Origin of the sequence: Endozoicomonas gorgoniicola (assembly GCF_025562715.2) — a bacterium.
Classification (GTDB): Bacteria; Pseudomonadota; Gammaproteobacteria; order Pseudomonadales; family Endozoicomonadaceae; genus Endozoicomonas_A; species Endozoicomonas_A gorgoniicola.
On record NZ_JAPFCC010000001.1, the window covers coordinates 6,148,530 to 6,206,200 of the forward strand.

General features: G+C 46.6%; 55 protein-coding genes and 1 pseudogene (1 of these 56 only partly in view). 41 read left to right on the forward strand and 15 right to left on the reverse strand.

All coding sequences use genetic code 11. The features are described 5' to 3' along the window. Positions 1 to 254 precede the first annotated feature (254 nt). From sctE to frdD, 12 genes are all read left to right on the forward strand, one after another. Positions 255 to 1,457, forward strand: coding sequence for a type III secretion system translocon subunit SctE (gene sctE / locus NX722_RS27640; protein WP_262566026.1), 1,203 nt, complete (start codon positions 255 to 257; stop codon positions 1,455 to 1,457). A gap of 27 nt (positions 1,458 to 1,484) precedes the next feature. Next, on the forward strand, positions 1,485 to 3,020 hold the full coding sequence (locus NX722_RS27645) for a hypothetical protein (RefSeq protein WP_262566027.1): 1,536 nt from the start codon (positions 1,485 to 1,487) through the stop codon (positions 3,018 to 3,020). 58 nt (positions 3,021 to 3,078) lie between these two features. Next, entirely contained in the window at positions 3,079 to 4,278 is a 1,200-nt protein-coding gene (locus NX722_RS27650) for a TyeA family type III secretion system gatekeeper subunit (RefSeq protein WP_262566028.1), read from the forward strand. 103 nt (positions 4,279 to 4,381) lie between these two features. Next, entirely contained in the window at positions 4,382 to 4,756 is a 375-nt protein-coding gene (locus NX722_RS27655; protein WP_262566029.1) for a type III secretion system chaperone family protein, read from the forward strand. A 76-nt stretch (positions 4,757 to 4,832) separates the two neighbouring features. Continuing rightward, complete coding sequence (locus tag NX722_RS27660) at positions 4,833 to 5,273, forward strand: EscI/YscI/HrpB family type III secretion system inner rod protein (RefSeq protein WP_262566030.1); 441 nt, start codon at positions 4,833 to 4,835, stop codon at positions 5,271 to 5,273. Positions 5,274 to 5,375: 102 nt separating this feature from the next. Beyond that, positions 5,376 to 6,131, forward strand: a complete 756-nt coding sequence (sctJ, locus tag NX722_RS27665) for a type III secretion system inner membrane ring lipoprotein SctJ (RefSeq protein WP_262566031.1) — start codon at positions 5,376 to 5,378, stop codon at positions 6,129 to 6,131. Then, positions 6,128 to 6,823, forward strand: a complete 696-nt coding sequence (locus tag NX722_RS27670) for a Yop proteins translocation protein K (protein ID WP_262566032.1) — start codon at positions 6,128 to 6,130, stop codon at positions 6,821 to 6,823. Before sctJ ends, NX722_RS27670 begins: the two co-directional genes overlap by 4 nt. After that, a complete protein-coding gene (locus tag NX722_RS27675; RefSeq protein ID WP_262566033.1) occupies positions 6,802 to 7,464 on the forward strand; it encodes an HrpE/YscL family type III secretion apparatus protein in 663 nt (220 codons plus the stop codon). The genes NX722_RS27670 and NX722_RS27675 overlap by 22 nt, the downstream gene beginning before the upstream one ends. 550 nt (positions 7,465 to 8,014) lie before the next feature. Continuing rightward, entirely contained in the window at positions 8,015 to 9,811 is a 1,797-nt protein-coding gene (frdA, locus tag NX722_RS27680) for a fumarate reductase (quinol) flavoprotein subunit (RefSeq protein ID WP_262566034.1), read from the forward strand. Positions 9,812 to 9,824: 13 nt separating this feature from the next. Next, positions 9,825 to 10,574 (forward strand): succinate dehydrogenase/fumarate reductase iron-sulfur subunit, encoded by a 750-nt coding sequence (locus NX722_RS27685; protein WP_262566035.1) that lies wholly within the window; start codon positions 9,825 to 9,827, stop codon positions 10,572 to 10,574. Then, positions 10,574 to 10,960: a hypothetical protein gene (locus tag NX722_RS27690; RefSeq protein WP_262566036.1), complete on the forward strand. Its 387-nt coding sequence runs from the start codon at positions 10,574 to 10,576 to the stop codon at positions 10,958 to 10,960. The genes NX722_RS27685 and NX722_RS27690 overlap by 1 nt, the downstream gene beginning before the upstream one ends. 13 nt (positions 10,961 to 10,973) lie before the next feature. Beyond that, a complete protein-coding gene (gene frdD, locus NX722_RS27695; RefSeq protein WP_262566037.1) occupies positions 10,974 to 11,324 on the forward strand; it encodes a fumarate reductase subunit FrdD in 351 nt (116 codons plus the stop codon). A gap of 81 nt (positions 11,325 to 11,405) precedes the next feature. On the opposite strand, the gene NX722_RS27700 is transcribed toward frdD, so the two are convergent. Then, positions 11,406 to 12,119: a hypothetical protein gene (locus NX722_RS27700; protein WP_262566038.1), complete on the reverse strand. Its 714-nt coding sequence runs from the start codon at positions 12,117 to 12,119 to the stop codon at positions 11,406 to 11,408. Between the two features lie 92 nt (positions 12,120 to 12,211). Here NX722_RS27700 and NX722_RS27705 point away from each other — a divergent pair, with 92 nt between their 5' ends. The 6 genes from NX722_RS27705 to NX722_RS27730 all read left to right on the forward strand — a co-directional run bounded on the left by NX722_RS27705 (position 12,212) and on the right by NX722_RS27730 (position 19,155). After that, positions 12,212 to 13,219, forward strand: a complete 1,008-nt coding sequence (locus tag NX722_RS27705) for an adenosine deaminase (RefSeq protein ID WP_262566039.1) — start codon at positions 12,212 to 12,214, stop codon at positions 13,217 to 13,219. Further along, entirely contained in the window at positions 13,212 to 13,901 is a 690-nt protein-coding gene (locus tag NX722_RS27710; RefSeq protein WP_262566040.1) for an SDR family oxidoreductase, read from the forward strand. Before NX722_RS27705 ends, NX722_RS27710 begins: the two co-directional genes overlap by 8 nt. A gap of 259 nt (positions 13,902 to 14,160) precedes the next feature. After that, positions 14,161 to 14,874 (forward strand): hypothetical protein, encoded by a 714-nt coding sequence (locus tag NX722_RS27715; protein WP_262566041.1) that lies wholly within the window; start codon positions 14,161 to 14,163, stop codon positions 14,872 to 14,874. A 187-nt stretch (positions 14,875 to 15,061) separates the two neighbouring features. Continuing rightward, entirely contained in the window at positions 15,062 to 16,450 is a 1,389-nt protein-coding gene (locus NX722_RS27720) for a serine hydrolase (RefSeq protein WP_262566042.1), read from the forward strand. Positions 16,451 to 16,587: 137 nt separating this feature from the next. Continuing rightward, on the forward strand, positions 16,588 to 17,877 hold the full coding sequence (locus NX722_RS27725; RefSeq protein WP_262566043.1) for a serine hydrolase domain-containing protein: 1,290 nt from the start codon (positions 16,588 to 16,590) through the stop codon (positions 17,875 to 17,877). Positions 17,878 to 17,952: 75 nt separating this feature from the next. Further along, a complete protein-coding gene (locus NX722_RS27730; RefSeq protein WP_262566044.1) occupies positions 17,953 to 19,155 on the forward strand; it encodes a cation:proton antiporter in 1,203 nt (400 codons plus the stop codon). A gap of 66 nt (positions 19,156 to 19,221) precedes the next feature. Here the strand turns inward: NX722_RS27730 and NX722_RS27735 are convergent, their stop codons facing one another. Next, the gene (locus NX722_RS27735) at positions 19,222 to 20,541 is read right to left on the reverse strand and encodes a C45 family autoproteolytic acyltransferase/hydolase (protein WP_262566045.1); all 1,320 of its coding nucleotides are present in this window, start codon (positions 20,539 to 20,541) and stop codon (positions 19,222 to 19,224) included. 180 nt (positions 20,542 to 20,721) lie between these two features. Here NX722_RS27735 and NX722_RS27740 point away from each other — a divergent pair, with 180 nt between their 5' ends. The 5 genes from NX722_RS27740 (at position 20,722) to NX722_RS27760 (ending at position 23,856) form a co-directional block, all read left to right on the forward strand. Further along, positions 20,722 to 21,594, forward strand: coding sequence for a LysR family transcriptional regulator (locus tag NX722_RS27740; RefSeq protein WP_262566046.1), 873 nt, complete (start codon positions 20,722 to 20,724; stop codon positions 21,592 to 21,594). Positions 21,595 to 21,606: 12 nt separating this feature from the next. Continuing rightward, on the forward strand, positions 21,607 to 21,807 hold the full coding sequence (locus tag NX722_RS27745) for a type II toxin-antitoxin system mRNA interferase toxin, RelE/StbE family (RefSeq protein WP_262566047.1): 201 nt from the start codon (positions 21,607 to 21,609) through the stop codon (positions 21,805 to 21,807). Beyond that, positions 21,788 to 22,057 (forward strand): helix-turn-helix domain-containing protein, encoded by a 270-nt coding sequence (locus tag NX722_RS27750; protein WP_262566048.1) that lies wholly within the window; start codon positions 21,788 to 21,790, stop codon positions 22,055 to 22,057. The genes NX722_RS27745 and NX722_RS27750 overlap by 20 nt, the downstream gene beginning before the upstream one ends. 93 nt (positions 22,058 to 22,150) lie before the next feature. Further along, a complete protein-coding gene (locus NX722_RS27755; protein WP_262566049.1) occupies positions 22,151 to 23,101 on the forward strand; it encodes an MBL fold metallo-hydrolase in 951 nt (316 codons plus the stop codon). Between the two features lie 134 nt (positions 23,102 to 23,235). Then, positions 23,236 to 23,856, forward strand: coding sequence for a MarC family protein (locus tag NX722_RS27760; RefSeq protein ID WP_262566050.1), 621 nt, complete (start codon positions 23,236 to 23,238; stop codon positions 23,854 to 23,856). On the opposite strand, the gene NX722_RS27765 is transcribed toward NX722_RS27760, so the two are convergent. The 3 genes from NX722_RS27765 to NX722_RS27775 all read right to left on the reverse strand — a co-directional run bounded on the left by NX722_RS27765 (position 23,847) and on the right by NX722_RS27775 (position 26,959). Then, complete coding sequence (locus NX722_RS27765; protein WP_262566051.1) at positions 23,847 to 24,173, reverse strand: Hpt domain-containing protein; 327 nt, start codon at positions 24,171 to 24,173, stop codon at positions 23,847 to 23,849. The genes NX722_RS27760 and NX722_RS27765 overlap by 10 nt on opposite strands. A 32-nt stretch (positions 24,174 to 24,205) precedes the next feature. After that, positions 24,206 to 26,482: a DUF1631 domain-containing protein gene (locus NX722_RS27770; RefSeq protein WP_262566052.1), complete on the reverse strand. Its 2,277-nt coding sequence runs from the start codon at positions 26,480 to 26,482 to the stop codon at positions 24,206 to 24,208. Between the two features lie 192 nt (positions 26,483 to 26,674). Beyond that, the gene (locus NX722_RS27775; protein ID WP_262566053.1) at positions 26,675 to 26,959 is read right to left on the reverse strand and encodes a hypothetical protein; all 285 of its coding nucleotides are present in this window, start codon (positions 26,957 to 26,959) and stop codon (positions 26,675 to 26,677) included. A gap of 218 nt (positions 26,960 to 27,177) precedes the next feature. On the opposite strand from NX722_RS27775, the gene NX722_RS27780 reads away from it, so the two are divergent. From NX722_RS27780 to NX722_RS27810, 7 genes are all read left to right on the forward strand, one after another. Next, the gene (locus NX722_RS27780) at positions 27,178 to 27,483 is read left to right on the forward strand and encodes a hypothetical protein (RefSeq protein ID WP_262566054.1); all 306 of its coding nucleotides are present in this window, start codon (positions 27,178 to 27,180) and stop codon (positions 27,481 to 27,483) included. Positions 27,484 to 27,655: 172 nt separating this feature from the next. After that, entirely contained in the window at positions 27,656 to 28,573 is a 918-nt protein-coding gene (locus NX722_RS27785; RefSeq protein WP_262566055.1) for a TIGR01212 family radical SAM protein, read from the forward strand. Between the two features lie 119 nt (positions 28,574 to 28,692). Then, complete coding sequence (locus NX722_RS27790) at positions 28,693 to 29,568, forward strand: TnsA endonuclease N-terminal domain-containing protein (protein WP_262566056.1); 876 nt, start codon at positions 28,693 to 28,695, stop codon at positions 29,566 to 29,568. A gap of 11 nt (positions 29,569 to 29,579) precedes the next feature. Beyond that, on the forward strand, positions 29,580 to 31,856 hold the full coding sequence (locus NX722_RS27795) for a hypothetical protein (protein WP_262566057.1): 2,277 nt from the start codon (positions 29,580 to 29,582) through the stop codon (positions 31,854 to 31,856). Next, a complete protein-coding gene (locus NX722_RS27800; protein WP_262566058.1) occupies positions 31,849 to 33,564 on the forward strand; it encodes an ATP-binding protein in 1,716 nt (571 codons plus the stop codon). Before NX722_RS27795 ends, NX722_RS27800 begins: the two co-directional genes overlap by 8 nt. A gap of 45 nt (positions 33,565 to 33,609) precedes the next feature. Further along, on the forward strand, positions 33,610 to 35,481 hold the full coding sequence (locus NX722_RS27805; protein WP_262566059.1) for a TnsD family Tn7-like transposition protein: 1,872 nt from the start codon (positions 33,610 to 33,612) through the stop codon (positions 35,479 to 35,481). Continuing rightward, complete coding sequence (locus NX722_RS27810) at positions 35,441 to 36,274, forward strand: hypothetical protein (protein WP_262566060.1); 834 nt, start codon at positions 35,441 to 35,443, stop codon at positions 36,272 to 36,274. Before NX722_RS27805 ends, NX722_RS27810 begins: the two co-directional genes overlap by 41 nt. A 30-nt stretch (positions 36,275 to 36,304) precedes the next feature. Here the strand turns inward: NX722_RS27810 and NX722_RS27815 are convergent, their stop codons facing one another. From NX722_RS27815 to NX722_RS27825, 3 genes are read right to left on the reverse strand one after another with little or no spacing between them, the layout of a single operon-like run. Then, positions 36,305 to 36,706, reverse strand: coding sequence for a hypothetical protein (locus NX722_RS27815; RefSeq protein WP_262566061.1), 402 nt, complete (start codon positions 36,704 to 36,706; stop codon positions 36,305 to 36,307). Positions 36,707 to 36,754: 48 nt separating this feature from the next. Beyond that, positions 36,755 to 37,936: a restriction endonuclease subunit S gene (locus tag NX722_RS27820; protein ID WP_262566062.1), complete on the reverse strand. Its 1,182-nt coding sequence runs from the start codon at positions 37,934 to 37,936 to the stop codon at positions 36,755 to 36,757. After that, a complete protein-coding gene (locus tag NX722_RS27825) occupies positions 37,933 to 39,540 on the reverse strand; it encodes a type I restriction-modification system subunit M (protein WP_262566063.1) in 1,608 nt (535 codons plus the stop codon). Before NX722_RS27825 ends, NX722_RS27820 begins: the two co-directional genes overlap by 4 nt. A 384-nt stretch (positions 39,541 to 39,924) precedes the next feature. On the opposite strand from NX722_RS27825, the gene NX722_RS27830 reads away from it, so the two are divergent. Then, on the forward strand, positions 39,925 to 41,112 hold the full coding sequence (locus tag NX722_RS27830) for a phospholipase D-like domain-containing protein (RefSeq protein ID WP_262566064.1): 1,188 nt from the start codon (positions 39,925 to 39,927) through the stop codon (positions 41,110 to 41,112). Positions 41,113 to 41,176: 64 nt separating this feature from the next. Here NX722_RS27830 and NX722_RS27835 read toward each other — a convergent pair whose 3' ends face one another. Beyond that, positions 41,177 to 44,614 (reverse strand): DEAD/DEAH box helicase family protein, encoded by a 3,438-nt coding sequence (locus NX722_RS27835; RefSeq protein WP_262566065.1) that lies wholly within the window; start codon positions 44,612 to 44,614, stop codon positions 41,177 to 41,179. Between the two features lie 186 nt (positions 44,615 to 44,800). On the opposite strand from NX722_RS27835, the gene NX722_RS27840 reads away from it, so the two are divergent. The 5 genes from NX722_RS27840 (at position 44,801) to NX722_RS27860 (ending at position 49,675) form a co-directional block, all read left to right on the forward strand. Then, entirely contained in the window at positions 44,801 to 46,159 is a 1,359-nt protein-coding gene (locus NX722_RS27840; protein ID WP_262566066.1) for a hypothetical protein, read from the forward strand. After that, positions 46,128 to 46,967 (forward strand): type I-F CRISPR-associated protein Csy2, encoded by an 840-nt coding sequence (locus NX722_RS27845; protein WP_262566067.1) that lies wholly within the window; start codon positions 46,128 to 46,130, stop codon positions 46,965 to 46,967. Before NX722_RS27840 ends, NX722_RS27845 begins: the two co-directional genes overlap by 32 nt. A 42-nt stretch (positions 46,968 to 47,009) precedes the next feature. After that, complete coding sequence (locus NX722_RS27850; RefSeq protein WP_262566068.1) at positions 47,010 to 48,059, forward strand: type I-F CRISPR-associated protein Cas7f/Csy3; 1,050 nt, start codon at positions 47,010 to 47,012, stop codon at positions 48,057 to 48,059. Positions 48,060 to 48,065: 6 nt separating this feature from the next. Beyond that, complete coding sequence (locus tag NX722_RS27855) at positions 48,066 to 48,770, forward strand: type I-F CRISPR-associated endoribonuclease Cas6/Csy4 (protein ID WP_262566069.1); 705 nt, start codon at positions 48,066 to 48,068, stop codon at positions 48,768 to 48,770. A gap of 686 nt (positions 48,771 to 49,456) precedes the next feature. Further along, on the forward strand, positions 49,457 to 49,675 hold the full coding sequence (locus NX722_RS27860; protein WP_262566070.1) for a hypothetical protein: 219 nt from the start codon (positions 49,457 to 49,459) through the stop codon (positions 49,673 to 49,675). 55 nt (positions 49,676 to 49,730) lie between these two features. Here NX722_RS27860 and NX722_RS27865 read toward each other — a convergent pair whose 3' ends face one another. Together NX722_RS27865 and NX722_RS27870 are read right to left on the reverse strand one after the other, a co-directional pair. After that, positions 49,731 to 49,964 carry a hypothetical protein gene (locus tag NX722_RS27865; protein WP_262566071.1) on the reverse strand — a complete coding sequence of 78 codons (234 nt, stop codon included), beginning with the start codon at positions 49,962 to 49,964 and terminating at the stop codon, positions 49,731 to 49,733. 15 nt (positions 49,965 to 49,979) lie between these two features. Further along, a pseudogene (locus NX722_RS27870) lies at positions 49,980 to 50,267 on the reverse strand (IS701 family transposase); the annotation flags it as partial. Positions 50,268 to 50,471: 204 nt separating this feature from the next. Between NX722_RS27870 and NX722_RS27875 the strand changes: the two are divergent. From NX722_RS27875 to NX722_RS27885, 3 genes are all read left to right on the forward strand, one after another. After that, positions 50,472 to 50,843: a lecithin retinol acyltransferase family protein gene (locus NX722_RS27875; protein WP_262566072.1), complete on the forward strand. Its 372-nt coding sequence runs from the start codon at positions 50,472 to 50,474 to the stop codon at positions 50,841 to 50,843. 140 nt (positions 50,844 to 50,983) lie between these two features. Then, positions 50,984 to 51,349, forward strand: coding sequence for a helix-turn-helix domain-containing protein (locus NX722_RS29045; RefSeq protein ID WP_407648078.1), 366 nt, complete (start codon positions 50,984 to 50,986; stop codon positions 51,347 to 51,349). Beyond that, positions 51,268 to 52,116, forward strand: a complete 849-nt coding sequence (locus NX722_RS27885) for an ISL3 family transposase (RefSeq protein WP_262564371.1) — start codon at positions 51,268 to 51,270, stop codon at positions 52,114 to 52,116. Before NX722_RS29045 ends, NX722_RS27885 begins: the two co-directional genes overlap by 82 nt. Before the next feature lie 95 nt (positions 52,117 to 52,211). On the opposite strand, the gene NX722_RS27890 is transcribed toward NX722_RS27885, so the two are convergent. Further along, on the reverse strand, positions 52,212 to 52,382 hold the full coding sequence (locus NX722_RS27890) for a hypothetical protein (RefSeq protein ID WP_262566073.1): 171 nt from the start codon (positions 52,380 to 52,382) through the stop codon (positions 52,212 to 52,214). Between the two features lie 337 nt (positions 52,383 to 52,719). After that, positions 52,720 to 53,466, reverse strand: coding sequence for an AAA family ATPase (locus NX722_RS27895; protein WP_262566074.1), 747 nt, complete (start codon positions 53,464 to 53,466; stop codon positions 52,720 to 52,722). Between the two features lie 445 nt (positions 53,467 to 53,911). Between NX722_RS27895 and NX722_RS29050 the strand changes: the two genes are divergently transcribed. Further along, positions 53,912 to 54,064 carry a DUF4372 domain-containing protein gene (locus NX722_RS29050; protein WP_407648086.1) on the forward strand — a complete coding sequence of 51 codons (153 nt, stop codon included), beginning with the start codon at positions 53,912 to 53,914 and terminating at the stop codon, positions 54,062 to 54,064. Positions 54,065 to 54,230: 166 nt separating this feature from the next. Continuing rightward, positions 54,231 to 54,371: a transposase domain-containing protein gene (locus tag NX722_RS29055; protein WP_407648087.1), complete on the forward strand. Its 141-nt coding sequence runs from the start codon at positions 54,231 to 54,233 to the stop codon at positions 54,369 to 54,371. Here the strand turns inward: NX722_RS29055 and NX722_RS27900 are convergent. Together NX722_RS27900 and NX722_RS27905 are read right to left on the reverse strand one after the other, a co-directional pair. After that, positions 54,328 to 55,965 carry an IS1634 family transposase gene (locus NX722_RS27900; RefSeq protein WP_262564376.1) on the reverse strand — a complete coding sequence of 546 codons (1,638 nt, stop codon included), beginning with the start codon at positions 55,963 to 55,965 and terminating at the stop codon, positions 54,328 to 54,330. The two genes, NX722_RS29055 and NX722_RS27900, sit on opposite strands and share 44 nt — an antisense overlap. Positions 55,966 to 56,018: 53 nt before the next feature. After that, positions 56,019 to 57,671, reverse strand: partial view of a tetratricopeptide repeat protein gene (locus tag NX722_RS27905; protein WP_262566075.1) — the 3' portion only. 339 nt of this gene lie beyond the right edge of the window; the window shows 1,653 of its 1,992 coding nt (coding positions 340–1,992); its start codon lies beyond the right edge, outside the window; it ends in the stop codon at positions 56,019 to 56,021.

Below are 57,671 nucleotides of genomic sequence, written 5' to 3' on the forward strand. Positions count from 1 at the left end.
AAACCGAGGTTCAGGAAGCTGAAAAACCTGTAGATAGAGGTTTCAGTGGGCAAAACTCTTATTCCAGAACTGAAGGGGATCAGAAAGACGCTGCTCCAGCCTCCCAAATTCCTAAACCGAATCTGGACAAACCTTCTGAGAAAGGTGAGTCAGAAAAAGCGACAACGGAAGCTTTAAAGACGTATGAGAAGGATGGGAGTGCCCCGTTAGCTGAAACACTGGGTAAAAGCGTTGAACAGTTCCAGAAAAAACCATTGGCGAATCAGGTTGCGACCCTCCAGGGTAAAAAGGCTGAGTTGCAGAAAATGGGTTTTAACGAAGCTCAAATTGATGGTATGACAGCCCTTGCAGACCCCGATGATCCAGATAACTCTCTATCATCCATGCACTCAGCCCCTGCGCGCATGAAAGACCTGTTTGCGGCCAATGGTCAGCCAAAGCTCAACAAACTATACAATGCTTTTGAAGATGTCTTAACTCGATTTTCAGCGATTGAAGAGATACCTGATGATTTGAAAAAAGGAATTCAGGCTGATGTAACAAAATTAGCGCAATCCGTTTTAAACAATAAGGATTTTCTGGATATCGATACTGCTACAACCATGGTTACCCAGCTTCAGAGTCAGCTTCAAAACGAAAGAATCAAGTTTGACGAGCAGACTATTCGACTGGGGCAGATGAATAGAAGTGAAGCCAGTGATAAGCGAATCAGCCAGATCGCAGAAGCCATCGAGAAAGCCAATAAAGCCAAGGAAAGCAGCTTCTTTGGAAAAATATTCGGTTTTATTGCAATGGCTGTGATGGCTGTCGCAGCCGTTGCAATGGTGGCGACAGGCGTTGGTGCAGTCGCGGGAGGTATGATGTTTGCGGCTTTAGCGCTTACAGCCACAATGGTTATTTCATCAGAAACTAATAATTTTATGATGAAAATTTTTGGCGACGGTAAAGATGCACAAATAGGTGCAATGGCTTTCTGGACGGGCCTTTCTATTGTGTTGTCTCTGGGTGCAGCAGGTGCCGCAAGCGGTAGTGCCAACGCAGCGTCCACGACTTCTAAAGTAGCTGCTAATGCTGCGACCTCAGGTGCTTCAACCGGAGCGTCCGTAACTGCAACGGCTACCAATACGGCTTCCACGGCTGCAACAACAACAGCCAAAATGACGGAAATGATGAATAAGCTTAAAAAGATTGCCCAGGCGATACAGGGGGCTGCCACGATGGGAGACGGAAGCGCTCAGGCGGCTTCTTCCACCTACAGCTATCAGGCAGAAAACCTTAAAGCAGACGCATTGGAAGAAAAAGCGTTCATGTTGAGAATTCAACAGCAGATTGATGATGCCATGGAAGGGATTCAAAGAGCTATAGATGAACTTCAGTCAGGCTATGGCGTTGCTGCCAACATCATTAAAGCTAACCATGAAACGAAATCTACTCTTGCACGTAACGTAAAAGCTTGAGCAATTTGTTTTTAAAGGAGATTGATTATGTCAAATATACCAGGGCAGGTCACTTCGCCCATTAACGTAGATGTGGCTTCACAAGCCAGTGCGTTACAGGGGAATGAAAATGTAGAAGATGTAAACAAGGTCGGCTCCGGCAACCTTGACGGACAGCATATCAGCACCAGTAAAAAAGCAGATGAATCGAATGTGCTTAAGGGGCAGGAAACCAGAAGGCCGGATCTTGATCAGCCAGGTAATGTAAAGTCAAATCATATGGAGCAGGCCAGGAACAGCTTAGGTGAGCTGGGAGAGGTCACTGATAAAGCTCTGAAAAATACTCTTGAACTGGTTCAAAACGCTAAAGCAGGAACACTTTCCCAAGAGCAGATGGCTAAGTTAAAGGAATACAGTGAAACAATGAAAGAGACTGTTGGTTTCCTTGAGCTGATCAGTGGAAATAATACTTCCAGTGCGGAGGGCAAAAAATCAGTACTGGCTGCATTAGGCTTTAGTGAGCGACAGATGGATGCGTTAACGTCGTTGGCAAACCCTGATGATGCTGAAAACGCTCTTGAGTCGATGCATGGTGGGGCGCATGCTTTGCAAGGCAAAAAAGACTCTCTCAAGAGTATGGGGTTCAGTGATTCTCAGATTGATGCTTTGTTGGCACTGGCAGATCCTGATGATGAAGGCAATGCTCTGGCTTCCATGCACCAGGCCGTTGGCAATAGAGCAAAACTGGGCGCCCTGGGCTTTAGTCAGGAACAAGCCGGGCGATTTCTGGCTTTGCTTCAGGGAAGGTCACAGGAAGTCTCTCAGCAGTTGGAAAACTGGCTGAATTCCGGGCTTAGTGAGGAACAGGTAAATATCCTTAAGGCTTTTGCTGACCCGGCAGGACTCCAAAACCTGAGCCTCCTGGCGGAAGACAGCAGTCAGGTAATAGATAAATTGAAACAAGCTATATCAGCCGCAACCAGTCTGTTAAATGGACACTACCCGGGTGATCCTATCGTAAAAGCGCTGGCTGATATCTTTCTGGTACTCGAACTTTTATTTGAAATGAGTGTCATTGGGCGCAAGATCGCCAGAGCGTCGAGAGCTATTGCATACGACGCAGCCAAAGAATCAGTCCTTAGTCAGGCAGATGACATAAGGAAAGCAGGTTTTCATTCGCTGTTAGCAGGCACTGTGGGCGGCTCCATGAAAATCGCTTCGGGCGGTATCTCTATGGCCGGTGCGGCAAAAAGCACTAAAGTGGATACACCGGAAGGCGCTGATCTTAATACCAAGTCTCAAATGCAATCCACTGCAACCAACTCCCAGTTACAGAAAACATCTGCTGTCGGAACCATGGTGGGGAGTACTGGTGAAACAGCAGGGGCAGGCTTTCAATATCAGGTTGCTCAGGAACAGGCTGAGCAAAAAGAAGAAGAAGCCTTGCAGAAGACTCATGAAAATGTTGCAACCAGTGAGAGTGAGTGGATGCAGCTGCAGCAGGATATGGTTAAATCCACGCAAAGCAGAATGGAAGAAATTATCCGGAGCGATAACGAGACATTCAAAAAAGTCAATGTCTAGTAAAAGTTAATAAGCCAGCCCCCCGGGGCTGGCTTATTGGTTTCCAGGGAGAAGGAAAATGATTGATACCGGTGGTGTACATTTCACTCAGCACCCTGGTCCCACCAAGCAACTTGAAGGCGGTAAAAGCCCTCAGGGACTTCAGGGCAAGCTGCAGGGTGAAGGACTGGTTGCCACCTCTAATGCTGCATCCAAATTTGCTGATGCTGCAGAGGAAATGTCATTCATTGCAGGACAATTTAAAAACAAAACGTCTGATAAGCGTAAATTCAAGACAGGTAGCGGGCTATCTGCTTCTATCCTCGAACGCATCAAAAAAATCCAGACCATTCAGGGTGTACAGGGCGTCAAAGACCTTCTTAATAACTTTCAGACTCAAAAAAATCTTACCAACCAGCAAATTCGTGAAAAGCTGGAAGAGTTTTCGGATGATCCTGTTGATCAGTTCACTGCCCTGGATATTGCGGCTGATTACTTTGAACAGCTGGGTGACAAACAAAAAGCGGATCAGTTACGGGGAGTCAGGGATGATATCAGGGCTGAGCATAAGTCACTGATCACTGCTGCGGCTAACATCTCGGAAGATGCTGCTGAATTTTCTCATTTTGGTGATGTGCGGGGTATTCGGGAAGCCTACGACAGCAATGTTCAGTCTTATGTTCGTGACGACCAGTCGCTGGAAAAACTGCACCAGTTCCTTACTGAAAACTATGGTACTGACGATATTGAAGAAGCCATTCTTATGCAATTGAAGTTGCTTTCATCTGAAATGGCCTCCATGGAACCATCAGCACCTCCTGAACATCTCGATGCCATTGTCAAAGATCTGAGTAAGTTGAAACAGCTGGTGGCTATTCACGATAGCTGTATTGAAACAGAAGAACAGCTGGTAAGAACGTATCCGGAAACGGAACTGAATGAAGATGTTCTGATGCGGCAATTGCTCAACCTGGTTCAACAGCAATGGGTGACTGAGGCAGACTTTGAAAAGATACCCGATGCCATGAATGTTCAGCAGCTTGACGCACAGATATTTACGCTGACGAAAGTGGTTGCCATGGTCAGAATGATTCCGGAAGAAGTCTTTGCTAATGACGATACCAAACAAGCCATTATCTCCGCTGCCTCTGAGGGGCTGGACTCGAAGATTGAGATGGAGGCTACAGAGGATATAGCAAACAGTCAGAAAGAAGCAGAGAGCTTTATTTCCGAAATTGCAATTGACTTGTCGTCTGTTAAAAGACGTCATGAAGACTAGCCCCCATACAAAAGGTCAGGGAAGGATGAGGGTGCATCGTGAATCCCGCTGGGTTCAGGTGTGCTAGAAAAGCTAATTAAAGACAGTTTGGGATAACGATGCTATGGACTGGCGAGATGACGTAATTGCCGATATTGGCAAAGGAATGGGAATTGACAATCTCAGCTTTGGCGAGAGTGGTGTACTCAGTCTTGATTTTGAGCATCGCGGGGAACTGTATCTTGAACAGCAGGAAGAGGGTGTATTGATGTATCTGGTGCGCTCTATCCCGGTTCATGACAGCCTTGGGCTACTGGTTGGAGCCTTAAAAGAATGTCATTACACGAAAGCGTCGAAGTTTCCAATGCAGGTGGGCTTAAAAGGTGATGAAGAGCTTTTGCTGTTTATCTATCTGGCTAATGAGGAGTTTTCCAGACCTAATATTGAAACGACTATCGATACACTAACCCAGCAATTTGAAAAAATTGGGAGTGTCTGAATTGAAGCTGGTGGTCTGGTCACTGACTGGAATCACCTGAACGGGAAGTACTACCGCGACTCAAGAGGTCCAGAAAATGGCCGAAAATATTACCAACTCCAGTCAGCTGGCTGAAAAGGCTCTGGAATCCCTGGAACCGGCAGCATCTCCCGATCAGGCCGATGCTTCAGCAGCAGAAAAGTTTGGAGAACTGCTCTCACAAAACCCGGGAAAAAATGCTAACGGACAAAATGTTCTGGCAGAAGGTGTTGAACAAACACCTCCGGTTGATGGGGATGCATTAACTCTGGGGGATAAAATCCTTCGGGGTATGCAGGGCTTAAGAGACCATGTTGAGGCAGGAAGGGCTGATGTCCAGAGTGCCATGACACCACCCCAGGAAGGTGAGGTCATGAATATGCAGCAGATGTTTAAGACTCAGATGGCGATGACCAACCTGATGGTGACTGAGGATTACATCGGTAAAATCGTCAGTAAGAGTACTCAAACGTTCGATACGCTGTTGAAGAACCAGTAAGCATTCCGCACTGGTTTGAAGGCTGTAGTGTAAAAACGACAGCGTAAAAACGACAGTGTAAAAGCAATAGTTGGAACATTGTAACCCGCAGGTTGCTCCCTGATGAAATACAACTTACAACGCAGGCTCAGAATACTGAGCGTCATTTCTTTCAGTTTACTGCTTGCGGCTTGTAAGGTTGAACTCTATTCCGGTCTCAGTGAGAAAGAAGGCAATGAAATGCTGGCTATTTTGCTTGATGGTGGGATAGCTGCAGAGAAAACACTCGACAAGGACAAACAGGTTACGCTGATGGTTGGATCGGATGAAGTATCCCATTCCATCAAACTCCTCAAGAGCCTGGGTTACCCTAAAGTAAAGTACTCCTCTATTGGTGATATTTTCCCCAAAGACGGCCTGATCTCTTCGCCGACAGAGGAACGGGCTCGTTACACTTACTCAATGTCTCAGGAACTGTCATCCACCCTGTCGATGATTGATGGAGTGATTACAGCTCGTGTTCATGTGGTATTGCCACAGGAACAGGACACCCTGAGCGATGTAAACTATCCGTCTTCAGCGTCAGTTTTCATAAAATATACACCAGAACTGGAACTGGCTGGTTTTATACCTAAAGTGAAAACGCTGGTTTCAAACAGTATTGAAGGTTTGTCTCTGGACAAAATTACCGTTTCCCTGTTCCCGGCCACTCGTATCAATCAGGACAATCTGCTGGCTCCCGACAAAACCGGCTCAAATTTCACAATGATTATTTTTATCCTGCTTGGGCTGGTCGTTCTTATTCTGGGGGGGACCGGTGGTGCTTACTGGTGGTTTTATATGCGGACTCCGGCTAATTCCGGAGGTAGGGCTAAATGAATGCCTCTCACCCGCTTATTGATGGTCGACAGAGTCTGGATCTGTTTCAGCGGGTGGCTGAGTTCAACCTCTATCTTATCCGGTATATCGACTCGACCTGGCTGAAAACGGTAAAACTGTCGCCTTTAGTGTCACAGCTGCGAAAAGCGGGGAATGCCGATTTCCACCTTTCCCATTACCTTCTGACCCAGTTCTCCCTGCACGAAGATTATGATTACGATTTTGAGGAGCCTGCTAAACGAATTGTACTGGCAAAGACAGATTTGCTTTTAGAAACGGCTATTTATATCGGCATTATTCTCAACGAAGATGTTATTCGAAATGCTGTTCGCCGGGATGAACGGGTAGCTCTGGAACGATGCCTGGGGACTGACGCCTATCGGTTTGCGGTTAAAAAAGCCCAATTTGTCAGCCGTGCTGCCAGCAAACAGGGGCCAAGCCTGTTGATTGACTGGAATCATCTGCAACGCTTCAAACAGTATCTGCAAACCAGTGGGTTACAGGTCATTGGCAAGGCTTTTTCACCGGCACCGCTCTCTTTCAAAAAGCGTCTGGAGCTAAAGCTACCCCAGTCATGCAAAGACACATTGACGAATACCAAAACAGTGAATCTGTCTGAAACCGACTGTGTGAATTTACTGGTCAAGACTTACAGGGAGGTGGATAAAGAATGGCGTCTCCTATTGTCCTGACAGATGGAATGCTGCATATAGATCCGGCAGCCAGGCTTTTAAAAGCCACGGACTATGCTCGCTATCTGGAAGCAAAAGATATTATCCAGTCGGCTGAGCAAAGAGCGGAGCAGATTGTTGAAGCCGCCAAAGCCGCCTATGAACAGGAAAAGCAAAAAGGCTATGAAGACGGTGTGGCTGAAAGCAGGATCGACCAGGCTGACCAGATGCTGAAGGTCGTCAGTCGCACGATTAACTATCTTGCGGAAGTGGAAGCAGCACTGGCCGAGATCCTTATGTCCGGAGTGAAAAAGATCATTGGTGAATTTGACCAGGAAGAACTGGCTGTTAACCTGGTTCGCAACGCCCTGCAGCATGTCCGGAATGAAAAACAGGTAACTATTCGCATTCCTCCCAGCCAGTTCAAGATGGTCAAGGCTAAAGTAAACGACATTCTTGCTGAATATAAAGGCGTTGGCTTTATTGACCTTGTAGCCGACCAGCGTCTTTCAACCGGTGACTGTATTATGGAGAGTGAAATCGGTGTCGTTGACGCCAGTGTTGACTTGCAGATTGCTGCACTGCAAAAGCGCTTTGAGAAAATCCATAGCTCTGCCGTTAAGAGTATCAGTAATGACGATAGCCTTTTGGGGCGTGATTGAAACTGTTAATGCTGTTGCACTTGTTACGAGCTTCTATTGACGCCTCTGTTCATGTTATTGCGCCTCTGAATGACTTCGTTCCTGCCCTGGTTTTACGTCAAATACGGACTTAATTGAGGGATTTCGTGATTGTATTTTCCCTAACAAATCTCTACATTTCGCTAACAAATTAATTATTGACAGTATGTATAAATCAAGATCATCACTAGTGGAAAAACGAGGTTGTTATCGCAGCTATAATGGTGATCTGTTTATTGCAGTTTCCGTAAAACTTCAGTGTCCCAAGTTGAAGTATTCAACCATAACTAAATACTGTCAGTTTGGCTAATGGCATTCAGTATTCTGTTTTGCACCTGGCACCAAACGTCAGGAAGGCTGTTTGCATTATGAGCCTGGTTAATTTCCCAAAAAGCCTGAACGGTAATAGTGGTTGTAAACAGCCGTTATCCTCATTCAGGTTTTATTCTTTTCCAGCAGTTTTCAATAAACCCGTCCGGAACCAGAATCGCTTGCGATTCGGGTACGCCGGACTCTCACAGAGGTTGGCATAATGCAGGTCATTAAGGCCGATGTAGTTATCGTAGGTGCTGGCGGTGCCGGTCTGCGAGCTGCCATTGCAGTAGCGGAAAAAGATCCGGGTCTGAAAGTGGCTCTGATCTCCAAGGTTTACCCAATGCGAAGTCACACTGTGGCTGCAGAAGGTGGATCGGCTGGCGTAGTCCAGGATCACGACTCTTTTGAAAACCACTTCGTTGATACAGTTTCCGGTGGTGACTGGTTGTGTGACCAGGACGTGGTTGACTATTTCGTGCAAAACTCTACGGACGAAATGATTCGTCTGGAGCACTGGGGTTGCCCATGGTCCCGTAAGGCTGACGGTGACGTAAACGTCCGTGCTTTCGGTGGCATGAAAATCGAGCGTACCTGGTTTGCAGCGGACAAATCCGGCTTCCACATGCTGCACACTCTGTACCAGACCTCTACTCAGTTCCCATCTATTGAGCGTTACGACGAATACTTCGCCACTGACCTGATTATGGAAGATGGCCGTGCCCAGGGTGTCACTGCGATTGAAGTAAAAACAGGTGAGCCCAAGGTATTTTTGGCTAAGTCCGTTGTTTTAGCTACCGGTGGTTCCGGTCGTGTATTCCGCTTTAACACCAACGGTGCAATTGTTACCGGCGATGGTCACGGTATGGCTCTGCGTGCTGGCGCACCTCTGCGTGATATGGAATTTGTTCAGTACCACCCAACCGGTTTGCCAGGCTCTGGCGTACTGATGACCGAAGGGTGTCGCGGTGAGGGTGGTATCCTGCTGAACAAGGACGGCTACCGCTACCTGCAGGACTACGGTCTGGGGCCTGAAACGCCGGTTGGTCAGCCCAAAAACAAATACATGGAACTGGGCCCCCGTGACAAGCTGTCCCAGGCATTCTGGCAGGAGCAGCGCAAGGGCCGCACCGTTAAAACCCCGCTGGGTGACGCGGTGATGCTGGACCTGACCCATCTGGGTGAGAAAAAACTGATGGATCGTCTGCCGCTGATCTGTTCCCTGGCCAAGAACTACGTGGGTGTTGACCCTGTCAAGTCACCCGTACCTGTTCGTCCGGCTGTCCACTACACTATGGGTGGTATCCGTACCGACATCACCACGGCAAGCGATATTCCGGGCCTGTTCGCTGCTGGCGAGTGTGCTTCTGTAGGTATGCACGGCGCTAACCGCCTGGGCTCCAACTCTCTGGCTGAAACCGTTGTATTTGGTAAGGTGGCCGGTGACTACGCGGCTGATTTTGCCAAACAGGCTACTATGTCTGACGAGAAGAAGCTGCTGGATCAGGCTCGTGGACATCTGGACAACATTGAGTCCCTGCGTAATGCCAACGGTACTGAGAAGCTGTCTCACATCCGTAAGGAAATGGTTCAGACCATGGAAAAATGCTTCGGCATCTATCGTCTTGGTGACGAGATGCAGGAAGGCGTTGACAAGATGGCTGAACTGCGCGAACGCTTCAAGAACGTCAAGATCGAAGATAAGAGCAAGGTGTTTAACACCGAACTGCTGCAAGCCTTCGAACTGAAAAGCTCCCTGGCGGTTGCACAATGCATCGCTGTAGGCGGTGTAAACCGGAAGGAATCCCGTGGTGCGCACGTGCGTCTTGATGATTTTGATACTCGTGACGATGAGAACTTCCTGAAGCACACCCTGACTTACTTCAATGGCGATGCTGAGCCACGCCTGGATTATCAGGAAGTGAATATCACCCGCTATCAGCCACAAGAGCGTGTTTATGGCGCTGCGGCTGAAAAGGGCGCGGCTGAGAAAAGCGCTGCGGGTAAAGAGAAGTAAGGAGTATCGATTAATGAGCAACAAGACGATTACGATCGAGATTCTCCGTTACAATCCGGAGACCGATGAGAAGCCGGGCTACGGCTCCTTTGAGATTCCTTATATTGAAGCCTGGTCCATGCTGGACGCGCTGGAGTATATCAAGGACGAACTGGACTCTTCCCTGTCCTACCGCTGGTCCTGCCGTATGGCGGTATGCGGTAGCTGCGGTATGGTCATCAACGGCAGACCAAAGCTGGGTTGTGAAACCTTCCTGCGTGACTACTACCCGAACGCTATTAAGGTTGAGCCTCTGGCTAACTTCCCCATCGAGCGTGACCTGGTGGTAGACGCCGAAGACTTTATCAACAAGCTGGAATCCGTTAAGCCTTACATCATCAATGCGATGGAGAAGCCGGTTGAAGAGGGTGTGAACAAGCAGACACCTGAGCAGCTGGGCCTGTACAAGCAGTTCTCCATGTGCATCAACTGTATGCTGTGTTACTCCGCCTGTCCGCAGATGGGTCTGAACCCTCTGTTCACCGGCCCTGCGGTTATCGCTCTGGGACACCGTTACAACCTGGACTCCCGTGACGAAGGTTACGACCAGCGTACTGAAGTGATACAGGGCAAGAATGGTGTCTGGTCCTGTACTTTTGTTGGTTACTGTTCAGAGGTTTGCCCGAAGAACGTTGACCCGGCTGCTGCTATCAACCAGAACAAGCTGCAAGGATCCCAGGACTGGGCTCTGTCCTTCCTGATGCCACGCAAAGGAGCTAAGTGATGAGTCGTCGCCCTTATGTACGCCCGATGAAGCGTACCTGGTTTATGGATCACCCGTTCTATCGTAACTACATGGTGCGTGAAGCATCCTGTGTGTTCGATGCCCTGTACGCGGTTAACCTGTTCTGGGGTATCCTGCAGTTACGCGAAGGCGCTGAAGCATGGAGTAGCTGGTTGGCTTTACAGGCTAACCCGCTGATGATTCTGTTTACTGTGGTTACTCTGGGCATGACCCTGTACCACGCAGTGACTTACTTCGACATGACGCCCCGGGTTCTGCCTCAGTTCATTCGCAAGAAAGTGGCTGACCCTATTGTTAACAAGCTGATGTATGCAGGTCTGGCAGGTATTTCTGTTGTGATCCTGGCTGCAGCGACAATGGTTTAAGGGAGTAAATAAGATGAGTCAGAAACGTCATATTGAACCCCTGCTGTGGAGCCTGTTTGGCGCAGGCGGTACCACCATCGCACTGTTTTTTCCGGCGATGATTCTGGTTATTCTGCTGTCTTCTCTGGGTGTGATTCCGGCTGAAGCGCTGTCTTATGAGCGTATGTCCGGTTTCTTCCTGAACAACCTGATTGGTCAGCTGGCTCTGCTGGCGGTGCTGGTGCCGTCTTACTGGGCTTGTATCCACCGTATCTACCACGGTTCTCATGATCTGGGTATGCACCCTGGTGTTGGTGTGAAGATCCTGTGCTACGGCGGTACTCTGGTACTGAGCATTGCTACGGTATTCGCTGTACTGTTCTGATACATAGCTGAGTGATACATAAAAAAAGGGGAGGCAGACTTTGCAATCTGCCTCCCCTTTTTTCTGGTTGAATGAAAACTATCAGGAGTCGATCTCTATTCCTCTCTGATTAATCTGCCAGTTATTTTTCTTTATCTGTTCCGGGCTGCCTTCAATGGCAACCTGCCTGTCCAGTTTGCCCAGATGCTGTTGCAGTTGTCCGAAGGATCGGGTTTCCAGTTGCTTTGTAAGCGATTGCCCCAGCTCGGGTTCGAATTGGCTGGCCTGCATAAAGTCGTTGCTGATCGACTGGCAGACGGTTTTTACGGCATTGTGAGGGCTGTCGGGGAGAATGAAGTATAAATTCAGACTGTCGAGCTGCTCCTGGGCACTGCCCTTTAAGTTGGTCAGATGCCCTACTATTTGCTCTGTTGCAATATCGGCGTAGCGATTAATGACCAGTTGCTGGGCTTCCGGAGGAAGGTTCTTAGGCGCAATCCGGGTCAGCTGTTCAAAGTGCTCAGGTGTTTTCACCCGTTGTTTTAGTGCTTCTCGCACACCTTCCCATGACTTTTCCCTGACCAGGTTGCGAAGCAGACTGAGTGTTTCCCTGTTCAGTGGCGGGTGAGATATGGAGCGGTCTGAAAGGTCTGTATCGGGGTGAACTTTAGATTGCAGCCCCTGTTGCAGGTTTTCATCAAGAGAGAGAGGTGAAACCGTTTTGTCGCCTAATGTGCCAACAGGCTTTTCGGTCTGGTTGATATTTACGGGCTGTTGGGGCGGTGTAACACCTGAGTTGCCGTCAATCTTTGACATGACCTTCAATCCCTGTGTGTAAAGGTATAATTAGACTTATTATTACTCCATTATTGACATAATAGCCCGATTTATCTGACGGAGCTTCTGCCATGATCCATGCGCTTCCCAAAGCTGAGTTACATTTGCATATTGAAGGAACGTTAGAGCCGGAGTTGATGTTTGAACTGGCTGCCCGCAATAATGTTCAGCTACCCTACCGCAGTGTCGAAGACGTTCGTCGAGCCTATGAGTTCAATGACCTGCAATCGTTTCTTGATATTTATTATGCCGGTGCCGGTGTATTACAAACCGAACAGGATTTTTATGATCTGACCCGGGCCTATCTGCTGCGCTGTCAGCAGGACAATGTCGTCCATACCGAAATCTTTTTTGATCCTCAAACCCATACTGATCGTGGTATTCACTTTGAAACGGTCATCAAGGGTATTCACTCAGCGCTGCAGGAAGGTGAAAAGACGCTGGGCATTACCAGTCATGTCATTATGTGCTTTTTGCGTCATTTAGGTGCTGAAGCGGCTATGCACACCCTGGAAATGTCCCAACCCTGGCACCACTGGATTATTGGAGTAGGGTTGGACTCTACTGAAGTTGGTTATCCTCCGGAAAAATTCAGGGCGGTATTTGCTAAGGCAAGGGATTACGGTTTAAAAGCCGTCGCTCACGCCGGTGAAGAGGGCCCGGCAGATTATATCTGGGGAGCCATCAAAAGCCTTGGGGCTGAACGCATTGACCATGGTGTTCGGTGTGAGGATGATCAGCAGCTGGTGAATTATCTGGCTGAACACCAGGTTCCTTTAACCGTCTGCCCTTTGTCGAATGAAAAATTAAAAGTATTCAGCCACCTTGAAGATCACAATCTTAAATCTATGTTAAACAAAGGGCTGCTGGTGACGGTCAATTCCGATGATCCGGCTTATTTTGGTGGCTATGTTAATGATAACTACCGGGCCGTTCAGGCTGCACTGTCGTTAACCGACGATGAAATCTACCAGTTAGTAAAAAACAGTTTTAATGCCAGCTTTATCAGTACTGAGCAGAGGGCTGGCTATCTGCAACAACTTGAAAACGCCTTTAAGGAGTTTCAGCAGCATGAGTAAAACAGTCGTTATTACCGGTGCTAATCGAGGATTAGGACTGGAATTTTGTAAACAGTATCTGGCTGAAGGTCATAAGGTTTACGCCTGCTGTCGTTCACCGGAGTCTGCGGAAGAGCTACTCAAGCTGAAGCAGGAGGCTGCAGGCAGGCTTGAAGCTGTGCCTCTGGATGTCACTAATGCTGCTCAGCTGACCAACCTGAAACATACCCTGCAAGGGCAAAGTATTGACCTGCTGATAAACAATGCTGGTGTGTATGGTCAGCAGCAGTCATTTGGTGAGGTTAATGAGCAGGAGTGGATGAAGGTTCTGCATATAAACACGGTTGCTCCTTTGCTGGTGGTTCAGGAGCTGGTTGACCTGATGGCTACTGATGGAAAAATCCTGCTGATGACCAGCAAAATGGGCAGTATTGAAGATAACACCTCCGGTGGACGCTATATCTATCGTTCTTCTAAAGCTGCCCTGAACGCTGCTGGTAAAAGCCTTGCCCTTGATCTGTCTGATAGGGGCATCAGTGTTGCCCTCTGCCATCCGGGCTGGGTTCAGACGGATATGGGCGGCCCTGATGCCTTGATTAACACTGAAACATCTATTCGTGGTTTACGCGAAGTCATGGAACAGCTGACGATTGACAAGTCGGGTCAGTTTTTCAGTTATGACGGATCGATTATCCCCTGGTAATTGACACAGTAATATCTGTCCGCATCTTCCAAATTTCTACTATTTAATGAAGCACCTTAAACTCTGTATCAAAAAATATACAGAGTTTGAGGTGACCTTATAGAGCCCTGATAGCAAAATGCCCTCCCCAAAAAAAATTAATTATTGACCCGAAAACCCGGGGCAAGTTTTTGCGCTCTATTTCAGGAGAAATTATCAGGTGCGAATGAATAAATTCCGAATGACTGCTCTGGCGGCAGCCGTTGTTCCAGCAATCTTAATGAGTCACTCTGTTAGTGCTGATGAAGCTGATCAGCCTGATCCGGCAGATTTGACCCGTCCGCAAACCTTTATCTGGGTGCAGGGCGGTGGCAGTGAAACCAAGGCTGATGGAAAAACCCGAACCGGCATTGGCCGAATTTCCGGTGGTCTTTCTGGTCAGTTCAGTGAAACATCACAGTACCTTGGCTTGCTGGAGCAGGAGTTTGATAAAAAAGGCACTGCCAACACCCGCGGAAGGTTGTTCACCACTTTTGACACTGGCAATTCTCTTGTGTCCAAAATGGGTTTTTCTATCGATTACATCCGCCATGCCAAAAAGAAAGACACCACCACGGCACTGGGTGTTATCGGCAAGGTTGAAACCCCTTGGGAATGGGTATCCATCTATCCCAACATTGCCGCCGTGGAAACTGAAACTAAAAAGGGGCCAAAAGGCGACAAGGTGAAAAGCCGGGGTTACCAGTTCACTATGTTTACCAGCCTGTATCTCAATGAGAAGGGCATGTACTCAATGATTGCGCCTGAGTACGCCAAACTGAAGGACGTTACCATTAAGAAGGTGGAAGTGTCCCTGGGTGCGCCTATAACGGAAGATGCCAAAACCTGGTGGGATGTGAAACTGACTTACAGGAAGAATGAAGGCAAGAAAAAACTCGCTGGTATCAAATCTGACGGCACTGAGCTGCTGTTTGGTGTAAGCCACTATTTCTAAGCCGCTATTTTTAAGCCACTATCTTTCATGCCTGAAAAGCCATAAACGACACTTGATTTGAATGTCGGGGTTTTCACGGTGGATTTGGCTTAGAAAAAAAGACGACTGAACGGAAGGTCGGTCGTCATTCAAACCGTAAGTCGATTGACCAGTACCACCCTCACTGGTTATAAGGAGTAATTGAATAATGAAAAAACAACTGCTGGCTATTGCCATTTCTCTGGCAGGTATTTCTGCTGCCCACGCCACCACCACTTATCATCAGCCTGACCAGAAAATGCTGGACAACCTGGAGTCTTACCAGGTCAGTGCCGCCAACTGGGAAGAAGCCAAATACATGCGCTTCACCATGTCTGACGCGCACCTTTACCATAACTACGCGCTGGTCACTCCGGATGCGAAAAACAAAATGCCTCTGAAAGTCGTGGGTGGTTTTGACCCGGCGAAAATGATGGTTGATGATATCCGTCCTGGTAAGAAAATCAGCATGTACAATGTTATGCGTGACCGGGCGGCTATCCAAAGTTATGTCATCATGAACAAGGATGGTGAAATCCTTTCTGAAGATTATTGGTCAAACACTGAAGAAACGACCAACCACCACGTTATGAGTGCGCACAAGTCGTTTTCTTCCATGCTGGCGTTCGCCGTTGCCGATGCGGGCTACTTCAAAATGTCCGACCCGATTGGCAAGTACGCACCAGAATTTAAAGGCAGCAAGTTTGAGAATGTCAGCATTCAGAACTTCGCTGATATGACGGCAGGTGTCTGGGATCTTCCCAAGTCCCGTGACAACTACCATAACTGGGGCATGACTGGCCTGACTACCGGTTCCTGGGACTCCCACATGGCGGTTTCCGTGGGTTACAACGGTCTGGTGAAGGGCAAGGACGGCAAAATGGTTCCGCCAGCAGATGCCTACGGTCAGCTTAATAACTTCAGTGAGTGGCTGAAGGTTTTTGCTAAAGAGGTTAAACCTTCAGCAGGGCCTGGTGAATTTTACGCCTACCGTGACGTAAACACTGAAATGCTGGGTCTGGTGGTTACCCGTACTACTGGCCTGCCATACGCTGAAGCTTTTGATAAGTTCATCTGGAGTAAAGGCGGTTTTAACTACCCGGTCAGCTTCTTCGTCAACCAGGAGAAAGAAAGCGCGGCTTCCGGCTCCATGAACGTGACGGCTCGTGACTTTGCTATCGGTTCCTACCTGATGGTTCACGACGGCAAGAACTGGAAAGGTGAGCAGGTATTCCCTAAATCCTACGTTGACGCCGTTAAGAACGGTGATGAGGTAGTGAAAAAGGCGTGGTCTCAGCGTGAATATGAAGCGCTGGTTTACCCACAGGCATTCTACAAGAACCAGTGGCGTACAGTGACCGATCCTGAAACCGGCAAAACATTCTCTACCATGATTGGTGTGAACGGTAACTTCTCTGCCTTTGACCACGAGACCGGCAATATTATTGCGGTTCAGGGCGCTTACCGTGAGCCAACTGGTTACGCTTACGTAGAGGTTTATGTGCGTAGTGTTATCCAGCCGATCTTTGACGAGCTGGCTAAGAAAAACAAAGGCTAATTCCATTCAGCCTTAAAGAATAAGCAGTTGCATGGACGCGGCTGCTCTTCGAAAAGGATGCTTCAGATTTAATTGCCCTTCGGGGTACTGACAGTACTCTTCCAGAATCAGAATCAGAATCAGAATCAGGATCAGTTATGAAAAAAGCATTGCTGGCAACAGCCGTTGCATTTGCCTCCCTCTCATTTAATGTTTCAGCCACAGTGACCTTCCATGAAGCTGACCAGAAGATGCTGGATCAAACCGCCAATCTGGGCATTAATCAAGCTAACTGGGACGCCAATGAATTTGTGTCCATGTTTTATATTGAAGCCCAGCGGGTCAGTGACCATGCGGTGATCTCCAAAAGTCAACAGCCCCGCCGTTTTGAGAAATCCGATAAAACACTGGATTTGGCGTCAGTCAAGGTTAATGACGTCGATGGTTCTGAACTGTCACTCTATGACTTGCTGAGAGACCGTCTGCACAACCGCTCAATGGTCGTGCTTCAGGATGGCAAGCTGGTTCATGAACACTACTGGTCCGGCACCAATAAAGACACCAAGCAGCTCACTATGTCAGCGGGTAAGTCGTTCACCAGCTCATTGATGGCAATAGCCCAGTCCGAGGGATATCTTAAGTTCAGCGACCCGGTTAAGAAGTGGTTGCCAGAAGCCAAAGGCACAGTCATCGGTGACGGACCTTTGCAGTACATTTCTGATATGCGTTCCGGTTTTGCCCTGATTGATGAGGATCAAAATGTTTACGGGGACGACTGGGACACCTCCATGGAAGACGCTATCTCCTGGCACGGCCATGTAGATACAGACTGGGTAGGTATTAAGGATTACACCCCACACCTGACCAAGCTGTCTTACGAGCAGGGCAAGAAGTACGAATACCACTCTTACAACACCGAAGTTCTGGGGCTTGTTACCCAGCGGGCTGTAGGTAGACACTTCACGGATTACCTTGCGGAGAAAATCTGGAATAAAGGTCAGTTTACGTCGGACACCACCATTATGGTTGACCGGGAGAAAAACGTTCTTGCCAGTGGAAGCATGACCATGACCAACCGGGATTTTGCCAATATGGGTGATATCTGGGCTCACAATGGTCAGTCGCAAAATGGTACCCAGGTGGTTCCCGCAGACTGGCTGAATGATATCTGGGAAGGCAACAAAGAAGTACGTAATGCCTGGGTGAAAGGTAAAGAGGCTGCGCTGGCGGAAGGCTTTTACAAGGACCAGTTCCGGGTATTGAACCTGGGTGGTCAGGAGTGGCTTATCGCTGTCGGGGTTAATGGTCAGATTATTGCGGTAGAGCGTGACAGCAAAACCGTTATCGCTATGTTCAGTAGCTATAACGTTCCCTCTTCGGCACGACTGGCGGTCGGCTTTTTCCATACCGCTATTCCGGCGATTATGGATAACATCAAAAAAGCCTGATCAACGAACTGGTTAGATAAATACCCCGTTCTGCGCTTTCAGCAGTAACGGGGTATTTTTTTATATGGAGATAACATGTATTTACCTCTTGCCATTCTCGCTTTATTTGCATTTCTATACAGCATTCTGGCAGGCCGCTTAGAAAAAACACCCATTTCAGGCCCCGTGGTTTTCATTACATTTGGCTTACTGGTGGGACCATTGGGAGCAGGCTGGCTTCAGCTTGATGTGACAAGCACTGAGCTAAGAATACTGGCTGACCTTGTGCTTGCTCTGGTGTTGTTTTCTGATGCTGCCAGTGTGAACAAAGTGGTTCTTAAATCGGGTTTGTATCTCCCCCTGCGAATGTTATTGATTGGGCTGCCCGGAGTCATCGCAGTGGGATTTCTGGCTGCCTGGCTGATGTTTGATTCGTTAACTCTGTGGGAGGTGGCGATTCTTGCCACCATGCTCAGTGCAACGGATGCCGCTCTGGGGAAAACCGTTGTCACCAGTAAAGCCGTTCCGGCGAATATTCGTATGGCGCTTAATGTTGAAAGTGGCTTAAACGACGGTCTTTGTGTACCTGTTCTGTTTTTGTTTATTGCCCTTGCGACTGCCGACGCAGGAAGTCATGACACATCGGCTCTGGCGATTCAGCTGGTGGTGACTGAGATAGGGATTGGCCTTTTTGTCGGCCTTTCAATCACGGCATTGGGTGTCTGGTTTATTTTTCATGCCTGGAGACGGGGCTGGATAACGGAGCTTTGGGGGCAGCTGCCTGTCACTATGCTGGCCCTGACCTGCTTTGCTGTCGCACAGTCGCTTCATGGCAGTGGTTATATTGCCGCTTTTGTAGGCGGATTGCTGTTTGGTTATATAGCCAGAAGAAGGGCGCATGAATTGGTGCTCGATACAGAAGGCACGGGTGAGACACTGGGTATGCTGACCTGGATTCTGTTTGGGTCAGTGGTTATTCCTGAAGTCATTGACCACTTTACCTGGCAGATTTTCGGATATGCCGTGTTAAGCCTTACTGTTATTCGAATGCTACCTGTTTTGTTGTCTCTAGTGGGGACGAAAGAAAGTTGTGGAAAAAGGCTGTTTTTGGCCTGGTTTGGCCCACGGGGGCTGGCAAGCATTGTCTTTGCTATTATCGTACTGAACCAGAATATAGACGGTGCAGAGCAGTTGGCGGTCATTGTTTCGTGTACTGTGCTGCTTAGTGCAGTGACACACGGAATTACGGCCGTTCCTTTTACCTTGTTATTGAATTGTTGTGATCGTAAAGAACGTTAAATAATTTATTGGCCTGGTCAATATAAACGCCCCGTTACCGACATCAGCGGTAACGGGGCGTTTTTGTTAGCGGTATTTGAAACGGTAAGTTTCCATTGGCAGATGGCCCGGATTTCCCGGAGAAACGTGGTAATCAATAAACTCGTTATCAATTTCCACCACATGCCACAGGTTAGACGTTTCCATCTTTTCATCCACCGGCTTGTTAATTGGCTTGTGGGTAAACAGTTCCTGCCATTTCTCGACGGTCATCTGGGCAGGCGTTTTTCCTTTCGTTGCCGCTGAAATCATGTCGAACCGCTTAACGCTGTCTTTGTTCAGCGTCCAGTAGATTTCCGGCAGAGCCTGCATATCGACCTTCTTGCCTTCCAGCTTCAGTTCCTGTCGGTAGGAGCCTGACAGGTCATCATTCGCGCGGGCAACATTGGCAATGGCCATCCATGAACCGTCGGTTTTCATTTCCGCCACTTTATTGGAAGAAACTTCGAAGGTTCGGGTGCCACGGTGGTCAGTCAGGGCATAGGCCAGTCCGGCGGCGGGTTTTACTGAGTTCAGGAAGTCAATGGCTTTGTCCACAGAGCCCGCTTCAATCAGCTTGCGATAGATAAATATCTGAGCAAGGCCGTTGTCCACATCGTGAGCCAGCTGGAACTTGGAGTGTGGAGTAAATGTATAACCTTCTGAAGCGTTAATACCATGACCGATCAGGGTACCGGCATAAGTGGTGGTCAGCAGAACGGTGCCATCTTCCAGAACATGCTTGATCAGTGCCTGACTGCCTTCGAAATGACGGGTCCAGTCCAGAGTGTAAGCGACGGTTGACTGACCTTCACCCCATACAGAACCGTGGGAGCAGTGTCCGGATGGCAGGCCAAGACCCGCTTTTTCCGAGGCCAGCATAGGATCGATACCGGTCATTTTTTCCAGTACCCAGAAGGTTTCATCAAAGTTGAGGTTGTAGATAAAGACATCCTTAAAGTCCAGTTTGGCACCATCGGCGATGCCTCTGATCTCCTCGACCAGTTCTGGCGCTTCCTTCAGGGCTGTCTGGTACAGGCCGGTCTTTTCAAAGAAGAAGGTTCGGTAGTCTTCCCAGGTGTAGTCAGTGCCTGCCATTTCCAGAAACGCTGACACCATATCGTATTTAAAACGGTTCAGGGTTGGACGGATAACCTTGCGGAGCGCTTCGCCATGTTGAACGCCGCGCTCATAGGAAGTGCCTCTGACTTCAACGGTAAAGAACTCAGATTTCTGGTTGTCCAGATCCACCTGAAACTCAACAGGAGGAATACCGGTAAGGCCTTGAGTACTGGCCATCAGGCTGGCTGGTGCAACGCTTGCTGCGATGGCTGAAGCCAGTAGGGCGGCACTCAGTTTTCTTTTCATGGTCATTGCTATCAATCGCTTCTATCAGTAATGTTCAGGCTGTCCTGAGCTGGTGTCGCTGGTCAGGTTCGGTCATTTTAAAGCGTGTATTTTTAGAGCATCTGGCGGAGAATGCATGGCAGAGTGTGTAACCAATCAGTAGCAGAGTGTTGTGTGCTAACAGACGAAAAGAGGGAAGCCATGAAGATTGACGCAGTCAAGGCATTCATGATGACAGAAGAGACCGGATCGATCTCTGAGGCAGCCAGAAGAATGAAGAAACCCAGGGTGATGCTGAGCAACTGGATTTCGGCACTGGAAGACGAGTGGGGGGTCAGATTATTTGACCGAGCTGGCTATAAGCCCGTACTGACGGATGAAGGCAAGAGTCTTCTCTCTGTTTGCCGTTCGCTGCTGGCCAGTGCTGATATGCTGGAGCGCAAAGTCTCCAACATTCTGCAGAATGATGAAAAAAGTCTTACATTCGGAATGGACCATGGCGTTGGACAAAGTTTCATTATTGACGCTTTACAAGAACTGGAACGTGCTCACCCTGCATTGAACATGACGATAAAAACCGGGTTTGATGATGAGCTGGTTTATGGTGTTGAATCCGGTGAAATAGATTTTGTTTATACCAGTCTGGTTGAGCTGGATTTCTCCCGTTTTGTTTGTCGGCAGATTGGTTTTTGTGATTTTGTGGCGGTCTGTCATCGTGATCATCCACTGGCCAGTTATGACTATCTCCAGGTCACGGAACTTTATAATCAGCGACAGATCTGGACCCGGCTTCACCCTTCATCAGACTCCAGAAAAATACGCATGTCTGACAGTTTCTGGCAAGTTTCTGACTATAAAACCGCCATTGACCTGGTTATGCGTGGGCTGGGCTGGACCTATTGTCCAAAAAGCTTTGCTATAGAAAAGATTCGTGACGGCGAGCTGGTTATATTGAGCCACCCTCAGGCTGTTTATCGATGGCCAGTGGGTCTGCTCTGGCGTGCCGACCGCCAGCCAGGACCGGTTATGCAGCATTTGATGGATATTATTACCAGCTCTACCTTTCAGTCATAAACAGCCATAAGCTTGGTCCTTGAAAAACCTCAATCCGGCCCGTCCGGACTCAGGCTCATCAAAGGCTTTCACGACGAAGCGCTGACTGGCGATTGGAACGGTTATCGCTCCTCACGCCTGAACAAACAATACCGAGTGATCTACACCGTCGAATCCCAAATGGTGCAGGTCAAGGTCATCAAGGTGACAGCCCATGACTACAAAAAACGATGAATGGCTTCCCGCCACTAAACAGATCGATGTAACAGTGGGTGAATCCGTTCGCATTCTGCGCGAACTTCAGGGGCTCAGTCAGAACCAGTTGTCGGAGCGTACCGGCATCCCTCAGTCCACCCTGTCTGCCATCGAAAACAACACTGTAAGCCTGGGCATCCACCGGGCCAAACAGCTTGCTATCGCTCTGAGTTGCCATCCTGCTGTCTTGTGCTTTCCTGGCTGGGATGTCAACCAGAGAGCAGGTTAAGCTCGACAGGCTTCTGGTAGGTGAAACTGGAACAATGCTTGCTGAAGATAGAACTATACTGAGGTTCCATCCTCCTTCGGTACGACCTTTGCCATGCCTAAATCATTTGCCTCCTCGGCGGATATGACCGCAAAAGCCATGACTTTTGAAATGCTTTCTGAAGGTGTCTATGCCTTTACCGCAGAAGGCGACCCCAATACCGGTGTAGTGGTTGGCACTGAAGGGGTTCTGGTTTTTGACTGTCAGGCCACCCCGGCGATGGCGCAGAAGGTTCTGGATGCCCTCAAAGAAGTAACTGACCTGCCGGTCTGCTACGTGGTACTCAGTCATTATCATGCGGTCAGAACACTTGGAGCCTCCGCATTTTCCGGCGCTAAAGTCATTGCCAGTCATGCAACGTCTCAACTTATCACAGAGCGGGGAGAGCAGGACTGGGAATCGGAACTGCGACGTTTTCCCAGATTGTTTGAAAACCACGAGACGATCACTGGCCTGACCAGGCCGGATATTCTTTTTGATGAGTGCCTGACCATAGACCTGGGGAATCTGAAGGTTGAAATCATTCATCCGGGACCCGGGCATACAGGGGGAGATACGATTCTCTGGATTCCTGAACAGCGCATCATGTTTGCGGGCGATCTGGTCGAGTCAGGCGCTACGCCTTATTGTGGTGATGCCTATCTGCATTGCTGGCCGCAAACATTGGGTCAATTGCTGGAAATGGAGCCTTTGCAGTTATTACCGGGTCGTGGCAAAGCGATGAAAAGTCAGGAAGGCTCGCAAACTGCCATATCCACCACCAGTGGCTATGTTTCACGACTCTATGAATACGCCAGTGATGCTGTTGCTCAGGGGATGAAGCTCGCAGACACTTTTGACTATATCCGCATGAAAATGGACAGGGATTACTCATCCTGGGTGATCTATGAGCATTGTCTGCCATTTAATGTGTCCAGAGCCTTTGATGAGGCTTCTGGCTTAACTGTCCCTTCTATCTGGACCGCAGAGCGGGATAAACAGGTTTGGCAAGCCCTGCAGAGATGAATTTGAGAGGCGAAATAACTCTGGGAAAAGTAAGTCTGAGAATGGTCGATAGTTATCAGTAGACAGTTATCAGTAGACAGTGACCATTAGACAGCTACCAGTAGCCTTCTATTTCCCAGCTAACCGGCGCACCTATGCAACAACTGATCCACGACTTTGTACTTCTCTTTGCCGTTATTGATCCGATTGGAACCTTGTTGCTCTTTTTATCAATCACGGGAGGTTTTTCTCCCGGTGATCGTAATCGGATAGCGCTCCGGGCGACGATTTATAGCGGAGCTATTTTGCTGCTGTTTATTGTTGTCGGGCAGTTGATTCTCACAGCTATGGGTATTCGTCTGGGATCATTTCAGATGGCGGGGGGCGTGATCCTGTTTATTTTCTCTTTGAAAATGATTTTTGGTGAAGACGTTTCTCACTCCCATGACCGGGCTGAACCAGGACATGATATTGCCGTTTTTCCTCTGGCGATTCCCTCTATGGCAAGCCCTGGCGCTTTGACTGCCGTCGTTATTCTTACCGACAACCGCAGGTATGGTCTGGACGAGCAAATCCTGACTTCCATTATTCTTGTCGTAGTTCTTCTTATTACCTATCTGCTTCTGTTGATGGCTAACACCATTCATAAATGGTTGGGAGACAGTGGTTCTGCCATTTTGATCAGGGTGATGGGAATGCTGCTTTGCGCGTTGGCGGTTGAAATTGTATTGCAGGGATTTGCAGGACTTGGGGCAGGACCACCCAGTCATTTGTAGTGGTTGATTTCTTTAGAAACATTTTTATAGCAGTGAATGATTCTATCCAGCAGATCAGATGGATTATCCTGACCGGATTGATAGCCAGCTGCTTCCAGTTTTGCCGTTAACTCAACAAGCTCTGATGCACCAACGATTGCAGCAGCCCCTTTTATTCGGTGAGAGAGTCTGGCTATTGAGTCGTATTGCTGGTCATTGACAGCACTGCTTAGCTCTTTCAGGTCGTGATCTGTTGTGCTGATAAACTCTGTCAAGAGAGCGTTGAGCAAGGTTTTATTACCATTAGTGATCATCTGAAGGTTGGTCAGGTCCAGCATGACGGTTTTCCGATCCTGTATCTTTCTTGCGTTTAAAATTTCAGGAATTTATTCATGACAGCTTGTAATGCCCGGTCAAAGAATTGCTGATTGTCCAGCAGTTCAACTCTGTTGTTTTGTATTGATTTTTCCAGCTCTGGACCTGACCATTCCGCGACCTTCATACCCGACTTGTTAACAAAGACATAACGGTCTGTGTGACAATTGATTGTCGCCAGCTTACAGCGCAGGCGGTGGTCATTTTTACCTATAAACTCAACCCACTGACCAACAACAGGCATTTCTGTATCAGGAAACGGCTGTGGCAGGGTATCAGAGATTGAAAGGTCGATTTCCGGTTCAGGAAATTCAGACTCCCTGATTTCATCTGTTTCTACTGTTGGTTTATTTTGTTGCTGGTCGGCTTGTTTCTGGATAACGATCTCTTCTTCAAGGCCAATATGTTTATTGGTCATGGAGTCGATGCTATGAAGCCATTCCGCTACAGCAAATGGATTAATTTCAACTTCATTAAACTGATCAAGAAGATAATTTTTCAGTATTTGCCAGTCATCGTCCGGTATGTTGTTCTGGCGATTCTCCTGAAGGTTCCACAGTAACATATCCAGAGTATTGACCCGGTGGAACCAGTCTTCATCGGAGCTGCCCTGCTCAAGAGCGAGCTGTAGAACGTCTTTCCAGCCTGAACATACCAGATCGTTGAGGGACTTCGGCACATTATGCCTGGTGAGATAAGAGTCCACTATATCATCAACAGGAGATGCTGTTGTCGTATTACTGGCAGGGTCGATGACCGGTTCTGAATATTCTTTGGTTAATTCTGGTGTGTTAAGGATTGCTTCCTCTGCACTGTCGGTATTCCACAGATCGTCTTCAACAGTCTGTATTGAACATTTGTTGATCGATAATAGTTCTTTATTAAATTCGTCGAGGCATTCAGAAAATATATTGGGATTGTCTGTAAAACTCCGAATAATTGTTTTGACGGTATTTTCAATAAGATGAACAACAGGTTCGTCACTCTCTTTACAGTGCATGCCTGCGGATGTCATATCATTCAGTAGTTGTCTGCCGGGATGTTCTCTGTTGGATAAAAAGTCATGATCAATTAAAGCCAGTTTCAAAACGGGTATTTGCAGAAGTCCAATAATGTTTTTAATGATATCAGGTAGTTCGTGGTCGTCTATTATGTATTCAAATAATAATCCGACAAAATTAATAAGGTCTTCCTGTCGCGGAGAAAGATTTTGTGTAATTCCCCGGTTTATCAATTCATGTTTAATAGAATCTGACAGATTTGAAATTGATGAAGTTTGCTCTGATAACTCATTCTGAATGCTGGTTAATGTTGAGGTGAGATCCTCAGTTGGATAACTCGTTGCAGAAATGATAAAGGAATCGGCACCTGTTTCATTAAGAGTTTTGTTAAACTGCTGACCAATCATGGATTCAACTCTTGAAACCACCTGCTGGGCAATCTGGTTTACCAGCTCGGTATCGCTATCGGCTGCTTCCTGATTGGTATTCTTTTTTGGATTAGTGCTAGCAACCGTTTCAGTGTAAGAAGATACTTTGGGTGTGTTCAGTTCCAGCCCCATCCCTGAGAGATCGGTATCTGCCTGTTGCCACATTTGTGCAGCCGTGAATTTCACATGCTTAGCGAACAGTGATAAAAATTCCTGAGCCGTATCAACATCAAGATTTAACGGTACCAAAGCACTGGCAAATGCTTCGCAAAGGGCCATTGAACCAATGGGCAGATGTGTAGAGTCTGAAGGTATAGAGTCTGAAGGTATAGAGTCTGAAGGTATAGAGTCTGAAGGTATAGAGTCTGAAGGTATAGAGTCTGAAGGTGTAAAGTCTTGCAGGCGTGATTCACAGTTATAAAGATTCTGCACTTGTTCGCACATTTCCATTTGTCTGGCGGCTGCCTGCCAGGCCAGATTTTTTTCCAGTGTCGTATTATCAACTAAACATAAATCATTGTCTGGCTGGGAAGTATCCGTCGTTTTTTTAGCTTCAGTCCATTCACTGACATTGTTGAACAGGTGGTTGGTAAATGATTCAACTATCTCTGCCTTGGAGCGTTTTACTTTTTTTCCTGTTTCAATTAATTGCATCAGGTCAATGTCGCTGGCAGCTGTGAGCTGTTTTTCTGATACATAGTCAGCTAAAGAATTAACGGCAGGATTGATCTTGGGAAGGATGTATTGGTTTAACAGTGTTTCAAATAGCATTTCTATCTCAAACTGCGCAACAGGTGAGGTTGGCGTGTTGATAGAAACGACATTACTACGCTGCTCAGACATGTACAACAACTCCCTGTACTATGAGTATTTTTATTAGTGTGTGTTCTAGTTTTTTGATTGAACTTAAAAAAACATATTTTTATTATTGTAATTTATTTACTGGTTACTTTTTATAAATTAACTTCATATAAGAACGACGCTATATTCTTGTTGTCAATTTTTTGTCAGTGATATCGTTCAAAGCATCAAGTGTCATTGCTTCATTTCTTTTGTCATTTCTTTTGCTCTTTCAATGGCTTTCTGGAATCCGGTTTTAAACATTCCTTCCCGAATTTGCCTTTGCAGTTCTTCTGGCGTTATTTCCCCTTCAGCTGCCTGGTTATCACTTGCAGCCGTTTCCATATCTTTGTTTTTCTTCATCATGTCTGAGAAACGATCCGCTTCAATGGCATCAACCGGGCTTTTAGGCTGAACCGGGTCGACCGGATTGCGGCTGCCATCAGGGCGTAGAGGTTCTGCATCAGTATTATTGATCATATTGGGGCTCCCGTTTGTGGGCTGGCTTATCCATTTACTATAGATAGATATATCGGCTCTGTTTCTGATAGCTGCCTGGCAATGACACTGCCCGAAGGAGATAAGGAAAGGGACGATGGTTCTAAACAGGCTAAATCATTATTTCCAATCTATGTAAAAATAATCTTTAGCCGCGCATGTCAGGGCCGACAACTGACTTAGTCAGTCAGGAGAACTTTATGAGCGGTGAACACTTCACGTTAACGATCAGTCAGAGCACCACAGACCCCGGTGACTTTGCCATTCACATGAAAGAAGACGGACAGCCTGAGCAACTGCTGGTTCACCTGCGATTTATGCACTTGCCAATGTTTAACGACACCTATCTTGACGACATCGTCGGAGTCATGGCCCGCAAGCTGGCTAAACGCATTATTGAATGGCGAGTGGCTCCGGATGATAACACCCTGTCCCTCGCAGCTGATGAAGAGCAAGTCAAAGCGGTTGTTGATGAAGTCATTGACCGTATGAAAAAAGCGGATTGATTTAAGGCACAGGTTTTTTCACTGAATCAACCTGTGTAGCTTTAATACGGCAAGAGTATCTCGCAAACAGTCTGTAAGACCTTTCCCTAATTCCTCGTGATGTGCGTATAGGCGGCTGATCAAACAAGCATTATGTTGTCGTTCTTTTGTTAAACTCCGGGTGCCTTCTTGTATGGACATGACACGATTCGTCAATACCTTTGGACGCTATTTGCGTGCGAAGTACGGTGAGAAAGTCCACAAAATTTCAGTTAATGCTTCTTTCACCTGTCCAAACCGTGATGGCACAAAGGGAATCGGTGGCTGTACGTTTTGCAATAATGCTTCATTCAGCCCTGACACCACCAATGCGGGTGACATTACTGCCCAGATTCAATCCGCAAAAGAGAAGGTTTCCAAACGCACTGGAGCGGGTAAGTTCATTGCTTACTTTCAGTCATACAGCAACACCTACGGTTCCGTAGAAGACCTTCGTCGTTATTATGACGAAGCCTTGTCTGATCCGGATGTCATTGGTCTGGCCGTTGGCACTCGCCCGGACTGTGTACCCGATCCGGTACTGGCACTATTGAAAGAGTATCAGGACAAAGGTTATGAAGTCTGGCTGGAACTGGGTCTGCAATCCACTTTTGATGCTTCATTGATAGCTGTTAACCGGGGACATGGATTGGCCGAATATGAAGATGCTGTAAAACGAGCCAAAAGCTTTGGTTTGAAAATCTGTACTCATCTGATTATGGGGCTGCCTGGAGAGGCACCGGAAGATACCTTGACCAGCTTTGACCGGGTGGTTGCACTGGGCGTTGATGCCATCAAGGTTCACCCCCTGCACATTGTTAAGGGAACGCAGCTGGCCCGGGACTGGAAGCATGGCCGGGTAAAAGAGATGACCATGGACGAGTACACGAATGTTATGGCAGAAGTCATTCGTCGCGCACCAGAGCACTTGCTGTTTCATCGCCTGACCGGGTCTGGAGAGCGGCAATATCTGCTGTCACCGGAATGGGCAATGAAGAAGTGGGATATCCTTGGAATGATTTACAGGAAGCTTGAGGGCGCTTGTGAGATAGGCAATAGAGTCAGTAAATAGTGCAATATAGTTGGTGAATAGTGCATTAAGTCGGTAAATAGTGCAATAAAGTCGATAAATGACTTGTTGAAATTAAACTACACTGCTTGGTAGGTTACCTATCAGGTAGTGTATTTGTTATGCCAAAAAAGGTTAATAAGTTTTCTCCTTATTCCAGAAGCGAGAAACAATTGCAGCGCTGGATAAAAGAGGAAAAGCGTGGAACAGGACATGGAAGGGATTATATCCCTGGTCTTAACACGAATGAGATCCCCTCAGCAAAAGAGGATAATTTTAAGGCTCGAGTATCAGGCATCAAATCTTTAGGCCGGGATGTGCAGCTTGGGTCGCATACAGAACACAAGATTTTTCGACCATTTGATCTGGCAAAAAATGTTGTAGAAATCCGGGAACAATTTCCACTTAAACGCGAAAAAACGTTGGCAATCGCAGAAAAATTGAAAATCAATCATCCAAGCGAACTGGACTACAACACAAATAAACCTTTTGCTATTGAAATGACAACGGACTTATTGGTCACAATGATTGATGAAGATAGTCGTAAGTTTGATATTGCTGTTTCAGTAAAACCTGCCCACAAACTTCTGAATAAAAGAGTTCTTGAGAAACAGAAAATCGAATACGTGTATTGGCTTTTGAAAGGTGTTCCATTTTTTATTATTACTGATCTTTCATTAGATGTAGGCATCGATAACAACTTGGAGCTTATTCATCAAAATTATTGCTCAGCTACCCAAAATCATCTTTCGTTACCGGAAAATACCAATATAGGACTAATTGAGCAGCATATTATTAGTGGAATAAGAAATACTAGCGAAGATCTAACTATTTCAGAGTTGTGCAAGAAAATAAATGATTCTCATGGTTGTGCTCCAGGTGTTGCTTTGACAATTTTTTTTAGAATGATTGCTGTAAGAATTATCGATGTAGATATGACTAAGTTATCGACAGGACCATTAACTGAAATTTCTGCACTGAAAAAATACTTAGGTTAGAGGTTAGTGCTATGGCAGAACAAATTGTTGTATATGAAAACAATTTAATAGGTAAGGTTAAAGAGAAAGACCCAAATTCAGATCAGGTTACAGTTGAAGAGTTTGAAGCTATCTTTCGAGTATTGTGGAGGGATGATAAAAAGTTATACTGGATAAATATTGCAGACAGTAGCTTTCCTGTGGAAATGGATGTTGAATATGTAAAAGCGAAAATAAAATCTGATTATTACAGGTTTGTAAAATTTGATCCGTGGATTAGAGAAATAAATATCAGTGTTGACACAAAGGTTGATACTGTTGATGTTGCAAATAAAAAAAACAAGATACGGAAGTTGAGAGATGATAGGTTTAAACTAATTGAGCCTTATATTAAGAATGAACCATTGATTTATACGGAAGAAGGTAGGAGTTCTGCCTATAAAGATTCTAAATCATCCCCTAAGCAGTTGATTAAATGCTTTAAGCTTTATTGGAAGAGAGGTAAGAATCTTCAATCATTATTACCTGATTTTAATTTGTGCGGAATTGAAAAGAATAAATATAAAAAGAAAAAGAAAAGAGGCCCCGGATATAAAAATAAGGATATTACTGGGATAAGTTTGGATGAAGAAGATTATAAAATATTCAATACGTTCATTGCTGATCATATTGTTGATAAAGGTAAAGGGGTTGCTTTTACTTATGGTTTAATGAAAGAGCGGGAGTATACCTACAAGGAAATACTTGATGAGAATGATAGAATTGTCAGAGTGAAAATAGGTGACGATGATAGACCATCACTGGATCAATTTAAAAAGTATTACTACAAAAAGCGAGATGCTGAAAATAGAGAAGAAGATAAGATAGGCAAAAAAAGCACTAAGATGAATCGAAGGGCGAAAACAGGAGCTATTTCTGCAAGAGGTCCAGGGTATAACTTTGTAATTGATGCCACAGTCATCGATTATTACGTCCGGTCACACTATCCCCCATACAACCTTATAGGCCAACCAGTTTTTTATATCATTATTGATGTTTATACACGGTTTATCGTTGGTTGGTATATGGGTTTGGGGCAACCCTCTGGAGAATCGGCCATTATGGCTTTGGTGAGCATGGCATCGGATAAAAGGACACTCCTGGAGCAATTAGGTTTTGATGAAGATGATCATATCGAAGAACTTTGCATAATACGTGGTGTACCTAAGGTATTAACCATCGATCAGGCTGAGTTAAGAAAGAATTTGACGGTTAACATGACAAAAAATTTAGGAGTTACTATATCTGAGGTCACAGCAAAAAGACCAGACTGGAAGGGAATTGTCGAAACAAGATTCAATATTCTGCAAAATTGGGAGGAAATGTACGATCCATCGAGGGGAAGTTATAACAAGAAAAAATATGGTGACCCTGATATGAGATTGAAAGCGATTAAGACTTTTGATGAAATTTATTTGGACTTTATAAGGTTGATTATGATGCATAACCAACTTTCAATAAAAAATCCATTTGTTTTAAATAATCTTGCTGTAATGGATGGAGTCTCACCTCGACCATATGATTTATTTCGACATGGAGTTGAGTCAGTAAGTGGATATGTTAGAGCCTATCCAGAAGATATTGTAAAGCTAAACTTATTGCCAAGAGATAACGCAACAGTTACAGACAGAGGCATTAAATACAAAGGACTTTTTTATACACCGCTAATGGATAGTTGGGAACAACTATTGGTATCTTCAAAGCCAAGAAAGCAGGCGAAACGAAAACCCGATAATAAAATTGAAATTTGCTTAGACAAAAGGAATATTGATTATATATACATGCCTGCTGAAAATGGGATGTCGTATGTGAAATGCGTTATTCAGGAAAGATGTTTAAGGGAAGTGCAACCTATTCTAGAAGAGGGTATTTCAGATAAACGCTCAAACTCCATATCTGGCCTCACCCGATTTGAATGGGATGATTTTTTAGATGTCTATGCATCTAATAAAGTTTCTGAAAAAGATCAGGATGACAAAATACTTGAAAAGTATGACGCCATTCTCACTAAGAGTGCAGAAAAATCTGCAGAACAAACAAAAAATTTAACCAGACACTCATCAAACCGTGAGTTTGTTACTGGGGCAAAGGATCGGAAAAAACAATTAGCTGAAGAGCAGTCAAAAGCAAATGCTTTTGTACTTGAAGACCCTGAAAATACTTCAGTAACCCATGAAATCGAAGAAGATGAAGACTTCGAAATCGACTACTCCCAACACATATCAGCCCAAATGAAGAAGCACTCCAACCCGGATGAAGATAATGAGTAAGCTCTCCGTAAAACGCGATAAGTACGATATACCCCCTCAGTACCTCCATTTTGAAGCCGCGAAGTCGGGCATTATTAAGGAAGATAAGTACTATACCCTGTCTTCGGGCGAGCAGGCTGTAATAGCTCAATACAACGACTATTCAGACTTCAGTCCATACTACACGACACCTTATGTTAGTGCCTTACCTCCGATTCTTGATGATTGGCAGTTTGCAGAGCTGGCGACCTATTACCCACCTGTTTTTACGGATGCTGAATGCTCGTTGAAGCCTACGAAAAAATATTACAGGGCTCGCAGCATTGCCTACATGTTTCACCCAACCAATGCCCATTTCAAACTCTTCCGGGCGGTTGATGAGGCACTTAGGGAACGGTATGCAGAAAAAGTTCACGCGGGCCAGGTGAACAACGATCAGGGAGGGATATCAATTTACGGCATTTCCGGAATGGGAAAGACCGTTGCAATCAACATAATCCTTTCCTATTTCCCGCAGGTTATTGTCCATCCGGAAAAAAATAACGAGCTACAGGTTAACTGGCTGAAAATTACATGCCCACACCGTGGGGGAGATACAGCGCTGTGTAATGATGTGCTTGCTGCTGCAGATAAACTGCTTGGAACAAACTACAAGGATGATTTCAAAAAAGCTCTTGGTAATCAGGGCGATTTGTCCATCAGCACCTACATTGATCGTGTTAAAAAGCTGATTGAGGAAATTAATCTCGGAATACTGGTCATCGACGAAATCCAGTTTCTTGCCAAGTCAGCAGACAAAGATGAAATCATTAAATTCTTGATCAAGCTTCGTGTGGACCTTGGTATCCCGGTAATTTACGTAGGCACCTTTGAATTGGAAGGCGTTTACGATGATTTGCCCATGGCCTATGTCCGGAAAGGCTCAAGCCTTGGCGATGAATACTTTGAACCATTTGAGCTGACAAAAACCGGAAAGATTCCACAAGGCTTTCATGACCTGATAAATTTTCTGTTTGAGCAGTACCAGATTACTAACTCAAAAACAGCTTTCTCTGAAGGACTGTCCAAGGTTTTCTATCAGGAAACCGGTGGCATTTTATTCGTTATCATTAACCTGTTCATCCTGATCCAGCAGAATATCAACAAACAGGAAGAGCAAGGTAAGAAAAATCCGAAAATAACGAAAAAGCGGATTGAAGATACAGCAACGTCCTGCTTTAGGCAGCTCAAACCCTATATCCAGGCGCTGGTTACAGGAGATAAAGAGCGGCTCAAGACGATGAAAGACATCGATGTCTCCAAATATCGCATGAGAGACCTGTCAGAGAAGTACAAGCCCAGTGCAGACATTGAAAGAAGGGTTTCGGACATTCAGCGCCGTCATGGTCTTGAAGGGCAGCTAACAGCTATCCTTCGTCAATCCAATGTGCCTGAAAAAGAGACAGCCCAAATTACTAAAGTGATTCTCGACAGCTACAACGGCGAACCACAGCATGAGCTGGTCATAAAGGCGCTGCAAATGTACGAGGAAATGCAGAAGAAGCCAGACAAACCTCTTCAGCTCTCACCACAAATAGAGCGGGCTCAGATTGATCTACCAAAGGATGCTCTGGAAAAATTCGATGCCTTTGCTGCTGAAGTGCTGAAGAAAAAAGATCCGGGGCTTGTACCGGATATCTTACTGAAACACGGTTTGGGATATGATCTGGTAAAAGAGCTCGACCTATAACTTGCACATTATTTAAACCAGAGCAGGAGCTCGACACAATCAAGGATGATTATCAAATTTCCGGAACCCTTTCCAGACGAGACATTCTATAGCTGGATAGCCCGTTATCACGATCATTCGGCGAACGGGCTTTATAAGTTCACAGCTTATCGCCTTTATGGTGAATCGCCCTCATGCGCGATTTATGGCCTACCCAGCGGTTTGAAACCGTTTTGCGAGAACTTACGTCCGCTTATTATCTACTGTCCGGAAGAGATTATTGATAGCCACACCATCCTGCCATATTTCTCATCGGCTGTTATCAAGCAGCGGATAGACAAAGCCAGAACCAAAATGCTGCAACCCAGTAACACAGGTATTCATGGTCAGCTTGGAAGCCTTACCAGCCTGGTTAAAAATTTTCGCTACCTGCGCTATTGTCCGGTCTGCCTTGATGACGATGAAAAGCATATGGGAGAACCTTACTGGCATAGAAGTCATCAGCTCCCGGGTGTTTTGGTTTGCCCGTTTCATGGGGTGCCAACGCTCAACGCCACTGTAGACAAACAGAGCCACAAGCATTTGCACTACGCTTCTGCCAGACAGCATGCCCGGGCGCATCTCAGGCAAAAAAAGATCCAGCCTGACAACAAATTATTATCAATAGCCAGAGCCAGCAGTGATCTGTTAAAAGGCTACAAAACTTTGATGTCCGGTCGGGCGTACCGGGAGGAGTTGCTTAAGAAAGGCTTTAACCAGGGGCGTTTTATTAATCAGGATAAACTTTATCGTCACTTCCTTGCCTACTGGTCGCCACAGCTTCTGAAGGATGTCGGAGCTTATCCTGATCCGGATAAATATCATTGGTTAAGGCGGATAGGCAGACACACAGAAAACGCATCACAACTGCATCCACTATACCATGTGCTAATGACAGAATTTCTTGATCATCTGGAACAAGCGACTGCCATCGTCAATATTAAGCCAGAGCTGAAAGAATCCTATCCATGCCCAAACCCTTTCTGTAATGATCCTGCTCCATGCAGCGCCAGACTGGATCGAACGCATAGACGACAAAAGAACGGCCCTCTGCATGGCACCATAACGTGCACCTGTGGATACAGTTATTCCTGCAATCTTGAAGCAGAAAAGCACTATAAAGAACATGTAATTAGCTATGGCTCTGTGTGGAAAAATAAATTTATTGGATATATACAGGCGGGGTATACCATCCCGCAAATGATCGAAGCTATGTCTGTGTCCCGGGGTGTTATCCTGCGTAAAGTGACAGAGTTTAAGCTCAATCCGGACTGGCAGGTAAAAATGCCAACAAGATTAGAGTCCGATCAGCGTATTAAGGATCGCATTAAAACCGAACGAAAACACTTCAGGGAATACAGAAAGCGCTACCCCCGGCAGTCGAGATCACAAATAAAAGAAGGAATGAGAGCCGGGTATAAATTTCTCGACAGGCAGGACAAAGAATGGTTACTCAAGCATTTGCCATCTGTTAAGCAACCCAGGCCCAGAAAGGAATTACTCAACTGGAAGAAGCGTGACAGAGACTACCTCCAACAGGTTAAGTCCATTGTTAAAGAGCTGCTCTCCCAACCGGGAAAACCGATCAGAATAACGCCGAACACAATCAGTAAAATCATGGGCAGGCGTAACCTGTTCTCAAAGGTATCGTTCACAAAAATACCAAGAACAGCGGCCTTTCTGGAAGAAGCCTGTAATCCGGAGCCCTATTTTCAGCGACGATTCCAATGGGCAAAGGAGCAGCTCATCAAAAACGGTCAAACCATCACTCGCAGCAACCTCATCTACGCGGCCTGCCTTGGCTATAATCTTTCAGCGAGCCAGGAATCCATGATTCAGGAGTTGCTGGAAGCCAACCATGAAACGCCGTATACACTCCCGGAAAATAAAACCCCTTAAGCTGGAGCTGCCATCAGAAATTAGTTCCAAAAAACTGACGTTCATTGCTTACGGAAATATTGTCAATGTCGAGAAAAAGGCAATGCTCTGGTGCTTATTCTGTGATGAAGACAAAAAATTACACGAAAGCCTCCAGCCCTTGTCCATCATGCCTTACTTCACGCTGGGCAGATGTTTTAACAACAGTTTCCTGATCAACAGCACCACAGCCCCAACGTTTTATCACGCCAGCGTCAGCAAAGATAAAACCAGCCTGACAGAATTGCCCCGTAGATTGTTGCAGACTGACTTCACACAGTTTCAGGGGCAATACCATAAGCAGTACTGCGTCAAAGTCCGTAACAAATCAATCCAGCTGGTCGATGTCATGCTGCGAACCTTCTGCCCCGATCCGGAGTTTGGCAAAGTCGCTTTAACCCTGCTGTCCAAGTCGTTTATCTTCAAAAACGTCCGGCAGGATAACAACCATCTGTATATTGAGCTGGACGGAGTATTTTCATTCCGCATCACCACGGCCGTAGCAAGGCAGCTTGCCCTGATGGCTACATGTGAAGAGTACCGCCACTGGCACACAGGCATAGCCTTCAGTGCCGGAGAAGCACTGACTTGTGATGAGGGCATGCCCTGGCGGTGTAAGCTTCCGGACTTCCCTTTAAAAGTAACGTATTCGCCACTGGACTCCTCCGGTGTCAGTCCGTTTTACCGGGTTGCCAGCGTTCGACCGCAGCTGGCATTGCCCGGAAAAGTGACGGTTTATCTCAAAGACAAATCAGAAGTCTTCAGCATACGGTGAGAGCCAATACCCCAGATAAAACGGCAGTGATTAACGGGATTTGGGCTTTTGGGTGCTGTTCAGTTCGATACCACGAGCACAGGCCACCTGATAAACCTCCTGGATATAGCGCTCACGGTTTTCGGCACTATTAGCGAGCTGGTTAGCTTTTAGCCAGCGACGTAAAGGCTCGGGGCGGATGATGACCTTGATGAACGTCTGCTTTTGTTTATTGCAGCGGTCTTCCATCGCTTTGGCATCGTCCTGCCACTGTTCCCAGCTTTTGTTGACTTCCGGAGAATCGTCACCAACGGAGGTGGCTTCATATTCCTTTTTATTGCGATACCAGGAGTACAGAATCGTGGCGTTCTGCATCCGCAGGATATCGGCATAGACCAGGCGCAAAGGGATAAAGAGGGGTAACAGCAGCAGTTGCAGGACTCTTCGGATCATCGGTACTTCCTTGATGCCCCACGGATGGGGCGGTGTGCGGTTCAGGGGTTATAGCTTGCCTGCAAAGGCTTTTTGGCTGAGGGAGTTGAATAAACTTTCTGTAATACAAATCCCTTTTTTTTGCCTTTTTTTCGCAAGAATGAGTTTATTCATCTTTTCCAAAAACTCTTTTTGCTTTTCTAATGGTGGGATAGGTAACGCTAGATCTTTCATTTTACCCACATTCACAATTCCCATGGTTCCACCATGAGACATGTGTTGAATTTTTGCCATCGCACCATCAGTTTGCAGTAGGTATTTTAGAAATTTCGGAACAATGACATTTTTGTCAGGAGTTATCTTCATTAATCGTGGGTTAATAATTCCGGGTTCAAAGTTGACTGGAACAATACTAATCTTGCCAAATGTGCCGACAAGGCTGATTAGAAGATCATCCACTGCGATCTTGCAGTTTTCCAGAGATTTGAACTTATCTTTATCAATGTAGTAATCACCATAGCTCAAGTCATCTCTGATAACTTGTTCTTGCCCATATATTTTGAAGCCAGATGGTACATAATCCTCTTTCTTAAGAGCAGACCCAAAAGGACCTGCTTTGATTGAGTATTTATCTGAAGAAGCAAGATTCTCAACTCTTCTCACTTCCCACCCCTTCGGATTAGTCACCGGATCACCAAACATATCCAGAAACACGCTGCGGAGGAATTCGTCGGCGAGGCCGATGGCCTGCTGGCGTTTCTGGCGCAGTTGGTCGGCTTTATCCAGAATGGCGGCGATGCGTTTTTGTTCGGGGAGTGGGGGAATGGGTATTTTGAGTGACTCGAAGTTACTTTTGTTGATAATCGCCACAGTTGTAGATGGAGCCAAAGCTTCAAGCTGAGGCTTTAATCTGGCTAACGCATAAAAACCGTAATTAGTATCAACTTTTTCTTTGTCGAAAATAACAGTATTAATTTGTTGATTGGTTGCCAGTTCTCGACCAGCAATACCAATTTTCCCAAGAGAGCCTATACAGCAAACCATTACAGCACCTTCTGGTACTAGCTTGATTTGAGCAGCTCCTTCTTCTGTAAGGGTTTGGTTGGCAGATACAACCAACTTATCTTTATCCAACTCAGCAGGTGTGACAAAAGGAATATCTCCACCAAAGTACCCTTCTACTTTCTTTGATGGAGTTTTGCCCGTAACTACTTTTGCAACATTTTTGATTGCAACCAAAGGCCAACTCACAACATCCCCTCCAACTCACCCAATTCCTTCTGAATCTCCACTTCCAGCGCCTTCAGCCGCCCCAGAATCTCTTTCGGCGGATCGTACACTTCTTCCTCATACACCACTTCCTTGTAGCGGTTAATGGACAGGTCGTATTTATTGGCTTTCAAATCCGCCTTGGGCACGACAAATGCCTTCTGTGTGCGATCAGCCCAGTCCGTCATTGGTGCAACGTCGTTTAACTGATCCTTGAGCTTATGCCCCATAAACTCATCCACAGGCAGGTTCTTACTTTTGCGATACTGCTTCCAGCTGGCCATCAGATGCGGCAGGTCGTTTTTGTCGATGGGATTACGCTTGTCATCCAGACTAAAACCGTCGTTTTCCAGATCGTAGAACCAAACGTTGTCGGTTTCACCACCCTTGGTGAAAACCAGAATCGCTGTCGCCACACCCGCATAGGGTTTGAAGACGCCGGACGGCAGGTTAACCACGGCTTCCAGCTGGTTATCTTCCACCAACGTTTTACGCAGGCTCTGGTGCGCCTTGCTGGAACCGAACAGTACGCCCTGGGGTACAACCGTGGCACTGCGTCCGCCGACTTTCAGCATTTGCAGGATACGGGCGCAGAACAGCAGTTCGGTCTTTTTGGTTTTCACCCTCTTCAGAATGGCGGGGTCGATATCTTCTTCGTCCAGGCTGCCGGTGAACGGCGGGTTGGCAAGAATCAGGTGGAAAGCGTCGTGTGAAGCTTCCGGGTATTTGTCGCTGAAACTCTGGCTCATGGTGTCCTGATAGTGAATATCCGGCTCATCCACGCCGTGCATAATCAGGTTCATGGCGGCAATGCGCAGCATGGTGGAATCAAAGTCGTAGCCGTGGAACATATCGAAATCCACATGCTGACGGTATTCGTTGAGCAGATCACCCGAGAAGATTTTCTGCTGTTCCAGCTCGCCCTTTTCATTGGTGACGGTTTCGGTGTGAATGCTGTCGAGGGAGCTGTATTTTTCCAGCAGGTATTCGTAGGTGGTGGACAGAAAGCCGCCAGTGCCACAGGCCGGGTCACAAATGCGTTCGCCACGGGCAGGGTTGGGTTCCATCATTTCCACCATGGCACGAATAATATGCCGTGGGGTGCGGAACTGGCCGTTGATGCCCGCCGTGGTGAGTTTACTCAGCAGGTATTCGTACAGGTCGCCCTTGGTGTCGCCCCGGTCCAGCGGAAGGTTCTTAATCATCTCCACCGCTTTGACCAGCAAGTTCGGCTTGATGATTTCCAACCGGGCATCTTTCATAAATTCGCCCAAAAGCGTGCCTTCATCGCTCAGGCTTCTGAAATGCAAAAACACTTCATCCCGCACAATTTCCATCATTTCATCGGCACTGAGATTGCAGTAACGGTTGAACCGGCAATCCTGCTGATGCGCCTTGAAACGGGGTTTGAAATCGACACCGGCCAGCGCCTTTTTTTGCTCGTCCTTGCTTTCCATGGTGTCGAGCATTCGGGAGTACATCAAGTAGGTGATCTGTTCAATCACCGTCAGCGGGTTGGTGATGCCGCCGACCCAGAACTCTTCCCAGAGTTTGTCGATTTGGCTTTTGAGAGTGCCTGTGATCATTAATGACTTCCAAAATACTGAGAAATAATGGTGGGGGATTATACCTGTATCAGAGCAGGTTATTTGATTTTTTAGGGTGAGGTTTACGCTATCAGCCAGTGCCTGGAGTGGTGACCTGCATATTCATTGGTATGGGTCATAGTGAGCAAGGGGGAATAGTGGTTCAATAGCTTTCAACCATAACTGGAGGGGTTTATGGAGCTTTACTCAACAACACGAGACCTGACGAAAGAGTTTGAAATCAATCAGTTTGACCAGCTGTTTTCAGATCTGGGCGGAAAGCTGAGAAGGATACTGGCGATATCGGCTTATTATGACTCTGATTCTATAAGCAGCCTTTTTGAGTTCATCCTTTCGCATGGTCATAAAAAAGCACAAAAAGAGTTGATCATCATTGTTGATAAGGGTGCCTCAAACATTGAGGAGCTTAAGAAATGGGATCGGCGCATTGCTCATAGTGCCTGTTTTACTGACCTTTCAGGCGTATATGTTGCCTGTACATCCGGAGGTATTTTTCACAGTAAAGGCTACCTTGCAAAAACCAGTAAGTACGGGGAATTTTATATCGGTTCAATGAACCTGACCAACAAGGGTATTTCAGGTAATGAAGAGTTGGTTATAGAAGGTTCTTACACAATTGGGAGTCGCGAGCATTCAGCCTATATTGCCGAGCGCTTTGATGAGTATGTTGATTACCTTATCGAGAGTAAATCCCAGCGGGTGCGGGATGTTCAGCATTCATCCTCAAAAGAAGCGGATGATATTCGCAGCTTGTTTTTAGATGGTCGTATATTTTATGAATCCAATGAGCAGAACCCTTTTCGGTTCAATCTGCAGTTGCCTGATGAATTGCTAAAAGCTGAGTCGCCATTGAACCAATTGTTGGAAAGCAAAACCTCAAACTCATTAAATATTTCGGCTCTGATAGCTGACCTGCAATACGGTTTAGGCTATGAATTGCCTCAGAGAAATAACAGCAAGGCAATGTGGAAGCGATACTGTATACAAACCTGTTATGGGTACTGGTGCCCAAGCGAGTATCAAGCTGACTTGCAGGTAGAGCTGAATAAAAAAATATCAGCTAATCAGCCCTATTATAAAGCTCTGTATACGCTGGTTACTGAGTACTCAGCTCCTTTGTACGAGAAGCTTAAAGCTTTAATATCGAGCTTGGCGGGTTCATTAGATCATCGTCATGGTCAAGTGGACTGGGTTTATCTGGATAAGAATAAACTGGATGATGCGTGGAAGCGCTGGTTAGAGAATATCCATGCAAAGTTTCAGGTTTCAGGTTATCTCGACAGACTTTCATGTGGTATCAAGAATGTCGCAACACCTGATGTATGGGGTAATCCAAACTCAGTTAAAGACTTTGAAACCAGTATTTTCGAGTCGGTAATCTATGAACTGGCTAAGGCGGGCACAAAAACAACTCGCAATGAACCTGCTTATGCTTTTTCTGTCGAGCTTGATATTGATCGGGAAAGTACGGCGGATGAACTTAGAGCAAAGCTGACCCAGTTTTTAAGTAAAAACAATCGTTCTATTTTTATTGATGAAGAGGAAAACTGATTTTTCATAAACATCTATATCACGCTCTGATTGGAATGTTCTTCAATCAGAGCGTGAATTACCTTTAGATAGCAGGCTCACCTGTGTTTACTGCAAAGCTATCGACAATCTCCTTAATCGCCATCACCTGCGTCATATCCGTAAACACGCCGGTAATGCCTTCTCCATGGATGCGGGTAAACGGTTGCTCAAACAGCTGCTTCATTTCCACGGTGCCAAAATCACGGATATGGTTTTTGAGCATGTCGAGAAAACGTAGCTGCTGGCTTGTCAGGTGATGGGTAGCGGCAAACTCTGCAAAGCGTGCGGCAACCGCGTTGCTGTCCATGCCCACCATGGTGCGCAGAATCTGATCCAGTCCGGCTGTTGCTGCCGGATAGAACTCTTTCAGTACTTTGATATCCACATTCGGATTCTGGATCAGAACCAGTTTTGTTAGTTCATCCAACTCCAGTTCGGTAACGGATTCGCCATTGCGAATTTTGACCAATACCGGGCTGCTGGTGAACAGTGGTTCCAGTGCGCCCTGAACTTGCTGACGGTAAAGCTTGAAGTCTACCGACTTGATTTTGCTTTCCTGTGTGGCTGACTTAATCAGGCTGCTGTCTTCGGTGATATCGGTATAGACCGGAGGATCAGCCGGAGGCGTGGTGCCTTTTTCCATCAGGTGCATAATGCCCCGGAGTTTTTTGCGGGCATTTTCCAGTTCTCCAAAGCTGGCGTTTTGCCACCAGTCAGGTTCCCGCAGGGTATTAATCAGGTCGCCATGCTGCTGTACCTGTGCCAGATGCGGCGGCAAGGCATTCAGCCTGGTAATAACATTGGCGGCAATGGAGGCTGTCTTATCCTTGCTGGTGTAAAGGGTGGTCTGGGCAGCGATGATATCCATATCAAAACGAATGGCGTCGCCCTGTCCACGTACGTCCTGCCACTGCATTAGCGGTGCAATGTCGTCCATTAACCGTTGCTGGGTTTGTGGAGCGAACTGTTCCAGAAGTTTCCTGTCGCTGAGCCTGGCCCGGCTCTGCCATTTTTCCTGAACAGCAATGGAGTTTTCATCCAGTGCTTCTATCTGGTTAAGCAGCTGTTCTGCAACGCTGCTGACAGTACTTTTCTCAAACTTTTTCTGGGCAACCTTTGCCAGCTCAACCCAGGCTTCCAGTCGTTTTTGTGCAAGGGGTTTGGAGGGTGTCTGCTCGACATCTTCCGGTTCCATTCCGAAATAATCGAAGTTGGCCCAGTGGTCGAAGATCAGGAATTTTTTCTTATCCTTACCGGGACCGTTAAGGTCTTTGCACAGGCGGGTCCCCCGACCAATCATCTGCCAGAATTTCACTTTGGATTTTACGGGTTTGGCAAATACCAGGTTAACCACTTCCGGCACGTCGATACCGGTGTCCAGCATATCTACGGAGATGGCGATGGTGAGTTCATCGTTGGTTGAATTCTTTCCATCAAGAGTACCGCCTTTAAAATCATCAATCAGCTGTTCAGCCCTTGGATCGTAATTATCAATGACCTGGCAGAACTTGCCGGAGAACTGCGGATACATTTCATCAAACAACTGTTGCAGCAACACCGCATGGTTATGGTTACGGGCGAATACAATGCTCTTGCCGGGGAGCTGGTCGTCTTTATCCCTCAGACCGTTTTCCATCAGGTTGCGGATAATGGCGCGGTTGGTGTCCTTGTTGTAGATCGCCTTGTCGACCGATTTGGCATCAAATTCCAGTGTATTCGGGTCGATGCCCTGTTCTTCCAGCTCGGCAATTTGCTCATCGGAAAGGTTGTCTTTTTTAATGCCTTCCCGCAGAAACTGGGTGGTATGGGCAACCACTTCAAAAGGCACCAGGTTGTCGTCGGCAATGGCATCTTCCAGCGTGTAGTTAGCTGTAGGAATGCGACCTTCACAGCTGAACAGACCAAAGGTGGTTCGGCTGACCATATCGACCGGTGTTGCGGTCAGGCCGATTTGCAGGGCATCGAAGTATTTGAACAGGTCACCGTACACGTTGTAGATGGAACGGTGGGATTCGTCGGCAATGATCAGGTCAAAATAGCCCACATCGAACTGATCCATGATGTTCATCATGCCCGGGTAAGTGGCAATAAAAATGCGTGAGTTATCCTGATATTTCTTATCGGACTTGCCCACCACGTAGATCGGATCGTTAATAAATTCGTTGTAAGCGTTGCGAGCCTGTTTGCGCAGCTCTTTTCGGTCACAGAGAAACAGCACCCGTTTAGCCCAGCGGGCATCCAGCAGGAGTTTGGTCAGGGCAATAGCGACCCGGGTTTTACCTGTACCCGTTGCCTGTACGACCAGTGACTTGCGATGTTTTTCAGTGAAGCGTTCTGCTACGCGAGTGATGGTTTCAATCTGGTAGAGTCGTCCGGCAATATCCGTTGCTTTTGGTACGTCTGCCAGATTCTTTCGGGTAGTGCGCTGCTGCATCAGGTATTGCAGGCTTTCCCTGCTGTAGAAACCAAACAGCTTGCGAGGCGGGTAGCCGGTGCTGCTCTTATTTGAAGAGTCGTCGTCCCAGAGGTAGATGTCATAACCATTGGTATAAAAAATAACCGGACGCTGGCCATGTTCTTTTTCCAGCCAGTCGGCATACAGTTTGGCCTGAGCCCGGCCTTTTTCTGCATTATGCTGTGTGCTTTTGGCTTCGATAACAGCCAGCGGCTTACCTTTTTCATCCCACAGCACATAGTCAGCATAACCATCACCGGTTTTGGTGGGCTGCTCTTTGACCGGATGTTCCTGGGTGACTTCTTCTGTATTCTGAACATCCCCGGCAACGTCCCAACCCGCAGCAATCAGGCGGGAATCAATTAAACGACGTCGAGTTTCTGCCTCGTTCATTTCAAGAACGTTAGCAACCTGTTCGTTTTGTTTGCGAATGCTTTCAAGCCGCTTCTGGAACTCGTCGGCTTTTTCTTTTTCCTGCTGCAAGTCTCGCAGGATGCTCATTTCCCGCTGTTGCGCCACTTCCAGTTCTTCTTTGGCTTTCTGCAACTGCTCCTGCTGCTTCTTAAGCTGTTGCTTCGTCAGGCTTTGGTCTGCTGCCTGCTCTGTTTTTGGCGGCAGGGTGAAACGGGAAAAATCATCCGCATGACCACCGGCGTAACGCAGATAGAGCCAGGCACCAATAATGTGTGCTTCTTTCAGCAGCCAGCTGGCATCGGCGGCTTTAATCCTGTCTCCATGGGCTGCCCGGTTGCCATGAACACGAATAGCGTCCAGCTTCATCATGATCTGTTCAGGCATGGCACTTTTAAAAGAATGGGAAGATACAAGGTCATAAAGGCTGGAGCGATAGCCTTCCGGCAACCGTTCTGTGCGATAAAGCCAGCGAACAATCAACTCAATATAATTTCGAAGTTTTACCAGACAGCTTTCCGGATCACTGTAAACATAGCTTTCAGCCGTTGCCCCAAGGCTGGCCCATTCCGGCCAGCGGTTGCGGAGCATTTCAAAGTTCAGAGAGTTGTTCATGGATTTCCTGTCTGACGGGCAGAGCGGCACTCTCACTGTGCTGCTGCAGGGAGTACTCATTTATACGATAGTGGCATTGTATGTCAGGGCAGAAGATCGGGCTATAGTAAACCTTTCGTAGATAAGTCAGTGCTTTATGATGGTTTGACTACACTCTCTGTTATTCAGAACACTGATGTGTAATTTATGCCCACTGATATTCCCACACTTGCCGATTTGATTCAGGAAAGTCAGACGACTGAAGATCAAAGCCCTGATGATGTACTGTTTCAGTTTGTCAGCTCATATTACCCACCTTACGATATTGATGGCTGCGAGGAAGAGGCAATCAGTTTGCTGATTAATTTTTCGGTCAAACGTGATGCTGTAGATGACCCGCTCAGCTCTGAAGAAGCAGTACGTCATCTGGCGGATAATAATAATCAGCTGATCAAACGCTTCCAGGCTACTCTCAAAGGCTGGCATACCCACAACCGTAAATTCCCGCTGAGTTTTCAGCGTGGCAATATCCGTTGCCTCTTGCCTTATGATGAGAATGATCCTTATGTCCATTCCGGCTCTGTGAAGCTTCGTAAACGTTATGGCTATTCGCAGAATGCGGCTTATATCAAAGCGTCGAAGGGGATGTTAGCGGAGTTTATTCACCATGGTCGTTTAACATCCATGCTGGAAGAGATTCAGCAAAACAATACACTGGGCGAACAGTTCATGGCTATGCTTTACGAAGCTGAAGAAGCCGCTCGTCGCCTTTCAAAAGACCAAGATGAAAACGATGAATCGGCTGTGGATAACCTGTATGAAAGAATTTTGTCTCTATCCTCTGAAGAGTTTCCTGATACAGCTACAGATCCTCAGATATTTGCTCTTACCGATGCAGGTGAACCAGAATTTCTGCTTTCTCCTTCGGTTCATACAGGCATGATGGCTGAGATCAATCTCAGATTGAAAGAGAGTGCGTTTTGGTTGAGTCGCTGGATGCGCACAGGGACAGGAAACGATGTGCATACCTACGGAGATTTACTATCTGACTGTGGTGGCCGACTTCGGGTTTTGCGTTCAGAGCCTCCTGTCGAAAGAAAAGGCGAGTTTGGCAGGCTGATGAACCGGTTTGTCTCTGCCGGAAATCTCTATTCATTCAAAATAGTCACTGCCTTCTTTATGAAATTTGCCACGGCCTACATTGACGAGGAAACCGGCGAGCAAAAACGCTGGACGACATTCAGGCAAAACCATGTGCTGGAAAATGAGGCTGATAAAATTGCCAAGTCAATTTTTTCCCAGTATCGGAAGCTGGATTTTTACCTCTCTCTCGGAAAAAAACTACCTAAACGATGCCAGCATATAATTGATAAAAGCAAAGCTCAGGGCTATCTGGCTAAAAGGCAGACAAGAACCACAAAAAACATTGATGCAGTTCTGGATGAGTTAATGCCTGGGCTTTTTCAACATATTGACTCGCTAATCAGTGAGGATGTATTACCTTTTACAGAACATCAGCAAAAGATTGTTCAGAATGCCATCATCGGCTACCTCCGAACCCACTAGCCATTATCTGGTCATCAAAGGTATGAAAGTTACCAGAGCTAATGCAATGCCTTGCCCGTATTTGGCAGGATTGCCTTCGATGTATGGTGTAGTAGGTATGGGACGATATCTGGTTAACCATGCATTGAAGGGGGCCGGGCTGGTGTTTGATTCCATCGCTGTATTTGTGAGTGTCTTTTCCATGTCTGGCAGTCAACAGAAATATGCCTGCCATTCACTGCCGGATATCCGTAAACATCAGGATATTCGAATTATTACGGCCCGTGATAGCTGGTTTACAGCAGACATTATTGTGCGAGTAAGCTCATTGCAAAATAAATCAGTTGAGGATCTTAATGACTGGCTGGAAAGGCATCGCCATCTCGACGCACTTTACAAACTTAGATTCTGCGGGGGACATGTTCTTTTTGCAGGAGGTTGTCCCAGTGTAATGGCTGTTTCCGCCAGCGAGTTATCAGAAGTCTGTCGTCATCTGACGGGTTTTATCATTGCTGACCGGATTGAACTCTGTCGTTCAGAGAGGCGAGCCGGTGAGGATGCGCTTGATACTGTGCTCAGACTTATTCAGGGGAGCAGGGCTGAAGGTCACGGCTGGCTGGTGCCTCTATTGGTTGGCTTTAGTCCCTTGGAATTACCTGTGCATCGAAAAAATACAAGGGCTGCGTTACCGCATAGCTACTCAGAACCCGTTCTGGGGTTGGGGCGGTTGTTTTCAGCCCAGGCTGTTCAATCGGACCTGGGCATCAATGAGCCTTTTTTTTGGAAGCCAAATCCTGAGAGAAAATTTGTTGTTTTTGGCTCCATATGATCAAGAATGAATATCTTACACAGTGAGAGTGGGAGGTAGTATATGGCTTCACCCAACCAGCTGAATTTTGAGCGTAGTCTTGAGATAGGCTGTGGCTATCTTTACTCAAGGTGTTCAGAAACTGGGAGGAACTGGACTTTACATGTCCAGCCGCCCCGCAATTTTAAAGGGCCTCCCGGGGACTTTGCTTCGTTGTCTGGTAGTAATGAACAAAATCTCGATACGCCCAATATTCACCGGTCTGAGTTTATCCGTAATGAACCAGGAGACACTCTTCGAGTGGTATTTGAGGGAATCATTTTAAATAATGCCTTTTCTCCAAAAACTTCTGATCTAAGTGCAAAACAAGAGCTCCTCGAGCTTCTGGATACTTACAGGGATAAAGGCGGTTTTGAGCAGCTAGCACGACTCATTCTGTGTAGCCTATTAAATTTCCGCTGGCTACGTAGGAATAATAAAACCTATCAGTTCAGAAGGCAGCTCACATTTAAAACTCATCATTTCAAGCATATTTTCACGTTGCCAGATTGGCTGGAATTGCCTAACCTGGCTGATATAAAGCTATCCTCTCCCGATGCTATACAGGAATGCATAGAATTTATTGCAACCTGCTTGTACAAACCGAATGTTGATCGCTGGTTTAAAGTCTATGCCGAGCTCTACACAGGTAGAGGGTTGAACATTTTTCCCAGTCAGGAAATGCATATTGATAAGAAAAATAACGATGCTGATAAGAAACATAGTGAAGGTAGAACTTTTCTTAAAGGCATTGATCCAGAAACAGGCCGAAGAAATATTCCACTACTGGATGAACGGCATATTTTGTATGCCCTATACACATTTGACTCATCTTATGCTGAAGAAGAGAGCCTTGAACTCATTAATGTGAACCCTAGTGGTTTTGTGGAAATAGAGGGAAAACACTATAGAGACTACCGTCTCGGAAACTGCATTTTTAACTATCAAGAACGACTGAAATCATTGACTAAAGAGCTGCAAGAAATCAATGATCCGGCAAAAATTCCTAATAAAATGCACTATGTTGTTGGCTGCTACACCAAGGGCGGTCTTTTTGGTCAGAAAAATGAGTGATGTTGTATGAACAAACGATATTTTATTGAGTTGTTTCAACCAGAATCGCCCGATGAGCTACGGTCGTTTCATGAGCAGATATTAAAGGCTATCCACGACCAGTCCGAACCCTTTGAGGACCCTCTGACAGGTGCACACTACCGTTCATGGATTGGCTTGTCATTTTCCTTATTTGGGCAGCTGCAACAGTATGTAGAACCAGGTGTGATTGATGAGACCCTTCGGTTGTATTTTGCAAAAAAGCACCCCGGTTTATATATTGGCTGTGTCGTTCATTGTGTATCTGCAATCGTGAGTACTCTTGAACGAATCATTTGTTCAGATGGTTTTAGAAACCTGACTGAAAACGGCTGTGTTATTTCTGACATTCAGCCAGTACCAGACGGCTGCCCAGAAGCTGTCTGTAGAAGGGACAGAAGGCTGGATAAAATGTCTGAGCACTATAAAAGTAAAACTCTGCGTAGATTTATCGTGGGTTCTCAAAGTCTTCCCTATGATCCGCCTGCCATCACTGAGCCGCTGCCTGCCATTTGTAACATCAGTAGCAATGGCAAACGGAAGCCTGTTTATATTGAGCAAAGCTTATCCCCGTCCAGCGATGCCGGAAAGGGATGGTTCACAATGTACGGTCTATCCAGGCGGGGTTCGTCGGTGCCTCTGATTCCAGTACAAAATACTCTTTTTTTCGAGCAACAAGAGAAGGCTGGGTAATCGATTGAAAATAAAAAATATTTTCAGCGTGAATTTTGCGTTTCAAACTTTGGTATTTTGATGAAAACTCGAGAAAAGCCTCTATAATCATGGGGCTGGAAGCATTTGCTTTCGGGTGAACCGCTGTGAATGCGGCTGAGAAGAGCAAAAGAAAGTGGCGGAAAAATTAAATTCCGTGAACCGCTGTGAATGCGGCTGAGAAGTGATATTCAGAACTTTGTATCGGCAGCTTACGGTGAACCGCTGTGAATGCGGCTGAGAAGACTTTCAACTGTGTATTCATCTGGAAAACCGAGTGAACCGCTGTGAATGCGGCTGAAGAGGGCCTCATCAGCGAGCCTCTGCTGAAGCTCGTGAACCGCTGTGAATGCAGCAATTGAGTGGACGTTCCATGAACACCCTTCTTGTCAGAGTTCTATCCACATATTCTGTTAACAACCCTGTGGAAAACCCCATAATCCCTTGCTCCTTCGACCTTTCTTCAAAGTCAATGGCCTTTTTCCAACCAGAGTTTTTCAAGGTACTGCAGAGTTAAGCCTGTCTGTTTTGATGGGGTAAGTCCGGGTAATTATGCAGTGGTGGCCGGATGGCTCTGGAATACCCAGAGCTATCCTATAGAATATTCAAAGCGCCTTTTTGCTGGTTTTGATACACTTTTTGCGAACATCTGAACGACAGGGGGAAATATGCGTTTTTTCATTCTGGTTGGCGTGCCTGTCGCTCTTGCATTTCTTTTGGTTGGAGTATGGTACTGGTATGACCAGCACCTGCTCTGGCTCTGGATGAGTGGCATGATGCTGACGGTTGCCAGCTTGGGAGGGATTTTTTGGTATGTGTGCTGGTTAGATGAAAAAGGAGCCGACAAAGCGCAATCCACCCAAACAAAGCCTCTTCCACTGGAGTGAGGTGTGTTGTCAGAAAGCTTGCCTGATCGATATTCTTGGGAGAAGTAAACAGCGCTCAATATTCGCTCTTACGGCAGAAATCTGAGATCAACTCATGAAGGCAATCTGAGCATAGTTCGCACTGAACCCGATAACCATCTTCGAAGGCGGAACGATATCCGGCGGTGAAATCGATTCGCAATATTTCCTGATAGGCGTAATTGTCTTTGCTGTATAATTTTTTGCAGCGATCGCACTCGATAGCCACTTCGATATCTTGTTGAATCTGTTTTTGTTCGGTTTTGATCATAGTGCGCCTCTATTCAGACCAGAAGTGGCCAACCAGTGCCACAGAATTACTGTATGGTTCATCAAGAACCATATCATCGATACTCAGCGTGCCGCCAACAAGGCATAAGTTTTGGGCGGCTTCATCGAACATGTCTTTTGGTTGGTAATTTTCGCGCTGAAGAAAGCGGTTAACGCTATCGTGAGAAATGCCAGCCACTTCTGCCAACCTTGTGCATGTTGATGATTTAGGCTCGCTGATCAAAAATCCCATGTATTGTGGAAGTGTGCATTTTGCAGTTGTTGGGCGAGTAGTACTTCTCACTTTCGTCCCTGAAAGATAGTCATTTGTGGCTATTATCAAATTTTAAAGCCTGCTGTCAATGCGTAAGTCCTATTGGTGACAACACACCAGATCAGGTGTATTTTAAGCAAGCAGCCTGAGATCTGAATAGCAATGAATCAGAACTTCACTTACTGCTCAGGCTGTTTGACTACTGGAGGCCAATTCAAATAGAAGGAGTTCAAAATGATAAAAGGCGATCATCTAGTTTCCCAAAGATTAGGTTACACCCACCATGGTTTGTATATAGGAAATGGAATGGTTATCCATTATTCAGGTTTTTCTGAATTATTTGACAAAGGCTCTATCGAAAAAACGACACTTGAAGACTTTGAACAAGGAAGCAATTCTTCGGTCAAAAATCATCTTGTGTCTCTTTACGATGCAAATGAACGAATAGAACGAGCTTATTCAAAGCTTGGAGAAGACTCATATAATCTTATCTTCAACAATTGTGAGCATTTTGTTAATTGGTGTTTCAACGGTCTTAAAATTAGCTCACAAGTTAATAATGCAGCTGTTACAGTTGTAAGGTTCTTCCTTAATTTAAGTGGGTGATTTAGCATAGTCAGAACCACTCAATGCAAGGGGGCCGAGATGCGTGGCAAGCAACTGTACTCTCAGATACTGGGTATTCAAAGCCCTTGGTCAGTGTCTAATGTAGAGCTTTCTGTTAAGGACAGTCAGTAGAAGTTCACATTGAGCATAATAGCAAAAAGTCCTGCAAATGTAGTCGTTGTGGCAAACCCTGCCCAGGTTGTGATCACGTTGTCCAGAAGTGGCGTCACCTTGATACATGCCAGTTTCAAACCATCCTTGTTGCCAATGTTCCCCGTACCAAGTGTCCTGAGCATGGTGTGCTGGCGACACGAGTTCCATGGGCTGAAGCTGGCTCTCGTTATACTGCGCTGTTTGAAGCACTGGTTATTGACTGGTTGAAAGAGGCTACAACCCAAGCAGTTGCACAACAGATGAAGCTTAGTTGGACTGCCATAGACGGTATTCAGCAACGCGCTGTAAAGCGTGGACTGGAGCGCAGGGAGGCAAAGCCACCGAAGCGATAGCGGTCGATGTAACCTCTTTTCAGAAACGGCATGAATATGTCACTGTCATCACGGATCATCTTGAAGGCGTTGTGGTACATGTTGCCGATGACAGTAAGAGTGACAGCCTCAATGAGTACTTTGATACCTTGCCTGAAGAGCAGAAAAACGGGATTGAGTGTGTATCAATGGACATGTCTAAGGCTTACATCAAGTCGGTCAGGAAAAATGTTCCCGAGGCTGAGCTACGGATAGCATTCGACAAATTTCATGTTGCACAGTCGCTTGGCAAAGCCGTTAATCAGGTACGCATACAAGAGAATAAAACTCTACTGACACAGGGTGTAGAACTTCTCAAAGGAACTCGCTTTGACTGGCTGACGAACCCTGAAAACATGTCTGAGGAAAAATGGGAAGCCTTTGAACCACTGAGGAACTCGACGTTGAAAACCGCCCGAGCCTTGGCTATGCGGGAGATGGCTATGTCGTTATGGGATTACAGGTCGAGAGCTTGGGCAGTCAAAGCCTGGAAGCGCTGGTTGAGTTGGGCGCAACGCTGTCGTCTCGAGCCGATCAAGGAGGTTGACAGAATGGTCAAGGAGCATTTGTGGGGGATAGTGAATGCTATTGTTCTCAATGCAAACAATGGGCGTGCGGAAGGTATCAACAGCAAAATCCAAAGTCTGAAGAGCCGCGCTTGCGGGTACAGAAGCCGGGAACGATACAATACAGCGATCTACTTTCATCTCGGAGGATTAGACTTGTATCCAAGCGGAGTGAATCGTTGAAAATCGCCCACTCAAACAAGTGAAGAGCCAGTTGCAATTGCGCGTGAATACGCAAAAAGAAAAGGTGCTGAAACTGCTGCATCTATAGTTGCACATCAGGCAGCGAGAACAACTACTACTAAAACCGCAGAAGTAGCAATAACATCTGCAGTTGCCAAATCAGCAGTTTCCACTACTGCAAGTACAGCAGCAGGTGTAACAGCTGCAAGTGCTGTAACTGGTACTACTGCCGCCGGGGTTGCATCAGCTGTAGCGGCGGGTTCCATTGCATCTGTTGCTGCCCCGGTTGCAGTCGCTGTTGGTGTTGGGTATGGCGTGAAAAAAGTATTTGATTGGTTGCTAGATTAAATATCCAGCATGTAAATCGGGCAAGGGTTGGTTTTTCTCCAACTCTCCCCAGTTGAGTCACCCAAAGGAACTTCCCCCAGACGCTCACAGAACCGTACTTGAACCTCTCAGCTCATACAGCTCCTTATCCAACCGCCGACACACGGCCAATGTGGCAGGACGATAGTTTTGTTCTCCTGTCGATAGAGTCGAACCGGATAAAGCGGGGATGCGCAACGATTTATTCATTACCTGTCGGATGACAATACAATAGTCTCAGTCATCATCCTTTTGTTCAAATAACCAGCGAAAATACCTTTCCGGGGCTTCAAGGAAAGACTTTGTCAGTTGGTAGTGACTGCTGTCCTGATAGTTTATTTCTTTGATGCAGCCATCATCAAAACTGATCACTTTTGCACCCGGATAGCTCAACAGGATAGGAGAGTGAGTTGCAATCAGAAATTGTGCATGACCGGGAACTTCCAGTTGATTGATGATACTCATGAATGTGAGCTGTCTTTGTGGAGAAAGAGCGGCTTCCGGCTCGTCGAGAATATAGAACCCCTGTTCAAACCTGTTTTCAAATAATGCCAGAAAGGACTCACCGTGTGATTGCTTGTGTAATGACTTCCCCCCGTAAGCACGCAGGTCTGAAGCCGTTTCAATGTAAGTAGCGAAGTTGAAAAAGCTTTCAGCCCTTAGAAAGAACCCCTCTGTAGTCCTTGGCATCCATGATAAGCTGAGCGCACTGGCCAATTCAGAACGATCTTCGAATTGCTCCCTATAATGGTCTCTATTCCCTCCTTCAGGGTTGAAGCCACAGCACTCTGCTATGGCTTCCAGCAACGTGGACTTCCCGCTACCATTTTCGCCAACCAGCATGGTTACTTTTGAATCAAGGGTAATATTAATTCCATTCTCAAAAGCAGGGATATTGAAGGGAAAGCGACTTCTCTCGAACCGTTCTTCAAGACTGGAAATTCTATGCAGAAAAGGAGAGCCAAAGCTTAGTCTGCTTCTCATATAATGTTTCACCTGCTTGCTTAAGGTTGCTTTGCAGCATTCATTATATTCAGGTTTATTTCTTTCGGATAATTACCCTGATGAAAATACAGCGAGCGATAGATTTTTCTTGTACACATGTTATACATGGAACTTGTGTGTACCGTAGACGTTAGAAGAATTCTGATGGCCAGATGTTACTGGAACGGGTGGCAGAATGCGCTGGCATACTCATCTTGACAGACTCATGCTGAATCCCGACTTTAGAATATCTAGTAACGCTTCAACCTGCTGATTTATAAGGAAAATTTCGTTTACCGACTTATTGCACACTAATGTTAGGAGTTGAAATAGTCTATTTACCGACTAAATTATAAGTTAAATTTTCAAACGAATGTTTTAATGTTAGATATATCAAGAGGTTAGGAGCTCTCTCATTTACCGACTCTATTGCCTATCCCACACGCTGGTTGACCGTCATAATGGGGGGCACCGAATCAGAACTCTGTCATGCTGGACTCAGCTCGTCGCCATGATATTTGCACAACTGCCGAGTCGGGTTTCCATTCGGGATTTGGTTGAGAATTTTGAGACTTTTTTCTTTCTGCCGCCGCAGTAGGGCAGACTATTCTCGGTCAGGCTCCTCGGGGAGTAGTCAACGACATGGTGCGTATGATTGACTCCACGACTATCGGTTTGAATTTGGGTGCGGTTCTCTAAATAAAAAGGGGCTGTTCAGTAACAGCCAGAAGGGAACTGATGGCAGTGCCAGCCTGTACAGCCTGATTGAAACCGCCAAGGCCTGTGACCTGGAACCCTATGCCTATCTGAAAGGGGTTTTTACTCAGTTGCCTTCTGTAAAACCGTCATTCAGCACCTATATCAGGAATAAATCTCTTGGTACGGTCGACCAAGAATTGAAATGATGGTTAATTGCCTCTCCTGCAAGCCAACGACATGTTTTTCATGACCATCGACCAATAAAACATTAATTCCCTGAAAGCAAAAAAATACCCAGCGTGCAGTCGGATTCTGATAGGGCTTTCGCTTCATATCCGGAAAGAACCTACTCTGACGCTTTAATTCATGCCTGATTCGATGCTGTATCGCTGCGTAGACTAACAGGCAAAGCGTCATCACCATAAGCAACGCTTCTATACGTTCCGGCTTCTTTAAAAACAGCGAGGAGACCAGAAATTCAGGGCTTTTAAGAAACCGAAATCCACGCTCCACCGACTGCTGTGATTTATAAGTGCTCAACACTTCTGCTGAACTTAGCCGGCTCCTGTCCAGATCATTTGTTGCCAACACAAAGCACCCCAGGGAAGCCTCTGCTACTTTACGACAGTCAACGGATACCCAAGGATGACCGCTGACATAATACTCCACGCTATCTGGTTTGCTGTCTTTCTCCGGACGTCCCACTTTGGTATAGCATGGTTTTGTCGTAATTACAGGTTCTGCCTGACAATAATTGCTTTTTGATTGCCACTCATTGAACGCACGCAATGCGTCCGTTTCACACTTGAACGGTTTCTTCGCCAGCTTGCTGGTCAGTGCTTCCGCTTCTTTTTCTGACTTTTTCAACAGTTTTTTGAGCAGTGTTTTCTGTTCGCTTTTCCGAGCCTGTTCACTGCGAATCAGAACCCACCGTTGAGATACATCCGCATAGTCGGACAGTACTTCGCAGCTCTCATAACCTTCGGCATCTTCAACCGGTGTCATCGCACAAGAAGCGACACTGTCCACAAGCTCTCTTGCGGATTTTATTTTAGCCGGAACCCGGGTGATGAACTGTTGCTTTTGCTGATGCAATATCTGTACATTGTCTGTTGTATAAAGTGCAGCATCGCCGATCAGGTAACGATTATTCAGCGCCTCTTTGTAGCATTTCAAATGCTTGCTGATGACTTTTTTAAAATTAGTGTTGTCGTTTATATTGCCACTGGATGCGGCCATGAATACGGGAATACCCGCCTGATTTTCAGTCATTAGGAGCAGTATCGCCTGATTTAATTCAGGTCGGTGATCTCTGCTGTATCCACGACAGATTTTAATGCAGTTCAGATCTTCTTCATCGACTTCAGACTCACTGTTATAACGACCGTCCACATGAAAGCTGGTTGAATCAAGATTCAGAGCATTACACGGCAGTTTCAAGACATTAACGGCCTTGACAGCCAGTGATAAATAGACCTCACTTACACCCAGTTCAAAAATTTGATCCAAGGCTCTGCCGAGTACACTTTCGTTGATATGTTCCGGCTCTATACCCGGCCGAATAAGTTTATCCAGTGGTTTGTCGGCGTGAAACTCAGGGAACATGTGGAGTGTGCGAGCAGTGAAGCCCAGTCCGTTAAGCAGCATTGAGACAACGGTTTCTCCGAAGGAAATCTTTCTGGTTTCAGATTGGTTGGGAACCAGAGAATCCAAGAGGTTAGCGATCCCGAGCTCTTTGCACATACCGGCCACCAACCCCGTATGGTCGATGCGTTGAATGTGAAATTGATGAGGTTGCATGGCATATGCTCAGTCTGAAAATTTTTTACATTTTAGATGGTTTTAGGAAATTCTCAGATTAAGTGCTGAATGACGGGTAAAATCTGTTGGAGATATTGAGTGGCTACTTCTCTGGAATGTACTGCCCGGCTCACGTTTCGCATTTTGCAGCCCAGAGCTTCAAGAACTTTGTGTTCCTGTGCTCTCCACGGATCCCTTTTCTCTCGTTTCATTCTTTCTGGATCAATAATATTTGCACGCCGGAAAAGTTCTCTCCATTCGCTTTCTTCTCTTCCAAGCAGCCTTAAACAGTGTGCCTGTTGGCTCAAGGCAGAAGCAAAAGAGGGGTATTTAATACATACAGATTCCACGACACCCAATGCTCTCTTGCAAAGCTCCTCACCTTTTTTGTTTTTCTTCTCTCCATATAGACAAAGAGCTTCCTGAAAATATCGAATGGAAAGGGCATGCTGGATATGTTTGCTATGAAACAGGGTGTTTTGATCTCCGTTTTTAATGGAATCCATTGTTTCGTCAAATGTCTGCCATTTTTTTTGCTCCCCTAAGCCGATGAGGTAGACCTCGATATATTCAGGTCTAGCGGGATAAGTTGATATGCAAGATTTGGCGAGTGCGTCAAAGGTATTGTAATCCCCTCTCTCCCGGTGTAGCCGAACCCGGGTCAGGTCAATAATGTGGTTGCCACAGGGGGTGGTCCAGTCATCGGGAGTCAGAGTACTCTTGTGGTTCCCGGCCATGGCCTGCAGTAGCTTAACGGCGTCCTCGTAATGCCCTCTCTCCTCTTGTAACCGAGCCCGGGCCATATCAATAATGTGGTTGCCACAGGGGGTGGTCCAGTCATCGGGAGTCAGAGTACTCTTGTGGTTCCCGGCCATGGCCTGCAGTAGCTTAACGGCGTCCTCGTAATGCCCTCTCTCCTCTTGTAACCGAGCCCGGGCCATATCAATAATGTGGTTGCCACAGGGGGTGGTCCAGTCATCGGGGCGCAGAGTGCTCTTGTGGTTCCCGGCCATGGCCTGCAGTAGCTTTCCGGCGTCCTCGTAATGCCGCCTCTCCTGGTGCAACCGAACCCGGGTAATATCAATAGTTTGGTTGCCACAGGGGGTGGTCCAGTCATCGGGAGCCAGGTCACTCTTGTGGTTCACGGCCATGGCCTGCAGTAGCTTTCCGGCGTCCTCGTAGTGTCCTCTGTCCTCTTTTAACCGAGCCCGGGTCAGATCAATAGTGTGGTTGCCACAGGGGGTGGTCCAGTCATCGGGAGCCAGGTCACTCTTGTGGTTCCCGGCCATGGCCTGCAGTAGCTTTCCGGCGTCCTCGTAATGCCCTCTGTCCTGGTTTAACCGAACCCGGGTAATATCAATAGTGTGGTCGCCACAGGGGGTGGTCCAGTCATCGGGAGCCAGGTCACTCTTGTAGTTCCTGGCTATGGCCTGCAGTAGCTTTCCGGCGTCCTCGTAATGTCCTCTGTTCTCTTGTAACCGAACCCGGGCCAGATCAATAGTGTGGTCGCCACAGGGGGTGGTCCAGTCATTGGGAGTCAGGTCATTCTTGTGGTTCACGGCCATGGCCTGCAGTAGCTTTCCGGCGTCCTCGTAATGCTCTCTGTACTCTTGTAACCGAACCCGGGCCAGATCAATAGTGTGGTCGCCACAAGGGGTGGTCCAGTCACCGGGAGTCAGGTCACTCTTGTGGTTCCCGGCCATGGT

What these genes read in the sequence shown, in the direction of transcription:
- NX722_RS27645 (WP_262566027.1), top strand. Translation starts at nt 1,485, where the DNA reads ATGTCAAATATACCAGGGCAGGTCACTTCGCCCATTAACGTAGATGTG.
- NX722_RS27650 (WP_262566028.1), top strand. Translation starts at nt 3,079, where the DNA reads ATGATTGATACCGGTGGTGTACATTTCACTCAGCACCCTGGTCCCACC.
- NX722_RS27655 (WP_262566029.1), top strand. Translation starts at nt 4,382, where the DNA reads ATGGACTGGCGAGATGACGTAATTGCCGATATTGGCAAAGGAATGGGA.
- NX722_RS27660 (WP_262566030.1), top strand. Translation starts at nt 4,833, where the DNA reads ATGGCCGAAAATATTACCAACTCCAGTCAGCTGGCTGAAAAGGCTCTG.
- sctJ (WP_262566031.1), top strand. Translation starts at nt 5,376, where the DNA reads ATGAAATACAACTTACAACGCAGGCTCAGAATACTGAGCGTCATTTCT.
- NX722_RS27670 (WP_262566032.1), top strand. Translation starts at nt 6,128, where the DNA reads ATGAATGCCTCTCACCCGCTTATTGATGGTCGACAGAGTCTGGATCTG.
- NX722_RS27675 (WP_262566033.1), top strand. Translation starts at nt 6,802, where the DNA reads ATGGCGTCTCCTATTGTCCTGACAGATGGAATGCTGCATATAGATCCG.
- frdA (WP_262566034.1), top strand. Translation starts at nt 8,015, where the DNA reads ATGCAGGTCATTAAGGCCGATGTAGTTATCGTAGGTGCTGGCGGTGCC.
- NX722_RS27685 (WP_262566035.1), top strand. Translation starts at nt 9,825, where the DNA reads ATGAGCAACAAGACGATTACGATCGAGATTCTCCGTTACAATCCGGAG.
- NX722_RS27690 (WP_262566036.1), top strand. Translation starts at nt 10,574, where the DNA reads ATGAGTCGTCGCCCTTATGTACGCCCGATGAAGCGTACCTGGTTTATG.
- frdD (WP_262566037.1), top strand. Translation starts at nt 10,974, where the DNA reads ATGAGTCAGAAACGTCATATTGAACCCCTGCTGTGGAGCCTGTTTGGC.
- NX722_RS27700 (WP_262566038.1), bottom strand. Translation starts at nt 12,119, where the DNA reads ATGTCAAAGATTGACGGCAACTCAGGTGTTACACCGCCCCAACAGCCC.
- NX722_RS27705 (WP_262566039.1), top strand. Translation starts at nt 12,212, where the DNA reads ATGATCCATGCGCTTCCCAAAGCTGAGTTACATTTGCATATTGAAGGA.
- NX722_RS27710 (WP_262566040.1), top strand. Translation starts at nt 13,212, where the DNA reads ATGAGTAAAACAGTCGTTATTACCGGTGCTAATCGAGGATTAGGACTG.
- NX722_RS27715 (WP_262566041.1), top strand. Translation starts at nt 14,161, where the DNA reads ATGAGTCACTCTGTTAGTGCTGATGAAGCTGATCAGCCTGATCCGGCA.
- NX722_RS27720 (WP_262566042.1), top strand. Translation starts at nt 15,062, where the DNA reads ATGAAAAAACAACTGCTGGCTATTGCCATTTCTCTGGCAGGTATTTCT.
- NX722_RS27725 (WP_262566043.1), top strand. Translation starts at nt 16,588, where the DNA reads ATGAAAAAAGCATTGCTGGCAACAGCCGTTGCATTTGCCTCCCTCTCA.
- NX722_RS27730 (WP_262566044.1), top strand. Translation starts at nt 17,953, where the DNA reads ATGTATTTACCTCTTGCCATTCTCGCTTTATTTGCATTTCTATACAGC.
- NX722_RS27735 (WP_262566045.1), bottom strand. Translation starts at nt 20,541, where the DNA reads ATGAAAAGAAAACTGAGTGCCGCCCTACTGGCTTCAGCCATCGCAGCA.
- NX722_RS27740 (WP_262566046.1), top strand. Translation starts at nt 20,722, where the DNA reads ATGAAGATTGACGCAGTCAAGGCATTCATGATGACAGAAGAGACCGGA.
- NX722_RS27750 (WP_262566048.1), top strand. Translation starts at nt 21,788, where the DNA reads ATGACTACAAAAAACGATGAATGGCTTCCCGCCACTAAACAGATCGAT.
- NX722_RS27755 (WP_262566049.1), top strand. Translation starts at nt 22,151, where the DNA reads ATGCCTAAATCATTTGCCTCCTCGGCGGATATGACCGCAAAAGCCATG.
- NX722_RS27760 (WP_262566050.1), top strand. Translation starts at nt 23,236, where the DNA reads ATGCAACAACTGATCCACGACTTTGTACTTCTCTTTGCCGTTATTGAT.
- NX722_RS27765 (WP_262566051.1), bottom strand. Translation starts at nt 24,173, where the DNA reads ATGCTGGACCTGACCAACCTTCAGATGATCACTAATGGTAATAAAACC.
- NX722_RS27770 (WP_262566052.1), bottom strand. Translation starts at nt 26,482, where the DNA reads ATGTCTGAGCAGCGTAGTAATGTCGTTTCTATCAACACGCCAACCTCA.
- NX722_RS27775 (WP_262566053.1), bottom strand. Translation starts at nt 26,959, where the DNA reads ATGATCAATAATACTGATGCAGAACCTCTACGCCCTGATGGCAGCCGC.
- NX722_RS27780 (WP_262566054.1), top strand. Translation starts at nt 27,178, where the DNA reads ATGAGCGGTGAACACTTCACGTTAACGATCAGTCAGAGCACCACAGAC.
- NX722_RS27785 (WP_262566055.1), top strand. Translation starts at nt 27,656, where the DNA reads ATGGACATGACACGATTCGTCAATACCTTTGGACGCTATTTGCGTGCG.
- NX722_RS27790 (WP_262566056.1), top strand. Translation starts at nt 28,693, where the DNA reads ATGCCAAAAAAGGTTAATAAGTTTTCTCCTTATTCCAGAAGCGAGAAA.
- NX722_RS27795 (WP_262566057.1), top strand. Translation starts at nt 29,580, where the DNA reads ATGGCAGAACAAATTGTTGTATATGAAAACAATTTAATAGGTAAGGTT.
- NX722_RS27800 (WP_262566058.1), top strand. Translation starts at nt 31,849, where the DNA reads ATGAGTAAGCTCTCCGTAAAACGCGATAAGTACGATATACCCCCTCAG.
- NX722_RS27805 (WP_262566059.1), top strand. Translation starts at nt 33,610, where the DNA reads ATGATTATCAAATTTCCGGAACCCTTTCCAGACGAGACATTCTATAGC.
- NX722_RS27810 (WP_262566060.1), top strand. Translation starts at nt 35,441, where the DNA reads ATGAAACGCCGTATACACTCCCGGAAAATAAAACCCCTTAAGCTGGAG.
- NX722_RS27815 (WP_262566061.1), bottom strand. Translation starts at nt 36,706, where the DNA reads ATGATCCGAAGAGTCCTGCAACTGCTGCTGTTACCCCTCTTTATCCCT.
- NX722_RS27825 (WP_262566063.1), bottom strand. Translation starts at nt 39,540, where the DNA reads ATGATCACAGGCACTCTCAAAAGCCAAATCGACAAACTCTGGGAAGAG.
- NX722_RS27835 (WP_262566065.1), bottom strand. Translation starts at nt 44,614, where the DNA reads ATGAACAACTCTCTGAACTTTGAAATGCTCCGCAACCGCTGGCCGGAA.
- NX722_RS27840 (WP_262566066.1), top strand. Translation starts at nt 44,801, where the DNA reads ATGCCCACTGATATTCCCACACTTGCCGATTTGATTCAGGAAAGTCAG.
- NX722_RS27845 (WP_262566067.1), top strand. Translation starts at nt 46,128, where the DNA reads ATGCCATCATCGGCTACCTCCGAACCCACTAGCCATTATCTGGTCATC.
- NX722_RS27850 (WP_262566068.1), top strand. Translation starts at nt 47,010, where the DNA reads ATGGCTTCACCCAACCAGCTGAATTTTGAGCGTAGTCTTGAGATAGGC.
- NX722_RS27855 (WP_262566069.1), top strand. Translation starts at nt 48,066, where the DNA reads ATGAACAAACGATATTTTATTGAGTTGTTTCAACCAGAATCGCCCGAT.
- NX722_RS27860 (WP_262566070.1), top strand. Translation starts at nt 49,457, where the DNA reads ATGCGTTTTTTCATTCTGGTTGGCGTGCCTGTCGCTCTTGCATTTCTT.
- NX722_RS27865 (WP_262566071.1), bottom strand. Translation starts at nt 49,964, where the DNA reads ATGATCAAAACCGAACAAAAACAGATTCAACAAGATATCGAAGTGGCT.
- NX722_RS27875 (WP_262566072.1), top strand. Translation starts at nt 50,472, where the DNA reads ATGATAAAAGGCGATCATCTAGTTTCCCAAAGATTAGGTTACACCCAC.
- NX722_RS27890 (WP_262566073.1), bottom strand. Translation starts at nt 52,382, where the DNA reads ATGGAACCCGCCGCTACAGCTGATGCAACCCCGGCGGCAGTAGTACCA.
- NX722_RS27895 (WP_262566074.1), bottom strand. Translation starts at nt 53,466, where the DNA reads ATGAGAAGCAGACTAAGCTTTGGCTCTCCTTTTCTGCATAGAATTTCC.
- NX722_RS27900 (WP_262564376.1), bottom strand. Translation starts at nt 55,965, where the DNA reads ATGCAACCTCATCAATTTCACATTCAACGCATCGACCATACGGGGTTG.